General features: G+C 39.7%; 39 protein-coding genes and 1 pseudogene (2 of these 40 cut by a window edge). 28 read left to right on the top strand and 12 right to left on the bottom strand.

Translation table 11 applies throughout. From position 1 onward, the window contains the following. The 5 genes from pgi to V7783_RS12965 form a co-directional block, all read left to right on the top strand. On the top strand, nucleotides 1-623 hold the end of the coding sequence (gene pgi / locus V7783_RS12945) for a glucose-6-phosphate isomerase (protein ID WP_335679070.1). It extends 1,024 nt beyond the left edge of the window; 623 of the gene's 1,647 nt are visible here — the last part of the coding sequence; its start codon lies beyond the left edge, outside the window; its stop codon occupies nucleotides 621-623. Nucleotides 624-925: 302 nt separating this feature from the next. Further along, nucleotides 926-2,398: a glucose-6-phosphate dehydrogenase gene (gene zwf / locus V7783_RS12950; RefSeq protein ID WP_335679071.1), complete on the top strand. Its 1,473-nt coding sequence runs from the start codon at nucleotides 926-928 to the stop codon at nucleotides 2,396-2,398. A gap of 2 nt (nucleotides 2,399-2,400) precedes the next feature. Beyond that, nucleotides 2,401-3,111: a 6-phosphogluconolactonase gene (gene pgl / locus V7783_RS12955; RefSeq protein ID WP_335679072.1), complete on the top strand. Its 711-nt coding sequence runs from the start codon at nucleotides 2,401-2,403 to the stop codon at nucleotides 3,109-3,111. A gap of 739 nt (nucleotides 3,112-3,850) precedes the next feature. Beyond that, on the top strand, nucleotides 3,851-6,472 hold the full coding sequence (locus tag V7783_RS12960) for a TonB-dependent receptor (RefSeq protein ID WP_335679073.1): 2,622 nt from the start codon (nucleotides 3,851-3,853) through the stop codon (nucleotides 6,470-6,472). A gap of 58 nt (nucleotides 6,473-6,530) precedes the next feature. Then, entirely contained in the window at nucleotides 6,531-8,087 is a 1,557-nt protein-coding gene (locus V7783_RS12965; protein WP_335679074.1) for a tryptophan halogenase family protein, read from the top strand. 2 nt (nucleotides 8,088-8,089) lie between these two features. Here V7783_RS12965 and V7783_RS12970 read toward each other — a convergent pair whose 3' ends face one another. Beyond that, nucleotides 8,090-8,770, bottom strand: coding sequence for a DUF6445 family protein (locus V7783_RS12970; RefSeq protein WP_335679075.1), 681 nt, complete (start codon nucleotides 8,768-8,770; stop codon nucleotides 8,090-8,092). Nucleotides 8,771-9,131: 361 nt separating this feature from the next. On the opposite strand from V7783_RS12970, the gene V7783_RS12975 reads away from it, so the two are divergent. Together V7783_RS12975 and V7783_RS12980 are read left to right on the top strand one after the other, a co-directional pair. Beyond that, entirely contained in the window at nucleotides 9,132-9,836 is a 705-nt protein-coding gene (locus V7783_RS12975) for a SapC family protein (RefSeq protein WP_335679076.1), read from the top strand. A 124-nt stretch (nucleotides 9,837-9,960) separates the two neighbouring features. After that, complete coding sequence (locus tag V7783_RS12980) at nucleotides 9,961-11,001, top strand: isoaspartyl peptidase/L-asparaginase family protein (protein ID WP_335679077.1); 1,041 nt, start codon at nucleotides 9,961-9,963, stop codon at nucleotides 10,999-11,001. 17 nt (nucleotides 11,002-11,018) lie between these two features. On the opposite strand, the gene V7783_RS12985 is transcribed toward V7783_RS12980, so the two are convergent. The 6 genes from V7783_RS12985 to V7783_RS13010 all read right to left on the bottom strand — a co-directional run bounded on the left by V7783_RS12985 (nucleotide 11,019) and on the right by V7783_RS13010 (nucleotide 16,818). Further along, nucleotides 11,019-11,183 carry a DUF2496 domain-containing protein gene (locus V7783_RS12985; protein WP_192542896.1) on the bottom strand — a complete coding sequence of 55 codons (165 nt, stop codon included), beginning with the start codon at nucleotides 11,181-11,183 and terminating at the stop codon, nucleotides 11,019-11,021. Beyond that, nucleotides 11,176-11,448 carry a late competence development ComFB family protein gene (locus tag V7783_RS12990; RefSeq protein WP_335679116.1) on the bottom strand — a complete coding sequence of 91 codons (273 nt, stop codon included), beginning with the start codon at nucleotides 11,446-11,448 and terminating at the stop codon, nucleotides 11,176-11,178. Before V7783_RS12990 ends, V7783_RS12985 begins: the two co-directional genes overlap by 8 nt. 79 nt (nucleotides 11,449-11,527) lie before the next feature. Then, on the bottom strand, nucleotides 11,528-12,148 hold the full coding sequence (locus V7783_RS12995; protein WP_335679078.1) for a primosomal replication protein: 621 nt from the start codon (nucleotides 12,146-12,148) through the stop codon (nucleotides 11,528-11,530). Nucleotide 12,149: 1 nt separating this feature from the next. Continuing rightward, nucleotides 12,150-12,926, bottom strand: coding sequence for a sulfite exporter TauE/SafE family protein (locus V7783_RS13000; RefSeq protein ID WP_335679079.1), 777 nt, complete (start codon nucleotides 12,924-12,926; stop codon nucleotides 12,150-12,152). Continuing rightward, a complete protein-coding gene (gene dinG / locus V7783_RS13005) occupies nucleotides 12,926-15,001 on the bottom strand; it encodes an ATP-dependent DNA helicase DinG (protein WP_335679080.1) in 2,076 nt (691 codons plus the stop codon). The genes V7783_RS13000 and dinG overlap by 1 nt, the downstream gene beginning before the upstream one ends. An 83-nt stretch (nucleotides 15,002-15,084) precedes the next feature. Continuing rightward, nucleotides 15,085-16,818, bottom strand: a complete 1,734-nt coding sequence (locus V7783_RS13010) for a tetratricopeptide repeat-containing sulfotransferase family protein (RefSeq protein ID WP_149982807.1) — start codon at nucleotides 16,816-16,818, stop codon at nucleotides 15,085-15,087. Between the two features lie 109 nt (nucleotides 16,819-16,927). Here V7783_RS13010 and V7783_RS13015 point away from each other — a divergent pair, with 109 nt between their 5' ends. The 3 genes from V7783_RS13015 to V7783_RS13025 all read left to right on the top strand — a co-directional run bounded on the left by V7783_RS13015 (nucleotide 16,928) and on the right by V7783_RS13025 (nucleotide 24,126). After that, the gene (locus V7783_RS13015) at nucleotides 16,928-19,294 is read left to right on the top strand and encodes a DNA polymerase II (protein ID WP_335679081.1); all 2,367 of its coding nucleotides are present in this window, start codon (nucleotides 16,928-16,930) and stop codon (nucleotides 19,292-19,294) included. A 261-nt stretch (nucleotides 19,295-19,555) separates the two neighbouring features. Further along, nucleotides 19,556-22,417 carry a TonB-dependent receptor domain-containing protein gene (locus V7783_RS13020; RefSeq protein ID WP_335679082.1) on the top strand — a complete coding sequence of 954 codons (2,862 nt, stop codon included), beginning with the start codon at nucleotides 19,556-19,558 and terminating at the stop codon, nucleotides 22,415-22,417. Between the two features lie 185 nt (nucleotides 22,418-22,602). After that, complete coding sequence (locus V7783_RS13025; protein ID WP_335679083.1) at nucleotides 22,603-24,126, top strand: tetratricopeptide repeat-containing sulfotransferase family protein; 1,524 nt, start codon at nucleotides 22,603-22,605, stop codon at nucleotides 24,124-24,126. A 93-nt stretch (nucleotides 24,127-24,219) separates the two neighbouring features. Here V7783_RS13025 and V7783_RS13030 read toward each other — a convergent pair whose 3' ends face one another. Together V7783_RS13030 and V7783_RS13035 are read right to left on the bottom strand one after the other, a co-directional pair. Then, entirely contained in the window at nucleotides 24,220-26,010 is a 1,791-nt protein-coding gene (locus tag V7783_RS13030; protein WP_335679084.1) for a putative 2OG-Fe(II) oxygenase, read from the bottom strand. A gap of 53 nt (nucleotides 26,011-26,063) precedes the next feature. Continuing rightward, on the bottom strand, nucleotides 26,064-27,254 hold the full coding sequence (locus V7783_RS13035) for a DUF547 domain-containing protein (protein ID WP_335679085.1): 1,191 nt from the start codon (nucleotides 27,252-27,254) through the stop codon (nucleotides 26,064-26,066). Nucleotides 27,255-28,005: 751 nt separating this feature from the next. Here V7783_RS13035 and V7783_RS13040 point away from each other — a divergent pair. Then, entirely contained in the window at nucleotides 28,006-30,927 is a 2,922-nt protein-coding gene (locus V7783_RS13040; RefSeq protein WP_335679086.1) for a TonB-dependent receptor domain-containing protein, read from the top strand. Between the two features lie 286 nt (nucleotides 30,928-31,213). On the opposite strand, the pseudogene V7783_RS13045 reads toward V7783_RS13040, so the two are convergent. Together V7783_RS13045 and V7783_RS13050 are read right to left on the bottom strand one after the other, a co-directional pair. Next, nucleotides 31,214-32,213, bottom strand: a pseudogene (locus V7783_RS13045) (IS630 family transposase). A gap of 186 nt (nucleotides 32,214-32,399) precedes the next feature. After that, nucleotides 32,400-34,025 carry an alpha-glucosidase family protein gene (locus V7783_RS13050; RefSeq protein WP_335679087.1) on the bottom strand — a complete coding sequence of 542 codons (1,626 nt, stop codon included), beginning with the start codon at nucleotides 34,023-34,025 and terminating at the stop codon, nucleotides 32,400-32,402. Nucleotides 34,026-34,749: 724 nt separating this feature from the next. On the opposite strand from V7783_RS13050, the gene V7783_RS13055 reads away from it, so the two are divergent. The 15 genes from V7783_RS13055 (at nucleotide 34,750) to V7783_RS13125 (ending at nucleotide 54,328) form a co-directional block, all read left to right on the top strand. Continuing rightward, complete coding sequence (locus V7783_RS13055; RefSeq protein WP_335679088.1) at nucleotides 34,750-37,563, top strand: TonB-dependent receptor; 2,814 nt, start codon at nucleotides 34,750-34,752, stop codon at nucleotides 37,561-37,563. A 98-nt stretch (nucleotides 37,564-37,661) separates the two neighbouring features. Then, nucleotides 37,662-39,161, top strand: a complete 1,500-nt coding sequence (locus V7783_RS13060) for a tryptophan halogenase family protein (protein ID WP_335679089.1) — start codon at nucleotides 37,662-37,664, stop codon at nucleotides 39,159-39,161. A gap of 46 nt (nucleotides 39,162-39,207) precedes the next feature. Beyond that, complete coding sequence (locus V7783_RS13065; protein ID WP_442961377.1) at nucleotides 39,208-41,007, top strand: glycoside hydrolase family 13 protein; 1,800 nt, start codon at nucleotides 39,208-39,210, stop codon at nucleotides 41,005-41,007. 110 nt (nucleotides 41,008-41,117) lie between these two features. Further along, nucleotides 41,118-43,010, top strand: coding sequence for an alpha-amylase family glycosyl hydrolase (locus tag V7783_RS13070; protein WP_335679091.1), 1,893 nt, complete (start codon nucleotides 41,118-41,120; stop codon nucleotides 43,008-43,010). After that, nucleotides 43,000-44,487, top strand: a complete 1,488-nt coding sequence (locus tag V7783_RS13075) for an MFS transporter (protein ID WP_335679092.1) — start codon at nucleotides 43,000-43,002, stop codon at nucleotides 44,485-44,487. The genes V7783_RS13070 and V7783_RS13075 overlap by 11 nt, the downstream gene beginning before the upstream one ends. A 42-nt stretch (nucleotides 44,488-44,529) precedes the next feature. Continuing rightward, nucleotides 44,530-46,938 (top strand): glycoside hydrolase family 15 protein, encoded by a 2,409-nt coding sequence (locus V7783_RS13080; protein ID WP_335679093.1) that lies wholly within the window; start codon nucleotides 44,530-44,532, stop codon nucleotides 46,936-46,938. A gap of 72 nt (nucleotides 46,939-47,010) precedes the next feature. Beyond that, a complete protein-coding gene (locus V7783_RS13085; protein ID WP_335679094.1) occupies nucleotides 47,011-48,726 on the top strand; it encodes an alpha-amylase family glycosyl hydrolase in 1,716 nt (571 codons plus the stop codon). Between the two features lie 326 nt (nucleotides 48,727-49,052). Beyond that, nucleotides 49,053-49,562, top strand: coding sequence for a hypothetical protein (locus tag V7783_RS13090; RefSeq protein ID WP_335679095.1), 510 nt, complete (start codon nucleotides 49,053-49,055; stop codon nucleotides 49,560-49,562). A 15-nt stretch (nucleotides 49,563-49,577) separates the two neighbouring features. Beyond that, on the top strand, nucleotides 49,578-49,766 hold the full coding sequence (locus tag V7783_RS13095; protein ID WP_335679096.1) for a hypothetical protein: 189 nt from the start codon (nucleotides 49,578-49,580) through the stop codon (nucleotides 49,764-49,766). Between the two features lie 49 nt (nucleotides 49,767-49,815). After that, on the top strand, nucleotides 49,816-50,700 hold the full coding sequence (locus V7783_RS13100) for a hypothetical protein (RefSeq protein WP_335679097.1): 885 nt from the start codon (nucleotides 49,816-49,818) through the stop codon (nucleotides 50,698-50,700). Between the two features lie 108 nt (nucleotides 50,701-50,808). Next, entirely contained in the window at nucleotides 50,809-51,354 is a 546-nt protein-coding gene (locus V7783_RS13105; protein ID WP_335679098.1) for an AAA family ATPase, read from the top strand. 555 nt (nucleotides 51,355-51,909) lie between these two features. Further along, entirely contained in the window at nucleotides 51,910-52,383 is a 474-nt protein-coding gene (locus V7783_RS13110) for a hypothetical protein (RefSeq protein ID WP_335679099.1), read from the top strand. Between the two features lie 185 nt (nucleotides 52,384-52,568). After that, a complete protein-coding gene (locus V7783_RS13115; protein WP_335679100.1) occupies nucleotides 52,569-52,979 on the top strand; it encodes a hypothetical protein in 411 nt (136 codons plus the stop codon). 74 nt (nucleotides 52,980-53,053) lie between these two features. Further along, nucleotides 53,054-53,470 (top strand): hypothetical protein, encoded by a 417-nt coding sequence (locus V7783_RS13120; protein ID WP_335679101.1) that lies wholly within the window; start codon nucleotides 53,054-53,056, stop codon nucleotides 53,468-53,470. A gap of 93 nt (nucleotides 53,471-53,563) precedes the next feature. Beyond that, on the top strand, nucleotides 53,564-54,328 hold the full coding sequence (locus V7783_RS13125; protein WP_335679102.1) for a fumarylacetoacetate hydrolase family protein: 765 nt from the start codon (nucleotides 53,564-53,566) through the stop codon (nucleotides 54,326-54,328). Nucleotides 54,329-54,365: 37 nt separating this feature from the next. On the opposite strand, the gene V7783_RS13130 is transcribed toward V7783_RS13125, so the two are convergent. Continuing rightward, nucleotides 54,366-55,385 (bottom strand): LacI family DNA-binding transcriptional regulator, encoded by a 1,020-nt coding sequence (locus V7783_RS13130; protein ID WP_335679103.1) that lies wholly within the window; start codon nucleotides 55,383-55,385, stop codon nucleotides 54,366-54,368. A gap of 329 nt (nucleotides 55,386-55,714) precedes the next feature. Between V7783_RS13130 and glk the strand changes: the two genes are divergently transcribed. Both glk and V7783_RS13140 read left to right on the top strand, forming a co-directional pair. Next, the gene (gene glk, locus V7783_RS13135; RefSeq protein ID WP_192541366.1) at nucleotides 55,715-56,713 is read left to right on the top strand and encodes a glucokinase; all 999 of its coding nucleotides are present in this window, start codon (nucleotides 55,715-55,717) and stop codon (nucleotides 56,711-56,713) included. A 35-nt stretch (nucleotides 56,714-56,748) separates the two neighbouring features. Beyond that, a protein-coding gene (locus V7783_RS13140) for a LacI family DNA-binding transcriptional regulator (RefSeq protein WP_192541367.1) crosses the window boundary here: on the top strand, nucleotides 56,749-57,671 show its 5' portion. Its footprint extends 91 nt past the window's final position; 923 of the gene's 1,014 nt are visible here — the first part of the coding sequence; it begins with the start codon at nucleotides 56,749-56,751; the stop codon falls past the right edge of the window.

Raw genomic sequence — 57,671 nt, forward strand, 5'->3', positions numbered from 1 at the left:
TGTTACCTGCTTATTTGCAGCAAGGTGAGATGGAAAGTAATGGTAAGCATGTAAATTTTGCCGGTAATACGGTGCCATATACAACAGTGCCAATTATCTGGGGTATGACTGGTATTAACGGCCAACATGCCTTTTATCAGTGTTTGCATCAAGGTAACGTTGTCGTTCCCGCTGACTTTATTGCGTCAATTAAGCCGCAAGTTAATATCGGCGAGCATCACGATATTTTATTATCAAATTTCTTTGCACAAACAGAAGCAATGATGATGGGTGTTGATGCCGAGCAGGTACGTGCTGATTTAACTGCTAAAGGTAAATCTGAAGCTGAAATTGCAGAGTTGCTGAATCATAAAATTCATCAAGGTAATCGTCCTACAACATCAATGCTGTTAGATACCGTTGATGCAAAAACAGTGGGTCGTTTAATTGCTTTGTATGAACATAAGATTTTCTGCCAAGGCATCATCTTAGAGATCTGTTCATTTGATCAATGGGGTGTTGAACTTGGTAAAGGCTTAGCCTCAAAAATTGAGGCTGAGTTATTGGATGACAATGTAATTCATCCACATGATAGTTCGACAAATGGCTTAATGAGCTATTATAAACAACGTCGCGGACAGTAAAAAATTCGCACAGTACAATCAATTGTGTTGTGCAACCAAATACCTTTGAACGGGTAGCGCTGGAGTTCTTAGGGCCTGTATATTTGTGAGAGGATATACAGAGCCCCTAAGACTCATTTAATTACCAGTTTAATATGAGTGCAGCTGAAACGATATTCAGCAATAAAAACAAGCGAATTCAACAGGCTTTTTCTCGATCTCGATGCCAAAAAGCTGACATCATCTAAACAATAAGAATGTATGCCTGTACTATCAATAGCAGATAGTCGACAACCGGGCATAGCAAACGTAGAGAGTAAATTATGCTAAATCCTTTTGATATTGTAATTTTTGGGGGCGGTGGTGATCTTGCATTACGCAAATTATTACCTGCAATGTATCGCGCATATCAAGAAGGCAACCTTCCACAAGGTTCGCGTATTTTACCGACGGTTCGTGAAGAAAGTAAACGTGCGGAATACATAGAAACAGCTCATCAAGCATTAAAAGAATTTTTAAGCAAAGGTGAGTTTAATGCTAAAGATTGGAAAGCATTTTCAGCGTGTTTAGTACCAGTAGTTACTAATGTTACCGAAGCTGACGATGATTGGGATAAATTAAAAACTATCCTTGATGAGCACGATACAGATAAATCTCGGGTGTTTTATTTATCACTACCACCTGCTGTTTATGGTAGCTGTTGTGAAATACTCTCAAGCAAAGGTTTGATCACCCCTACATCACGGGTAGTAGTAGAAAAACCAATTGGTTATTGTGGTAATTCTGCTGAAGAGATCAATGCAAAAATTGCTGAGTTTTTTACCGAAGAGCAAATCTTCCGTATTGACCACTACTTAGGTAAAGAGACGGTACAAAATTTAATGGCACTGCGTTTTTCAAACTCATTGTTTGAAAATATGTGGGATGCTAAATCAATTGATAATATCCAAATTAGCCTATCAGAAACCGTTGGCCTTGAAAGCCGTGCAGGTTTTTACGATAAAGCCGGTGCTTTGCGTGATATGGTACAAAACCATTTACTACAATTATTATGCTTAGTGGCGATGGAGTCACCAAATAAGCTTAATGCGAACAGCATCCGCACTGAAAAATTAAAAGTATTAGAATCATTACGTCCGCTGGTTTCAACAGACGTAGATAACAATATCATTCGCGGCCAATACGTACCGGGTGATTTGGATGGCAAAATTGTCCCAGGTTATCTTGAAGAGCTAAATGAAGGTTCGAGTAAAACAGAAACCTTCGTTGCTATTCGTGCGCACATTGATAACTGGCGTTGGGCTGGTGTGCCATTTTACCTGCGTACAGGTAAACGTATGGCAAAACGCTGCGCTGAAATTGTTGTTGAATACAAAAAAGTTTCACACAATGTGTACGGTGATAATGTTGGTAAAATTGAACCAAATCGCTTGGTTATTCGTCTACAGCCAGAAGAGACAATTCAATTAACCTTGATGTCTAAACGCCTTGATAATCTTGAGATGCAATTAGAGCCGGTAACGATGAATATTGAGCTGTCACAAGCTTACAGTAATGGTTTTCACTCTGATGCATATAAGCGTTTAATGTTAGATGCCGCAGCAAATAACCCTTCATTATTTATTCATCGTGATGAAGTACGTCAAGCATGGAAATGGATTGACCCAATTGTTGAACGTTGGCAAGAAAAAGGTAAACCTGCTTTATACCGTGCTGGTAGCTGGGGACCTGAAGATGCTGACGAATTATTAGCTGAAAATAATCACGTTTGGTTTAACACGGGCGATAAGGTATAAGCATGGCAACCATCGTAGAAAAATTCTTTGATTCAAAAGACGCATTAACGGCAGAGTTATCAGCCACGCTTGAACAAAGCTTAGTTAATGGTATTGAAACGAGTGGACGTGCAGTGCTTATGGTATCTGGTGGTTCATCACCAGCGCCTGCATATAAACATTTGTCTAACCTCGCATTAGATTGGGCTAAAATCGACGTTGCCATGGTTGACGAGCGTTGGGTTGATGTTGAGCATGACAAAAGTAATGAGGCGTTTATTAAAAGCACATTATTACAAAACCATGGCGCAGCAGCTAACTTCATCACCATGAAAAATAGTGCAGAAACTGCTCAGCAGGGTAGTCCCGAATGTGAAACTGCTTATCAACAGCTAAAACGTCCATTTGATGTAACTATTTTGGGCATGGGCCCTGATGGTCATACTGCTTCATTATTTCCACATGCTGAAGGTCTTGAGTTTGGCTTAACGACATCAGATTTAGTGTGTGCAATTAATGCAATTGAAAGTGATGTGACAGGTAGTATTACAGAGCGTATGACTTTAACGTTGGCAGCAATTGCGCAATCGAAAGTTGTTAAGCTGTTGATCAGTGGTGAAGAAAAGCTCGCTGTTTATAAAGCGGCAAAAGCCGGTGGTGATATCAATGATATGCCACTACGGGCTGTGTTAAATCACCCAACAATAAATATTGAAGTATATTGGGCACCATAATTACATAACTGCTCAAAACATTAAAATGCAGACTATTAGTCTGCATTTTTGATTACGCCAAAATTACCTATCTCCATAGCATAAGCTGCACAGACTAGTTAATGTGAACAACTGCGCCTAATACCAATCGACTTGAATATTTAAGTATCTAGAGCTTGTCATCATGCACTTACTCGATCGTTAGTCACGATAAATAGAATACACATGAAATAAAGGTAGACATAAGTAGCATGGCTCTTTATAATTTAAAAATGACAACGCTGTCATTGATATTGATAACTATTTATACCAGTTCCCCTTAGATAAATTATTTGCCCTAATTTATCTTGTACAAGCAGTTTTAAGTGATGCGCTTGTAATTCCCGCAAGCGTAGTAGTGTCATCGTCAGTTAACGAGTTTGGTTCCACTTTAGATAATAAAGTGGAACGTTTTTTTTACACCTAGACTTATCAAAAATCATAAATTTTACCTAAATAGGGTATTTGCTTTTCTCTTTTCAGACTGACTCATGTTATATTCACGCCGTTAAAATGTAACAATTCATAAAGTTCATTATTTTTAATGCATTTACTTTCAATTGCTTAGTGTGTTTTCAGCTATTTTTTTACACAATATAGCTAAAAAGATGTAGCACAATTGTAATTTAGAGTGTATGGTTTGTTACTAGATGACAACGCTGTCATCATCACTGGGCAGAAGTGATAAATAAAACCAACAAAATGATTCAAGGGGAATCCTGTGTTAGCTAAAAATTTTAAAAAAAGCTTATTAGCAGTAAATATCGGTCTTGTAATGAGTGCCGGATTCACTGGTGCTGCATTCGCAGCTGATGAAACAAAAGTTCAAGAAGACGTTGAAGTAATCGAAGTACGCGGTATTCGCCGTTCATTACAACAGTCTGTAAACACAAAACGCTTTGCAGATGGTGTAGTTGATGCTGTTTCCGCGGAAGATATTGGTAAGTTTCCTGATAGCGATGTTGGTGAAGCTTTAGGCCGTATTCCTGGTGTTGCTGTAAATCGTCAGTTTGGTCAAGGTCAACAAGTATCGATACGAGGTGCATCTAACCAACTAACTCTTACGACGTTAAATGGACAAAATGTAGCATCAACTGGTTGGTACGATCAGCAAGCAATAGACCGCAGCTTCAATTATACTCTTTTACCACCTCAAATGATTTCAGAAATCAAGGTATACAAATCTTCTCAAGCTGATTTGTTAGAGGGTGGTGTTGGTGGTTCCGTTGACGTAATAACTCGAAAGCCTTTGGATTTAGATGCTGGTACAGCATTTATTTCAGCCGAAGGTACATATTCAACGGCTTCAAGTGAAACCGATCCGGCCATTTCAGGTCTTTACAGCTGGAAAAATGACGAAGATACATTTGGTGTTCTTGCTGCTGTAGCTTGGGAAGATACAACATACGTTCGACGAGGTAACGAAGCATCTTACGCTTGGGCGGGTGCTGAATCAGCTAACTATTTTGAACAGAATCGAGAACGCACTGCAGTAGACTTTACTGCTCAATATGCACCAACTGACAATATGAGCTTTGCTCTTCATTACATGAACTTAGATTTAAGTGCAGATAATAACAATAATAGTTTATTTGTATTCTCTAATACTGAAAATTGCTCACAGTTTAACGATGCGGGTGCATGTTTAATTCGTAACACTAATGCTGATAATCCAGCAGGCCAAACATTTTTGCAGACATTTGCTCGATTTGCATCAATGAATTCTGAAACGATAGATCTTTCATTCGATTATGAAGGTGATAGCTTTAAGTTAGAAACACAAATCGGCACAACTAAAGCAGAAGGTGGTACTGATTTAACGCTAAATCATGCAGCATTTATTGGAACGCCTGAAGATGTGTATGGCACTATTGATGCTACAGGTAAATACACTGTAATTGATATTGCTGTTGATGGGTGGGATGCTGGTGACATTGATACAGTATGGGATGGTCGAGGCTTACAAGAGTGGGCAACTCAAATCGCACCTAATCAAGATGAAGAAACTTATTTCCAAGCAGATTTAACATTTATGTTAGATAGTGCTTACTTTACCAGCATAAAGACAGGTGTTCGTTGGTCAAACCATGAAGTTACAAAAGAGTCTCGACGCGCTGTTCAAGGGGAGCACGTGAGTGTAGATCCTTCAATTTACTGGGGTGGAACAGATACTTCTGGCATGCAAGATTTAACTATTCCGTTACCAAATATTGATGCAATGCGCCAAAATGGTTTAGCTGCAGTTCAGAGCTGGCATGAGGACAGATCTGGTTACGGTACAGTTGAAGAGGAGAATGTATCAGCTTATGTAATGGCTAATTTTTCTGGTGAGAACTTCCGCGGTAATTTTGGTGTTCGTTATATTTCTACCGATGCTGAATCAGATTACTATGCTCCGGATCCAACATTTGTTGATCCAAATGGTATTGCTCAAAATAATGGTCTCAGCTCTACTATTGTAACAGACAAGGGTGATTACAGTGAGTTCTTACCTAGCTTTAATTTAGCTTATGATGTTAGCGAAGATACTATTTTACGTTTTTCTGCAGCGCAAGTTGTATCTCGACCTAACTACACCGATATGTTTGCTGCACAATCCTTAGCAGGTTATGGTGATACTCAACAAGGTAACCAAAGTGTTACTAAAGGTAGCCCTGCACTTAACCCTTTCAAAGCAACACAAGCGGATGTTGGCATTGAATACTATTATGGTGATTCAAACTTAGTTGCAGTTACTGCTTTTTATAAAGACGTTAGTAATTTCACAACTTCTGAAACTTTACGTAATCAAAAAATCGGTATAACTGACCCTGTTTGTAAGTGTGATGATTGGACTGTTAATACGCAAGTAGATGGTGATGGTGGTGAAATAGCGGGTATTGAGTTCCAAATACAACATGCATTAGTTGGTGGCTTCGGAACCATGTTTAACTATACTTTTGCTGATAGTTCAGCTGATCCAGATAACTTCTCTGACGGTGTGGATGTTTTCACTGATAGCTCGGAACATACAGTGAATGCTGTTGGTTATTATGAAAATGATGACATGGCAATTCGTCTAGCGTATAACTGGCGTTCAGAGTACATGATTCGTGAAACAGGCTTCTATGGTAACCGTTGGCATGATGATTTTGGGACGCTTGATTTAACTGCGAATTATAATCTTACAGAAAACTTAACATTGCGTTTTGCTGCAACTAACTTACTTGAAGAAGACAGTATTCAATACGCTGCAGCAGATGCAGATAATGAAGCAACTAAAATCTCACTTAAAGATGGCTATCCAGCTTGGTCTTACCAAGGTGAGGCTACTTATGCAATTGGTGTAGATTTCCGTTTCTAATCAACATTAAGATACATTTAATTAAGCCCCGTCTTCGGGGCTTTTTTGTGAGAATACTATGGATAAAAAAAATATAAGGGATGTTGTCATTTTAGGTGGTGGGACAGCGGGTTGGCTTACTGCAAACCATATTGCATCTCACTATAAAGAAAGCATAGCAGCCGGCAACCTTTCAGTAAGATTAATTGATTCACCAGATGTTGCGACGATTGGTGTGGGTGAAGGTACAGTGCCAGTAATAAGAGAAACACTCAAAAGTTTTGGGATTTCAGAAACTCAACTATTAGTGCAATGCGATGCAACATTTAAACAAAGTATCAAGTTTGTAGATTGGACTTATAATCCTTCAGAAAAAGCCAATAATTTCTATCATCATTTATTTGAATACCCACATTTAGGGAATAATTCAATAAATGCATTTTGGCTGCAGAATAAAGGTATATGTCCTGATCATTATGCTTCCTGCGTATCAATACAGCATGACATATGTGAAGCAAACTTAGCCCCTAAAAATATTCAAACTCCAGAATATGGTGGCATTGTTAATTATGCATATCACTTAGATGCAAGTAAATTTACAGAGCTACTAAAAGAAAATGCGATTAATAATTTAGCTGTGGAACATACTCATGCTCATGTGTCTAACGTAAAGCTCTCATCTGATGGTTATATTTGTGAGTTAGAGCTGCTAAATGAGGGCGTGGTTAGTGGTGACTTATTTGTTGATTGTAGTGGCTTTGAAGGAAAGTTAATAAAGAAAACACTTAATGGCTCATTTGTAGATAAGTCAGATGTTCTATTATGCGATACCGCACTGGCAATACAAGTTCCTTATGAAGAACACGAAAAAATTATTAAACCTTATACGGTAGCACATGCGAAAAATGCCGGGTGGATTTGGGATATAGGTTTAACTACAAGAAGAGGGGTAGGTTTAGTCTATTCTAGTAACCATATAAATGAAGAAGGCGCTTATAAAGAACTAGCAAAGTACCTAGGCAAAGAGCCTGTTGATGCGCGCAAAATACCTATGCAAACTGGGTATCAAAAAAAACCGTGGTTAAAGAATTGTGTTTCAATTGGCTTATCGCAAGGGTTTGTTGAACCGCTTGAGGCAACAGGGCTACTTGTTTTTGATATGACAGCAAAAATGTTAGCAACGAAGCTCCCAATTAATTTTAATGAGATGCAAAATATTGCCAAAGATTATAACCAGCAAGTAGGTGCAATTTGGGAAAATATTATTGATTTTATTAAACTACATTATTGCATTTCAAAGCGAGATGATACGCAATTTTGGCTTGATAATCGTGATGAAGCAAATATTCCAGATGGCCTTTTACAAAAACTAAAATATTGGCATACCCATATTCCTAGTCAGTTTGATTTTGAACGTACGACGGACCTTTTTAAGCTCGAGAATTACTTATACGTAATGTATGGTATGGATTTTGAAATTGATAGAAATGCAATCGCGCAGAGGTATCCAAATTTAAGTTCAGCGACAGCTCATATCAGTAAAATACATCAGGCAAGTATACTAGCAATGAAGAGTTTACAGGGGCAGAGAGATTTACTCATTAAGATTAAACAGCATGGTTTAGGGAAAATATAAATTTAAGTAATATTGTTATCAAACGAGATAAAGGAAGTAATTGTTAGGCGGCCTTTTGTTATTTCATTATTTAGTTTACATTGCGGTGGAATAATCGCTGAGTGTAGTACATTACCAGGGTATATGAATAGTCTAGAAGGCTTAGCTTTACAATATGCTATTAGCTCATAATACTCATTACCTTTTTCAATATAGCCACTTAACTTAGCTTGAAGAGCTTCTTCTTTTGCTATTTGATTAAAGCTCTCCTCTGTTTCAAAATTAATCCTTTCAAGGTTTGTTTTTCTGTGTGAAAATAAACCTGTGCCGCCAAACTCTTCATCACATAAGTAGTGCACAATAGCTAGTTGGTTGTTCTTAGTTCCATCATAATGAGGGATTTTTTGTAATTGCGATAATTCTTCATTGGGTGTTTGAGCAATCGCATAATTTGAATTTAAAGATTCAATTTTAGAACCTTCTAAATTAAAATGCTTGACTATTTTTGGTAATATACTTTCAATAAATGTGAAATATTGAGGAGTTACTCTTGACCAAATTCCTGGATAATAATTCAGTGCCTTGATCCAGTCACCTTTATAAAAACTTGCGCTCTTTTTCCAGAGTTCACAACCTTCATAAGGTAGGTCAATAATCGCATATGGATTGTTTCCTACTTTAGTTTTTTCAAGCTGGATATTCAAAAAGTAGAGCCTCGATTAATTGATAGAAACACACCATATTTAACTTAAATATGGTTCAGTTTTGACTGGGCCATTAATAGGTACTTTCTTCGATTGCAAATTACTAGCCATAAGTTAAGAAAAACTGAATTCGGTATATGCATTAGTATTTAGATACTACTTAATTCTATATTTTTTTGTCTATAATTTAAAGTAACTTGTCTGACAGCTTTCTAAAGATAGCTACATTAAGCTCCTTATGTTTAAAATGATACGATAACTGCAAATTGCAACAAACATTTCACTTCCATTTTTGTGGCAAAACCTTTAGCCTTAGGTCACTAACAGCAAAAACATAATTAATATATAACGGAGCAGTAACATGGCGGAGCAACAAGTACAGCCTTTACACAACGAAAAACATGCCAACACTAAAATTCAAAATGGCATCAATGTAGAATTTTTAAAAACTCAACACTTAGTGCCAGTTGTTGCACATGAGTTTGCGCGTGTAGCAAATGAGTTCCCTATGTCTTTCGTTAAAAATAACGAAACAGGTCAATTTCAAGCGGTAGCAATGTTTGGTTTAGAGCCAGGCGAGAACCTTTTTGTACAAGATGGTAAATGGACTGCAGCGTTTGCACCTATGGCAACGACTCGCTACCCACTTGGTTTAGTTAAGCACCCGCAAGAAGATCAATACGGTATCGTAATTGATGAAGCAAGCCCATTAGTGGGTGAGGCTGAAGGTAATGCACTCTTTGAAAACGGTGAAGAATCTGATTACTTAAAGCGTCGTAAAGAAGCATTAGTATCGTTCATTGAATTTTCTCATGTAACAGAAGCGTTTACTAAGTACCTTGCAGATATAGAGCTTTTAGTGGCACAAACACTGACAGTAGATATCAAAGGCGAGAAAAAAGACATTAATGGCATTTACCTTATTGATGAGAAAAAGCTTAACGAATTAAGCGACGAAGAGTTTTTAGATCTTCGTAAGCGTGGCTACCTAGCACCGATTTACTCATTCCTAACGTCTACGCATCAAGTAGCGCGTTTAGCTCGTTTAAAAGCGCAACAAGCGTAATTTAAGCGAACTATCTAAAAAGCGCCTTTTGGCGCTTTTTTTGTGTCTTTTATCTGGTTAGGGTTGTAATTTTACGTAAGTTTATTCACATTGGAGGTACTTACTTTCAACACAAGTTACCGGTATGAACAAGTCACTTTTTACTGCGCTTATAAGCGCTGCATGTATTACCCTAAGTACGTCTGCATTGAGTGCGCAATCGTCTAGCCCATTCGCGATTGCAATCCATGGTGGTGCCGGCACGATTGAAAAAAGCCGTTTTACTCCTGAACAAGACAAAGCCTACCGAGCGAAATTACAAGAAGCAGTTGAAACTGGCTACAAAGTGCTTGAGCAAGGCGGAGAGAGCTTAGATGCTGTTACTGCGGCAATTAATGTGCTGGAAAACTCCCCGTATTTTAATGCTGGCCGTGGTGCGGTTTATACTTATGATGGCAGCCATGAATTGGATGCGTCTATTATGGATGGTCGCGATCGTCAAGCCGGCGCTGTAGCTGGGGTTAAGCATATAGAAAACCCAATTAATTTAGCACGGCTAGTAATGGAAGAATCAGTGCATGTTATGCTCAGCGGCCAAGGTGCTGAAGAATTTGCTAAAGAGCAGGGCGTTCCACTGGTCGAAAACAACTTATTTGATACAGAAAACCGCTACAAAGCTTTGTTAAAAGCCAAAGAAAAATTAGATAAAGCAAAAGCCACCAGTAAAGATTATCAGGCCGCACATCAGGCATTACCGGTGAACTATAAGATGGGTACGGTTGGTGCAGTTGCCCTTGATAAAAACGGTAACTTAGCAGCAGGCACATCAACCGGTGGTATGACGGCGAAACGCTTTGGCCGTATTGGTGATGCGCCAATCATTGGTGCTGGCACCTTTGCTGAAAATGAGTCATGTGCAGTGTCTGCCACCGGTCACGGTGAGTATTTCATTCGTTATAATGTGGCGGCTGATATTTGCGCACGGGTTAAATATCAAAATAAAACCATTGTTCAAGCTGGCGATGAGGTAATTAACGATGTACTAAAGCCGATAGGTGGCACCGGTGGCGTTATTATTGTTGATAATAAAGGTAATATCAGCTTACCGTTTAATACCAGTGGTATGTATCGCGCGAGCAAATCGAATACGCAGGCTACTTATGTGGCGATTTTTGATGATGAGTAATGCTGGGTTTAAGTTAATTACTCAGTGCTGATGAGCTGGTCACGTTTTTGTTCATAATCAGTTTTAATAATTTCCAGTGCGTTTAGTACATCTTTTGGAGCAACCTCGTGTTGCTCCAAAAGCATAATCAAGTCAACGGCAAGTTTTACATGAGTCGGAGCTTGTTCGAGTTCTTTAGTCATCTAAGTTCTTCTTTTTTGCGATTTGGCTGATCGCGACGTCAATCGCTGTGTTGGCTCGCTCTTGCATATGAATGCGTTCAACTTGCGGTAAATAAAATTCCATATCAACATCATAGCGAATATAACGCGCTGGTAGCTGGTTCAGTACAGTGCAACAAAAATCAGCCATAACGTCTTCATTATAGCTTTTTTCAAGTTGTCGTTTAATGATTTCTTCAATCACTATTTTTTCATAATAGTTGTGGATGTCGTCATGTAATCGCACTTGTTTATTCACTGTTAAAAGGTCACGTTAATTTAAGTTTATACTAGGTATAGAGATAAATCGAACAATCCACTTCAGCTTAGCGCAACTGTTGTTTTTCGACTTGCTGAATTTTTTCTTCCGTAGCCGATATCGCTTTGCGACAACGCCCAAGGCGCCCGTGTAGTGCTAAGATCTCAAGATTGATAGCTTTGGCTTTTATAGGCCCTACGTTTTGCATTTTAAGTTTACACTCTTCAACCATCAACACTAATCGGCGTTCGAATTCATGATTTTGCTTCAGCTCATCATATAACTCATGTGCTGGCTGCATGATCTGTTTTACAGCTTGTTGATAAGGTGCAGCCTTATTTATGGGTTTATTACGGGGTTTGTAGGTGCTTTTATTTTCTTTTTCCCAAATAGGGGTAGATTTAATTACATTAAACACCGCCTGCACCTGATTACCAATTCGCTCCAGTGCATAATTATGAGCATGGCGACGTTCTTGTGGTGGAAGGCTGTTTACTTCATCTTCAATTTCTAGCACGTAGTCTACGAGCTTCATACTTTTAGTAGTAAAAACACCACGGTCAAATAGACTCGGTTGTGCTTGCATGTAGCGGTTTTTAGCAAATAACTTGGCTTTATCAAACTGCTCAGCGTGCTGCTTTAAAGTAGCAACCTGTTGGCAAAGTTTATCAAAAGACGCTGTACTCATATTATAAATACGCCTCGTAAATTAGCTTTAACGCTAAAATAATGACCACAGTATTGAAAACCGGACGAATGAATTTGCTGCCGAATCGAATTGCAGAGTGGGCTCCTAACCAAGCACCAAACATTAAAAAGAAGCCCATAGTAATGCCTAGTAGAAAGTTAACATGACCAAGTGCAACAAACGTTATTAAAGATACAAAGTTTGAAACAAAATTCATCGAGCGAGCAAGGCCACAGTTAAGTAATAGGCTCATTTTATACAATAAGCTATTTGATGCAGTCCAAAAAGTGCCGGTGCCAGGGCCCGCTAAGCCATCAAAAAAGCCTAAGCTTAAACCTTGCAACCATTGTTTTACTTTAGTTGCTCTATTTAGTGGCGGAAGGTTGTCGTGCTCAACAGTGCTTAAATTACCAAACAGGCTATAACAAGCGACTAAAATAATGACGATAGGTAATAGTTTGTTTAAAAACGCAATGCTCAGGTAATCAACAATAAGTGTGCCTATTAATGCGCCAATGGCGGTTGCAATAATTGAAGCCGCCCAAAATCGTGGATTAAATAGTTGCTTACGAAAGTAAGTAACACTTGCCGTGAGTGAGCCAAAGCTTGCAGCAAGTTTATTGGTGCCCAGTGTTAAATGTGGTGGCAGTCCAGCGGTTAAAAGCGCGGGTACAGTTAACATACCGCCGCCACCGGCCACAGCGTCTATAAAACCAGCGGCAAGCGCAACGGCACAAAGAAGTGCCCATGTTGTTGGGTCTAGTGCAAGTTCAAACATTAATAATCTATTTGTCTTTTAAAGGGTGGTAATGTGTCCAGCATGGCTTTGCCATAGCGCTTGGTCACTAAACGGCGATCGAGGATTGTGATCCGACCTTGATCGTTCTCTTTACGCAGCAGTCTACCACAGCTTTGCACTAATTTCTTGGCTGCATCGGGCACTGTGATGGATAAAAATGGGTTGCCACCTTTGCTCTGCACAAATTCAGCTTGTGCCTCTTCGATAGGTGACGTCGGCACGGCGAATGGAATTTTAGTGATCACTAAATTTTCAAGGTATTTACCGGGCAAATCAAGTCCTTCCGACAAGCTTTGGGTGCCAAATAAAATACTGCCTTTGCCAGCATCAATATTCTTTGTGTGTTGTTTTAACAGTGCTTCACGAGACATTTCACCTTGCACCAAAATATCAATATTTTTTGTACGCAGTGCCTTAACAACATGATCCATTTGCCAGTACGAAGCAAATAATACTAAATTAGCTTGTTGGCTATTTAGGTGTTCAGGTAATACTTTGGCCAGATGATCACTAAATTCTTTATCGGTCGGCTCGATGTGTGATGTTGGTATGTGCAAAGTGGCTTGATTAGGATAATCAAACGGAGAAGGTACTTTTAAGTATTTTACACCTTCTTCTTTAGTAAGACCGCTTTCGTAAGCAAAATGATCGAATGAGCCAAGTGCAGTCAGGGTCGCTGAGCATAAAACCGCACCGGCACATTGTCGCCACAGTTTATCTTTTAAATAGTAGCCAACTTCAATAGGGCAATCGCTGAGTAGATGGTCGTGATGGTTTTTGTATTCTAAACGCTTTATCCAACGTGCATGTGGTGTGCCTTCACCCTTGGTGGCGTAGCTATACCAAAGTTTGTTTAGTTGCTCTAAACGATTAATGTAATGACCGCTTTCGCCTAAAATAGGATCGGCAACATAGGGTTTGATATCACCATCACTGACATCTTGTACTAAGGTATCGTGCATTTTATTTAAGCAGCGCAGAGCATCGAGGGTCGCCTCGCTGATATCTTTGGCTTTAGCGTGTAACGATTCAGGTATTTCACCATGTTCAAATCGGTATGTATCGTCTTTTGAATAGTTAAAATCGGCATTATCCAAAATATCGCGAACAACTTTTAAGTCTTTATTGGCATCATTAATACTGTCACAGAGCTTAAAATTTTGCCCAATGGCTTTTTGACCTACTAATACTTTGGCCATTTTGCCACTAAATTTAGTGAGTTTATCAAGCCAATCAATGGTGCCTTTAATCGTCGCTGCGGCAGATGAAAAGTCACGCGTAATATGAGCAAGATGATGAGCTTCATCAATAACGTAAATACTATTATCTGGCTCGGGCAAAATTTTCCCGCCACCTAAATCAAGATCAGCTAATAATAATGAATGGTTAATCACTAATACATCCATTTGCATCAAGCGTTGACGAGCAAGTTGAAAAGGGCAGGTTTGATGTGCTTTCATTTGTCTTTGACAAGCATGTTTATCGCAAGCAATTAATCCCCAAACGCGATCAGGGATAGTATCTGCCCAGCTGTCTCGATCGCCTTGCCACTTTTTATTGGTGTAAGCATCGTAGAGTTGCTGCAAACATTTAGTTTCCATCGCACCCAGTGGCGAAGTAAGGGTGGGCATAAAGTCCATTTGCGTTTGATTATCACCGTTGACAGCATTATGTAGTTTGTGAGCACATAGGTAGCGCTGGCGGCCTTTGACTAAATCAAACTTGAAATCAAGGCCTGAATGTTTTTTAAAAAAGGGGAGTTCTTTACTTATTAATTGCTCTTGAAGGGCTACCGTTGCAGTAGAAATAATTAACTTCTTTTTTTGTGCAAGCGCCAGCGGTAATGCGCCTAAACAATAAGCCAGCGATTTACCCGTACCAGTACCAGCTTCAATAACGCAGATCCGCTGTTTTTTGTGGTACTCGCCCGCCAGTGTTTTTGCAATTTCGGCTACTAAGTAATTTTGGCTACTGCGAGGGCGATAATCACTGAGGTTATCGGCCACATGCTTGTGAATTTTTCTTATCGTCGTTTTTAATGCATCAGAAAGCATGGGTTAATAACCTAAAGTATGTATATAATCACAGTGTAACGAATTTTAGAGGTATCCTTGAACAACCACAAGCAGCTTGTTCGTTATTTCAAACTTTTAATAAGAGGTGCTAGGTACTCTGCATAGTTTCGCCAATCAGTAAGTGCTTCTTTGTAAATTGGCTTTCGGACTTGTTCTGAGCTTGGTGTTAGTACTGGTCGTTGGTTATTGTAAAACTCATAACATTGTTTATTGGATTCTAATCCACAATAGGTAAGTAATTCATTGATTGTAGATTCAAAGTTATTAATTATATTTTCATAATTAAGGATGTGCATACTGCCGGGATATAGCAAATGCCAATGTGCCATTAACTCTTTATGTTCATTAATATGTGATGCGAGATCTTGTAGATCATAACTATAGTTATGTCCTTCAGAAAATGAATGTTTATATAGGCTCCAAGCAATAGCTTCTTTTTCACGACGCACATCAATTATCTTTGCGTTTGGGAACAGTGTTTTTATTAATCCGATATGATTGAAGTTTATTGGCTGCTTATCAATAAAATATTGGTTACTGCCACGCAGCGGCTTAATAAAATCTAAGTAGCGCTGTGCATATTTAGCTACTTGCGCTTGATTTAAATTATTAAGATTATATGGGACGGTGCTATTTATGTTGTTAGCTTCTAATTCTTGTGCGATAGCATTGATTTCTGTTAGTTCATAGCTTGCATCCACATTGGGATGGCTTGCAATAATTTGTTCAACGAGTGTTGAACCACTTCTAGGCAGACTAACAATAAAGATTAAATGAGAGTAATCAGTTGTAGGTTTTGGAAGTTCCTTTAATAAACTCGGTGTTATAAATTTAATGCAGCGCTGTTGAAATTGATTTTTTTTATAAGGTGTGAGTTGCTTGTGAATATTATTTCCAGACTGCAATTGCTTAAACGCTTCATGATATGATTTATTTTGGTCGTAAGCTTTTGCTAATGAAAAATGAAGTTGTGCTGTATTAAGATTGTTAACAGCTTGTTTTAGCTGCTCAACTAAGTTTGTTATTTCAGTTTTTGAAAAAACATAGGTCTTTAAATTTGCAAGACTCCAGTATGCTTCTCCAAGATTAGGAGTTATTGTTAAAGCTTGATGATAATAGCTAATGGCCTTTTCACTGTTGCCGAGTATTTTTTCTATATTACCTAATCTTAAATAGCATAAAGATGGATGATAGTTTTCTCTTAAAAGAGTGGTATAAAGATCACTTGCTTCTTTAAATGCCATTTGTTTCACGTAAGCCGCTGCCACTAAACTTTTTGCATGCTGAGAAAAACTCCCTAGATGTTGCGTATCTTTATAAAAATGAACTAGCGGTGAAAATTGTTTTGTATAATAAAGAGCTTCAGCGTAAGCGTTATGGACAGCTGGTTTAGTTTTATTTAGTTGGATATTATGTAACGCTATCGCAGAATAGGTTTGTAAATCGCCAACGCGAAAAGCTATTTTCCCAAGTAAGATAAGTGCTCTAAACTCATTTTTAACGAGCTTAAGTAGCTCTTGTGTTATATTTTCTGCGCGTTGTAAGTCATTTTTTTGAAAATAACTATTAGCTAAGTCTAATTGTTGATTAAACCAAGCGATCATTTCAAATTGTTTTTGGGCCTCTTTGCTTTGAGTATCTTCATTTAATGACTGATGAATGTTGGCTAATAAAGACCATGCACTGTGATGCTCAGGAGCAGATTGGATTAGTGTGAGTAATAGGACTTTAGCCTGCTGAAGCTCTCCTTGTTTTTGTAATTGGTGCGCGCGATTTATTATATCTAGTGGCTTCATAGTCAATTCTTCAGATTTTCTATTTAGAGTATCTTAGATACGCAATAAAGTATAATTGGTTTTACAGTTCGGTTGTTTCATATTCTATTTTATTAAGGTAGTAAAGTTAATGTATTTGGATTCAGGTTTCATACTTTCAAAAGAAACTTATGACACAGCAACAGGCATTAACTTTATTATTTGGCTACTGACCCCTACAGGCCCGTTAAAAGTAGTAACTCAGTCTGAAACGTTATTGTTCTTTATAAAAGCAGTCGATCAAAACCGTGCACAAGCATTATTAAATCACCAACAAGTTGATGGACGCTTAGAGCAAGTGGAGTTAAAAAACTTCCAGCAGCAACAAATGATTGGTTGCTACTTCACTGCTTTAAAGTGTTATTACCGTGCCGCTAAATTACTCAAAGATAATGGGGTGACTGTTTATGAAGACGATATACGACCGATAGACAGGTTTTTGATGGAGCGGTTCATCAAAGGAGTTGCGTGGGTACGAGGAGAGTTGTCTTATAGTAATAACCAGCGCACATTAATAAATGCGCAACTTAAAGCACATCCTCTTACGACAGTAAACTTTAAATCAGTATCTTTAGATATAGAGTGTGATGGTGAGGGAGTCCTGTTTTCAATAGGTTTAGTTGGTAATGGATTAGACCATGTATTAATGATTGGTGAGCCTCAAGCTAATAAGGGGTCATTTTTCTCAATAACTTGGTGTGTAGATGAAATTGATTTATTAATACAGTTACAGTATTTGATTCAAAACAATGATCCTGATGTAATTATTGGTTGGAACGTAATAGAGTTTGATTTTACGGTTTTATATAACCGTGCTGAAGCGCTCGGTATCGTACTTAGACTTGGCCGCCAGAATGGAAAAATGCAGTTAAGGAAAGGGCATTTTACCCGATTAACCATACCTGGCCGAGTTGTAATCGATGGCATTGATACATTAAAAAATGCTACTTATCGTTATGATAGTTTTAGCTTAATGAATGTAGCAGCAAAAGAGCTTGGGGAGCAAAAAACTATAACCTCTGATAATCGCTTATCTGAGATTATTAGGCAATTTAACGAAGATAAGTTGTCGCTAGCTAACTATAATCGACAGGATTGTCTGTTAGTTCTCCGATTATTTGAAAAATTAAATTTATTAGATTTTACTGTAGTAAGAAGCCAGTTAACGGGACTTGAACTCGAGCGAATGGGTGGCTCCGTGGCAGCTTTTACTAATTTATATTTACCGTTATTACATCGTAGCGGCTATGTCGCACCGAATACAGGCGATCATGGCTTATCGTTTGAAAGCCCAGGCGGTTTTGTGATGGAGTCAATTCCAGGGCTGTATAAAAATGTTATCGTGTTAGATTTTAAAAGCTTGTATCCATCAATTATGCAAACGTTTTGTATTGATCCGCTTGGGTTAATTCGCGGCTTAGAGGAGCCTGATAACGCGATTGCAGGTTTTAAAGACGCTTTTTTTTCTCGCACTGAACATCACCTTCCTAATTTAATAAAAAAGTTAGCCTCATCACGGCAACACGCAAAAAATACTGCTCAGCCCATGCTGTCGCAAGCTATAAAAATCATCATGAACAGTTTATACGGCGTGTTAGGCTCAAAGGGGTGTCGTTTTTACGATCCACGCTTATCAAGCTCTATTACTTTGCGTGGTCATGAAATAATGCAAACCAGCAGATTGTGGATCGAAGAGCTTGGTTATACTGTTATTTATGGTGATACCGATTCAACATTTGTGAGCCTACCAGATGAACTTGATTCAGATAACTGCAAAGAAATTGGCAAGCAATTAGCTAATACTATTAATGAAAAATGGCAGCAAACAATAAAACAGCGCTTTGCGACACAAAGTTATTTAGAAATAGAATTCGAAACACTTTATAGCCCATTTTTTATGCCGACTATCCGTGGAAAAACCACCGGTTCAAAAAAACGTTATGTTGGCCAGGTACAAGGAGATGATAAAAAAGAATTAATTTTCAAAGGTATGGAAACCGTGCGAAGTGACTGGACAGAATTAGCGCATGAATTTCAAACCGAACTATTTGAAACTTTATTCAGCGACAGTTTTACTGTTGAAATGTTAACACCCATTATTGAAAGTTACATTACCCGTTTGTATGCTGGGGAATTTGACGACAAACTCGTATACAGAAAAAAACTCGGCCAACACTTGGCTGATTATCAAAAAAATATCCCTCCTCAAGTCCAAGCTGTCAAAAAATATCAAGCAACTCACCCTGAATTTGTCATTAAGAAAGGCCAAATTGTTGAATATGTGTATACCCATATTGGTGCAGAGCTCTATGCAAACGTGCAGCAAAGCCAGACAAGCCAAAAATATGATTATGCAATTTATGTCGAAAAACAACTCAAACCAATCGCACAAATGATCCTTCTTCCCTTGAATAAAGATTTCAACTCGTCCAATAAGGCACAATTACAACTTCTTTAGATAATTCCAAATACCAGTATTTTAAATAATTTGTTTCTAAAAAGTGTCGCTAATATTATTGTTGCTAATCAAGCTTCATTCGTGCTGCTTTTCAGTACATTCAGAATTTAACTGTTATTTTAATTAAATTAATGTGAACAACTGTTGGCAACTTTGGTTTTTTTGTTTAAGATGAATGTGCGGTTGCAACATAAATGTTGCGATAGTTTACAAAAATCCAAATAAAAACAATCCACAACATAGTGGTCCAGGGAGAATCAAATGTTAAATAATAAAGTTTCAAAGGCCGTTCGCTTGGCGATCGCTTTTGGTGCAGTATCGTCAGCTGCATTTTCAGCAAATTCATTTGCTGCAGATGAAGATACCGGTGCTGAAAAAGTTGAACGTATTGAAGTAACAGGTTCACGTATCAGACGTACAGATATGGAAACAGCTACACCAGTGCAAGTAACAACAGCAGAAGATATTGCTGTTTCAGGTTTTACACGTATCGAAGACATGATGAACAGTCTTCCTCAGTTAGAAGCTTCTAATACTGCATTTCAATCTAATGGTGCTACCGGTACAGCAACACTTGACTTACGTGGTATGGGCTCACAGCGTACACTAGTTCTTATTAATGGACGTCGTATGCAAGCGGGAGGTATTTACACACAATCTGCAGATATCAACCAAATTCCAGCAGCACTAATTAAACGTGTTGATGTTATGACTGGTGGTGGTTCATCTACTTACGGTGCCGATGCGGTAGCAGGTGTTGTAAACTTTGTAATGAATGACCAGTTTGAAGGCTTTGAAGTCAATGTAGGTACATCTGCATATCAACATGATAACGATAATGACTACATCCAAGGTTTAATGGATGATAAAGGCTTTGAATACGAAAGTGGTAACACAGGCTTTGACGGTTCATCTTTCGATTTTGCCGCGACCTTAGGTGGTTCATTTGATGGTGGTAAAGGCCATGCAGTTGGCTACTTTACTTATAATCGTCAAAATGAGTTACGCCAAGGTGCACGTGATTACTCATCTTGTGCACTAAGTGCAACAGGTACGTCATGTGGTGGTTCAGGCAATGCTGTTAACCCTAACTTCTATATTTCGGCACCAGATGCAACAGGAGTGGTTGACTTCGGTGATTATGAATATTGGACACTAGGCCAAGATAGCAGTTTTGTTTCTGGTGATGGTAACTTATATAACTATGCGCCAATCAATCACTTTATGCGCCCAAGTGAGCGTTACACATTAGGTACTTTTGCTAATTATGAAATTAATGATCACTTCCAACCATTTATGGAAGCAATGTTCATGCGTAATAGCACAACAGCTGCAATTGCTGAGTCAGGTACTTTCTTTAACGATAATTACTTAATTGACTTTGATAGCCCTTTACTTAATGACACTCAACGTCAACAGCTTACAGATCGTTTTGGTTTAGCTTCTGGTGACCAATTTGCAACTTATATTGGTAAGCGTAACGTTGAAGGTGGCGCACGTGCTGATACGCTAGAGCATAGCTCTTTCCGTATAGTGCTAGGTAGTAAAGGTGAAATTACCGATTTATGGTCATATGAAGCGTTTGCTCAGTATGGTTCTACTTCATCATCATCAGCATATGAAAACGATTTCTTCGGCCCACGTATTTCTACGGCACTTTCTGCAAATGGTGAAGATTGTGCAACAACTGATGGTTGTATTCCTTATGAGGTATTCCAATACCAAGGTGTGACAGCTGAATCAGCAAAAGCACTAACAGGTACTGCAATACTTAACGGTGTAACTGAACAGTTTATCTTAAGTGGTTTCGTTACTGGTGAGTTTGATTTTGGCCTACCTTCTTCAGATTACCCTATAGCTGCTGTATTTGGCGCTGAGTACCGTGAAGAAAAATTTGGCCGTACTGCTGATGAAGTTTATGCGCAAGGTTTATTGCTTGGTCAAGGTGGTACTACTAAGAGCTTAAACGGTGAATATGATGTTACTGAGTTCTTTGGTGAGTTAAGTCTTCCAATTGTTGAAGGTGTTACAGGTGTTGAGAGCTTATTAGTTGAGCTTGGGTACCGTTGGTCAGATTATAGTACTTCAGGTTCAGAGCCTACTTACAAAGCTGCTGTAAACTGGGATGTAACGAGCGATTGGAAAATCCGTTCGAGCTATAACCGTGCAGTACGTGCGGCAAATAATGGTGAGTTATTCGCACAGCAAAGCACAGGTTTATGGCCAGGTGAAGATCCATGTGCAACAGCTACGCCTAGCTTAAGCGCTACAGAGTGTGCTAATACAGGTGTAAGCGCAGCTCAATACGGTAACATTAATAAGAGTCCTGCAGATCAATATAATGGTTTCTTCGGTGGTAATCCAGATCTAGCGCCTGAGATTGCTGATACGATTACACTAGGTGTTGTTGGTAACCCGTTTGAAGATTTCAATTTTTCAATTGATTACTGGGATATTGAACTTGAAAATGCAATAGGTAGTATTGACCCAGAGATTATCGTAGAGCAATGTGGTAAGTCTGGTGACGCGGCATTCTGTGATAACATACAACGTACACCAGGTAGTGGTAGCCTTTGGATTGGTTCAGGTCAAGTTGTCGCAACGAATACTAACCTAGGTAATTTACATTACGAAGGTGTGGATTTAAGTGCAAACTACAGTATGGATGTAGCTGGCGGTACGTTATCTACAAATATTATCGGTACGTACATGCTAACTAAAGAGTTTGATAATATTCCAGGTGTTAGTGAAGTGTATGATTGTGTGGATACATTAGATAATGGCTGTTTCCCACAACCAGTATGGCGTCATGTATTAACTGCAAATTATGATACAGGTAGCTTCTGGAGAGCAACAGCTAAATGGCGTTATTTTGGCGCTGTTAGCGATTACTCAGGTACTGATACTTTAGTACAGGATGGTATCGGTTCACAAAGCTATTTAGATCTTAAAGGTTCATTTACTATCAATGACTACACTTCATTATTAGTCGGTGTGAATAACGTACTAGATAAAGAGCCGCCAATGGTTGGTGGTACGCTATCTACCAATGGTAACGCAGTTGCTGGTTTCTACGACACATTAGGTCGTTATTTCCACGCAAGCGTTTCTTTGAAGTTCTAATTTCAATAGAATATTGTAAAATAAAGCGAGCTTAGGCTCGCTTTTTTTATGAGGTGAAAATGGTATCAGGAAAAGAAAAATTAGCCGTTGCAGTACAGTTTTTAAATGCAGGCAATATTGAAAGTGGTAAGTCTTTATTGATTGAATTAACACTTGACGCTAAGGTCGCTGAGCAAGCACTAACCTTGTTATTTAAAATTGCAATGAAGCAAAATAATATTAATCAAGCTAAATACTATTGCTTACAGCTTATTAATAGTTGCTCATCTAAATTTGATTACGTGTATACACTTGTACAGCTTTATTTATCAGATAATGAGTATAATCTCGCGATAAGTGCATTAGAAAGCTACTTAGCACTTTTCCCCAATCATGATAGAGCCCGTTTAGAACTTGGAGTTTTAGCAAAAAAGGCAAATCATAAAGAGCTGGCAAAAAAACACTTACTCGCCGTAACTAATTCTAGTTTAGAAAATAAATATACCGCTCTAACTGAGCTTGCAACTGTATATTCAGAGCTTTATCAAGATCATAAAAGTGCAGTTAACTGCCTTAAAGAGGTTATAGAGGCAGAACCAAGTAATATTCAGGCACATTTTAATTTAGCGAATATTTTTGAACAGCAAGGCGCAAAACAAAAAGCAAAATTTGCATTCTATTCAGTATTGTCTATTGATCCTAAACATAGTTTAGCACTTGCCCGATTAGCTGATTTAGATACATTTGATGAAGTTTCGGCCTTAGCATACGAACAGCGAAGTTTAGAGCTTTTAAAAAATGAAACAAATGATGTGCTATGCGCTGATTTACATTATGCGTTAGGGAAGGTCTTTAATGATATTAAAAATTACTCAAAAGCATGGGGTTACTACACTAAAGCAAATAGTTTTAACCAAAAATATCTGCCTAAATATGATCGTAATGCGATTGAGCAAGTTACCGAACATACTTTAAACCGTTCTCACTGTATGCATCAAGCACCTGCTTCTGAGCAATTAACGCCTATTATTATTTGTGGCATGTTTCGTTCAGGCTCTACATTAATTGAGCAAATACTAAATAGTTGTTGTGATGTTAGCGCTGGTGGAGAAATTACTTATTTACATAGCCAATTATTTAATTTAGTTGGTAGTAAAAATGATTTTTTACATAAAGTGAAGTCATGTGAATTTAGTAAAGGCTATCACAGTGAATTAGCCTTACGTGCTAAAAATACAAGTTTAGTTACAGATAAGCGGCCTGAAAATTACCTTTATATTGATGTTATTAAAAGTTTATATCCGAATGCAAAAATCATTTGGACAGAACGAGATATAAGAGATAACAGCTTATCTGCATATTTTCAGCATTTAGGACCTAATTTGAATTATGCGACAGACCTAAATGATACTATTCATCATTACGAGCATCAGCAAATTATAAAAAAGCATTGGCAAAGATATTTTGATAAAGATATCTTTACGCTCGAGTATGACCAATTAGTTGTTTCTCCAACAGCAACACTGCAAACTTTATTTAACTTTTTAGGTTTAGCTTATCAGGGGGAAGCAGATACTTTTCACCAACAAAAAAATTACGTCAGTACAGCGAGTGTATGGCAAGTACGCAAGCCATTATATAATACCTCATCAGGACGTTACTTAAATTATTTGCCATTTATTGTGGAATGTATAGAAAATGGAGAATATAAAGATTTACTCAAAAGCTAAAGCTGGTTTTTATGCTTAACTGTTGATTTAATTACACGTGTTTATAGTAGTACATACGCGCTTAATTAAACTATTAATATTGGTTATGCCTCTTTATCTTAGAGGCATAATATCGCAAGGTATAGTTAAGCGGGGTTGGTTACTTATAAGCTTGTGAGTGCCATGCCATATATAGCTAGGAAAAATGATGATCTGACCGGGTTCAGGGCAAACTTCCATGGCTATTGCTTCTCTCTGACCTAATTCTAAACTTGTTTCTCCAAGTTTTAACCAACCACTTTTAGTAATATCACTGTTATTCATTTCATCAGGTATCGAAATATAACTTGGTGCGGATAACCAACCATGAGGATGAATATGATTCGCATGGTAACCACCATGATCAAGCTTTACAGACCAGCTTCCTTTAGTTGTAAAGCGGTGTTGATTTCGAACAAGTAATGGATGAGTAGGATCTTTTGGTAACGCCATTAAGTAATTGTTGATACATGACGTCATAGATTTTTTGAATAAATTTAACAACTCATTAGAGCGGTAGAGCAGATGCCCAGTAGTTTGACTACCACTGCGAACACTTTGATCTAAAGGCTGTTTATCGTTTGTATGCAGATTGAGCAATAAAGACTTTAAATCGTCATTAAAGTTTTCAATTGACTTGTAACCTTTCGGGGGCGGTAGTTCCATTACTCTTACAAATTGCTGATAATTGGTGAGCCAAAAATACTTTTCATCATTTAATAAGCGCCATGCCGTGCTTAAGTAAGCCCACAACTCTTGATTATAAGGATTAAACTTTATCGCTTCTTCTAGGTGTTTTACAGCAAGTTTATATTCATGATTTTGAATGTAAAAATTGCTAAGGTCTACTGCATATCGTGCATTTTCTGGAGCCTGCTGGACAAGCGTATATAATATATTGAAAGCCTGCTCATGTTCACCGAACTTATCCAGTACAATGCTATAAGCATGCTTTAAATCTAAATTGTCTTTAAATAGATTGACAGCCTGAATTGATATTTTCATGGCACTTTCAAGATCATTAATTTGCAATAATTGCCCAATTTGGGAGTGAATTAATACTGGATTTGCAGGGAATTTTTTGAGAGTTGTCTGATAAGAACTCATTAGTGACGATTTAGCTGATTTTTCCCAATAGAGTTTATTTAGACTCTCATGAGCTGGTATATAGTTTGGAGCTTGTGCTAAGCATTGTTTTAAGTATATTTCCGCATAGTCTAATTTTTTTAGATCATAGTAAGTACAGCCAATTACATAGTTAAGCTCGGCGCTTGAGTGGATTTTATCGAGAGATAAAAATAAGGCTAAGGCCTCTTGAAATTGGCCTAAATTACGAAAATTGCATGCGCGCTTATATTTAAAGTGAAACTGTTCAAATATAGCTTCGGGTAACTGTTGAAATTGAAGTTCAATTTTTTCTAGATCACCAAGCGCTTCATACAATGCTATTTGTAACCAGTGAAAGCGAGTAAGTAGCTCATCGTTGTAGCTAATCTTATTTAGATGGTGTTTTGCTTGTATTAAATGTTCTGTTTGGATCAAGCTCTCAATGTAATTAAAATATGCCTTTTGTGTTTTTAATGCTTCTGTTGAATTTTCACACCAGTTCATACACTCTAGGTACTTACCAAGCTTACATAGTAAATTTGTATAGTTATCTATAAGAGCATGATTAAGAGGGTGTAATGTTAAAGCTTTGTTATAGCAAAGCTCAGCTTCATTATAGTTATTGAGTGCGGCTAGGGTAAGGGTATATAACATATACCAGTCCGCTGAGTTTGTTTTATTAGAATTAAGAATTTCTATTACTTGTAAATACTGCTTATTATTGAAAGCACTGAAGGCTTGTTGAAGGTAGTTAATCACATCGACACCCTGTTTTTAGTTTATGGTAACAGGGTGTACGAAAATGTGAAGTTCTATTGCTTTTTATCTTCTAAATCTTTAATTTTGACTGAGCCACTATTATCCTTTTTCTTCAAATTAAGACTTTTAATCTTCTGAAGTACCTCTGGTGAAAAGCGACCATAGTCAGTTGTATGCGCTGTTATGGAGTCTGATAAAAAACCTAAATTTGTTGCGCCTATACCAGAGTTAGCTCCCTCGCCTCTTTGTACCGGTGACGCTGAATTATCTACAACCGCATTAAGCATAGCTGCGGGATTTGTAGCAGTACCTGCACCAAATACACGTTCTGAACCATATAAGTCCGTAATGTTCCAATTTTCTATATCAACATTAAAACGTTTTGCATATTTAATGTCTGAATTTATCGGCGACTCTGCATAATCAATTAGATGTGCGCGCAAATCTTTTTCAAAATCATCAAACAATACTTTCGTTTGATCAAAATATTTCGAAACATAGACACGATCTTTATTTTTTATCATTACACCACGGTTAGAATTCACAAACTCTTCACCATTTTCTGCTAACTGATGATAAACTTTGCTCCCTTTATATGCTTCTGAGCGAATATTAGGGCTACCGATATTACCTTGATAAAAACCATACATTACTATAACTTTCTTTTTACCGAATTTCTTAAAAACAATATTCTGTTGTATATCATTTAATGATAATTGATGCCCTGCGACAGTAATAAACTCTTCCTCTAAAATAGATTTATCACCGAACAAAAGATCTTCGGTGTTTCTAACAGGGTAGTGAGAAATGAGTTTCTCAAGCATCGCAGTATTGTATAGGTTTAGCCAATAGGCTAATTGCTCATCCAAACTTAGATCATTGAGAGAAATTTCATCCGGTAAGCTTTCTAAGCTAACACGAATTTTATGAAATCCATCTTTTAATGAAGACTTCGTAACCTCTTCAAAGTAAAAGCGATTAGCCTCTAAGGCTGTATCGTTATTCTTGTGTGCTTTCATCCTTGTGCCTATCGAAGATTGTGAATTTCGTTTTGATCTATCAGACTTGCCAAGGTCAATGACAGTTAATTCAAGAAGGGCATCTAAATCGTCATATGAGACTGTTATGTCTCTATTTAAGCTAAAATCAGAAAATTCATCTGGAAGTTGATAAAAGTCTTGAGCAGCTGATACAGCTGATATTGAGTTATAAATGCCAGCTATGAGTACTATATATTTGAGCATAAGTTTTCCTTTTTTTACTTTATGATTTCATTCACAAAAAAATTCATGGTTAATATTGTTTGTTTTTTAATTTTTAGTTTATAGGTTGTTGTTTTTATTTTAAAACAAAGTAAATAAATAGCAAGTTATTCTATATTTAGACTAAATGAGATGGGAGTGTTGAAATATTGTAAAAAATAATTATCTTTTGACTCATTTTTTTGTGTTTTATACTCAGCTTTTATTTATGTTAATTATATTTAAAGTGAGGTTGATAGGTTGGGTTTTGAGGTATCTTGATGTAATTGTTTCTTCCTAAGTTGACATCTATTTCCAGTGTTTGAATTGTAAAAATCAAAATAGAAGTAGATAAAAGATAGATTAGGGGCGCGGGAGTATTTTAAATAAAATATTTTTCATTGCATTGAGTTTTTAATTTAAGAATGTAATTAAAAACAGTTGAATCAGAGTGTTAGCGATGCTCATCTTAGTCAACATTGTATATAACATATATCCTCAAATTTGGGGAACAAACAGAGTGTTCTAATCACTTTTTTCCAGTCATATTATCTGAGCCTAAATTGTTTTCTTTGTTCAAAAACTGTAAATTCGCTGATTTTAAAGTTAAATAAGTGTTGACCTTTAGCTGTCTGTGATATTAACATCACAATCGCTAGATTGGGTACTAGTGTCTTTTAAAGGTACTTTCGTACTCTTTTGTGAGTAATTAAAACTAATAAAATCATATATAAATATGACCAGGGAGAATCAAATGTTAAATAATAAAATTTCGAAGGCAGTTCGCTTAGCGATAGCTTTTGGTGCTACTTCATCAGCAGCATTTACTGCAAGTTCTTTTGCAGTTGAAGAAGGCGTAAATAAAGTTGAACGGATTGAAGTAACTGGCTCTCGTATCAGCAAGGCTAAACTATCTCAACCAGCACCAATCGTCACTATTAGTGCTGAAGATATTGCTAAATCGGGAACTCCAGATCTTGGGAGCATACTGGCTGAACTTCCAGCTATTGGCTCTACCGATACGCTCATCGGTAATAATGATAGCAATGAGGATGCAGGTGTTAGCTCTGCGGATTTAAGGCGTTTGGGCGCATCAAGAACGTTAGTGCTTGTAAATGGTAAAAGACATGTTGCAGGTGCCCCCGGTTCATCACAAGTCGATTTAAGTACGATACCAGCGGCGCTAATCGAGCGTATAGAGATTATTACTGGCGGTGCATCAGCTATTTATGGTTCAGATGCTGTTTCTGGTGTTGTTAACGTTATATTAAAAGATAATTTTGATGGTCTTCAATTAAATGCGTCAGTTACAAACTCAACTGAAGGAGTTGGTTCTGAAAGCCACTCTATAAGTATTTTAGCAGGTACTGATATTGCTGACGGTCGCGGTAATATGACATTTTTTGTCGGTAAAGATCGTATCCGAGAAGTAATGGCAAATGACCTACGTCAGTCAGATAATTGGGGAACTGTTGATAACCCACTTAGTGAAGGTGAAGAAGATGGAATTCCAGATCGTCTCACTGTACCTCGTGTTATGTCAGAGCGCATTAGCGAAAATGCGGTTTTAAATCCATTTGGAGCCGCTGGAGATATTTATACATTTGCAAACAATGGTTCACCTGAGTTAATGCCAGCGCGTGAATTTACTAATAGTTTGGCTTTTGGTAGTTTCCCTGATGGGTGTCAGTATTGTTTTAAACTTCAGGATTACGAGAATGTGCTACCTGAACTCGAAAAAATAACTGTTGGTTCTACCTTAAATTATAATCTCACTGACAACCACACCTTTTATAGTGACTTTAAATTTGTTCGTTCAGAAATTCAGCAGCAATTTCAACCATCGTTCAGATTTGGTAATGTTGCTATAAATGTCGAAGATAATCCATTTTTAGATGAAGAGTTACGTCAGCAGTTCCTCAATGAGGGAACAACCTCTGTTGCAATGTCTAAATTTTTTGGTGAGTTAGGTAACCGAAGTGCAGATAATAAACGTGAATTATTTAGGTTTGTAGGGGGTATCGAAGGTTTATTTACGCTTGGTGAAACAGATTTTGCTTATGACACCTATTATGTATATGGTCAGACAGATAATCGCCGCAAAACACTAAACGATTTAGTTCCAGACAACTTAGTTGCTGCGCTTGACGCTGTTGTTGACCCTTCAACAGGGGAAGTGGCATGTCGAAGTCAGGTTCCTAGCTTACAAGGTGATGACTATACTGATCCTGCGAGCGTTAATGGTGGTGACTGTACTCCTTATAATCCATTCGGTTATAATCAAGCCTCTGATGGGGCAAAAGATTGGGTTTCTGCAGATGTAACCCGTACAGATAGAATTACTCAAGAGTTAATTGGTGGTAGTATTACTTTTGACACTATGCAGTTCTTTGAACTTCAAGGTGGCGCGATTGGAATTGCAGCTGGTTTTGAGTATAGAGAAGAAACTTCTGAGAGTAATACAGATGAGTTTACTAAAGCCGGGTTCTTAACAAATGCTGCAACTCCAGACTCTTATGGTGAGTTTGATGTTACAGAGGGCTTTATAGAAGTAAGTTTGCCTATATTAGCCGGGTTATCTTTTGCTAAAGAATTAACATTGGATGCAGCATATCGAACTGCCGATTATTCTCATGCTGGAAGTGCAGATGCGTGGAAAGTTGGCTTGTTATATCAACCATTAGATGACATCCGTATTCGTGGTACATATGGCCAGGCGGTACGCGCTCCAAATATTGCAGAAGCATTTAGTCCGCAATCACCTGGTTTTGGTCGAGTTAGCGACCCTTGCGATGCTGATAACATCAATGATAACCCTAACCGTGTTGCGAACTGTGCAACGCTTGGTATTCCAGTTGGTTTTGAAGCGAACGACAACGTTAGCATCGATACTGTTAGTGGTGGTAACCCTGATCTAGAATCAGAGACATCGACTTCATTAACAGTTGGTTTTGTCTGGACCCCAAGTTTTGCTGATAACTTTTCAATGACAGTAGATTACTACGATATTGAGATTGAAGATGCAATTTCATTTATCGCTACTCAAAGCATCGCAGATAACTGTGTCGATGCAGCTGGTGGGCCTGATGAAAGTTTCTGTTCTCAAATTGATCGTGATCCAGTAACTAATGATGTTGACTTGATTCGTTCTGGCTACCTAAATGCTGCAGCACTCACTACTCGTGGTATCGAAGCTGATTTTGATTATGATATGAATCTTTCAGACTTTAACTACAATGGTGAGCTGAAGCTTAACTTATTCGTAAACCACCTACTTGAGCTTGAAAATTTTGAATTCCAAAATCGTCCGGATAAAGTTAATGTAGAAAATGGTGAAGTCGGTGATCCTGAGTGGCAAGCACGTTTATCTGCAACTTACTTAGTTGATGATTATACTATAAATTGGACTACTCGATTTGTAGATCGTTCGGCGCGTATTGATTTATCTCCTGAAGGTGATATTCCAGAAGATCTGAGCCCAGCTTATGTTGGCTCAATGGTTACACATGATTTATCTGCCAGCTATCAGATCCTTGATAGTACTCGAGTAGACCTTGGTATTCGTAACTTGACTGATAAATTGCCGCCAGATTACATTTCAGCTAGCGGTAGTGATGAGGCAATATACGATGTAATTGGTCGTCGATTTTTTGCAAATTTAAGTATTAATTTTTAATTAACTTAACCTTAAAGGGTATCTTTCTATAGGTACCCTTCTTTTAAAACCTAGTTGCATTTAATACTCTTCCTATTTTTTTTGTTCCATACCATTACTTCTAGACACGCGACTAACTAAGTACAATAATCATCGAGGTACTTATGACAAAAATACCATATCAAATTCATATCATTAGACTTAAGTAAGAAGTGCTCTGTTAGCTGCAAAGTCTGTGTTATAGTCACTGCTAGAGAGTAGGGTATTAATAAATCAACGGTTGATGTAATACCAATCTGCATAAAGATTAAGTCAATTTTATCCAGTCTCTAGAGCATATCCTTTTAAATCTGTCTCAGGAACTGAGATGAATTTATTCCATGCTTGCGACACTATTTCTTCATAACCACTAAACACGCGATTAGATAGACAGTGTTGCCGTACCCAACTCCATACTTGCTCTATTGGATTTAACTCCGGCGAATAGGGCGGTAGTCTTATTAGTGCGACATTCTTGAATTCCTGTACGGTACCAAACGCATACCAACCAGCACCATCGGCAATCACTACCGTGTGAAGTCCAGCCTCCGTGGTTTTTGATATTAATTCCATGTGTTGTTTTATAACATCTTTATTGACTACAGGGCTGATCAGCGATTCTGTTACACTACGCCAAATAAGTATCCATACTCAAACTGGTGTTGTTTCGTTGAGCGAGGCCTGTCTCTTGTTTCAGCCCATAAGCGTGTTGTTTGATTTTGTTGCCCAAACTGTGCTTCATCTTGAAACCATACATCAATTCGATCTAGAGGAAGATGTCAAGGGGTGTGAAGGATCGTTTCCACTTGGAACTTTTTTAAAATCCTGTTGGCTTTCTTTTGACTGCTTTGGGGGGCAACTTGTGGTCAAACTAAATACAAGCTTCTTGAGCAGTTTATATATATGGTCGGTGTGATATTTTACGTTGAACTAGGTATAAATATATTGAGCAATATCCTCCCCATTAAGCGATCTCCGTCCGAAGGATGAACTGACTGTTTTATATAGCGAGAAAGTATATCCCATTATTGTAAGGCTGACTTGACTGGACGACCTGTGTTCAGTTTTATCTAGCTCTTCAACGCCACGATTAAGATAGTTTGAGACCCATTTATTAACATTACTACGTGCTATATTTAGCCGTATCGCAATATTGATTCTGTTTTACCCTCTTAAAATAATGAGAGAGCAAGAAAACGTATACGTTTTCTTGCATTCGATTCTTTGCGTGATAAGGCTAAAAGTTGTTTAGATTTTTCTAAGTTCAATTTAGTAAAAGGTAAATAAGTAATGATACGCTAATTAGATCACATAAATTGCTAGATGCAACGGGTAATCATTTTAGGCAGTTAATCTAATGCCACCTTCTTTAGAAGGTGGATCTTTTAATTAAAAGTTAATGTTATTTGGGAAGAATATTAAGTCTCCCAAATATTCATCATTACTATAAGGTATTAATTTACTGCTGCGTAAAAACAACCAAAACCGGGCAGGGTGAGGGTGTGTCCTTCTACAGTACCATTGTGGTGCTGAAGTTCTACATGGGGAACAATGTTAGTGTGCTGAATATCGAGGCTTGCCGATTCCTGTGCTAAGTTAAATACGCATAACATTGTTTGTCCTGCAAAGTGGCGATAGAAGGCAAGCAATGGCTCTGGCGTGTTAATAAATTCGATATCACCTTCAAGTAAAATAGCTTGTTCTTTTCGCCATGCCATAAAGTGACGGAAGGCATTTAAAATTGAATCACGATCGTTATCTTGCTCATTAACAGCTTGCAGCTTGTGGTTTTGATCAACCGGTAACCACGGCTTTGTAGTTGAAAAACCAGCCTGCTCGCAGTCGTTATTATGCCAAGGCATTGGTGTACGACAGCCATCACGGCCTTTAAAGTTAGGCCAAAAGGTGATGCCGTAAGGGTCTTGTAAGTCTTCAAATGCAACACTTGCTTCACCTAAGCCTAACTCTTCACCTTGATACATACACACACTACCGCGCAGTGATGCAAGCAAAGCGCTGAGCATTTTACATTGTGCTGGGTTGATGGTGTTATCACTGCTCCAACGACTTGCTACACGCTCTACATCATGGTTGCTAAACGCCCAACACGGCCAGCCTTCAGTCATTCGCTCTTCAAGTGTTTTTACCGTAGTGCGGATGTATTCACTGCTGTAGTCATTGGTTAATAGCTCAAAGCTGTAACCCATGTGTAGTTTGTCACCACCGGCGGTGTATTCAGCCATAGTAGCAAGCGAGTCTTCCGATGATATTTCACCTAAAGACACTGTGCCTGGGTATTTATTAAGCAAGGCACGAATATCTTGCATAAAGCTGATGTTTTCAGGCTGGGTATTGTTGTAGTGATGGTATTGAAATGCGTATGGGTTGTCTTCACTAAAGCCTCTGCCTTGGCGTTTTTCAGGTGGCTTAGCAGGGTTATCGCGTAGTTGTGCATCGTGATAGCAAAAGTTGATCGCATCTAATCTAAAACCGTCCACACCCTTTTTCAGCCAAAACTCAACGTTATCTAATACAGCTTGGCGTACATCTGGATTATGAAAGTTAAGATCCGGTTGCTCAGTAAAAAAGTTATGCAAATAATATTGACCACGGCGTGGTTCCCACTGCCAAGCAGGACCACCAAAAATAGAGAGCCAATTGTTAGGTTGTGTGCCATCAGGCTTTGCATCAGCCCACACATACCAATCAGAACGGTCATTAGTTTTATCTTCACGACTATCTAAAAACCATTGGTGTTGATCAGATGTATGACTTAAAACTTGGTCAATAATAATTTTAATATCACGTTGATGGGCTTGTGCAATTAGCTCATCAAAGTCGTTAAGATCACCAAATAGTGGGTCTACGTCGCGATAATCACTTATATCGTAGCCAAAATCTTTCATTGGAGATTTAAAGAAAGGAGAGATCCAAATAGCATCAACACCCAGACTTTTAATATAGTCCATGCGGCTGATGATCCCTTTTAAATCACCAATTCCGTCACCGTTGGTATCTTGAAAACTGCGCGGATAAACCTGATAAATCACTGCGCCTTTATACCACTGCTGTTGAGCCATTTTTTTCTCCATCGTGACAACACTGCCCATTTTACCCTAGCAATTATTGCTGTTTAGAAATGGTGTGTTCGTAATCTTGTTAGCAGTTCGATTAAAACGAACTGCGTTATTTTTTAAAAAGCATACGTGAAGGGCTTGATACTGTAAAAAGGATACATACGTATGCATGCTAAATAGATCGCTTTGACAAGGAAAACAGTCTCAGAAAAACCTATTAACAAAGGTATGTGTTCGGCAAATGAATGTTTACCAATTCTCGTTTTCGTATCATTAACAAAGTAGTAAATCCAACTTGGTGCATATTCTATGGGTTCTGTAGCGTTATGGTGTAGCGCCATTAATGGTCTTACCAATTGTCATTCAGAAAAAGGGGCGACTGAAACGCGCATGTAAAGTGTGAATACACTAATAATTAAGGTCTTAAACTGTAAATTACCGCATTAAAGGAACCCGAAGCAGTGAATATTTCTTTTATAAAATAGAATGCTCAACTGCCCCATCTTTATATCTATAAAAACAAGGTGTTGCCATTATTTTTGTGAATTATTTGTTAAGGTTGTTGGTTTTGCACTAACCTGAATACGTATGCATAAGGTTGTTAATAAAATAAGGCGGGCGTTAATATTCGTCCTGACAACAAAATAGCTAACAAATGGTTTTGCTTCTATCACAAGCAACTCGCTAAAAGTTAGTAAATATAAAATTGGGTAACGGGAAACACATCATGTCTATGTTCAAACCAAGTATATTAACAATTGCACTTGCAACCGCAGGTATTAGCAGTTTCGCTTCACACGCACAAGAAGAGCAGCCCACCGCAAAGAATGACGTTGAAGTCATTGAAGTTAAAGGTTTTCGTGGCAGCGTAGTTGAGTCAATCAATACAAAACGTTTTTCATCAGAAGTGGTTGAATCTATTTCTGCAGAAGATATTGGGAAACTGCCGGACTCTTCAATTGCCGAATCAATCGCACGTTTACCAGGTTTGACCGCGCAGCGCCTAGATGGCCGTGCCAGTCGTGTAAGCGTTCGTGGTTTTAGTGAAAACGAAAGTGCAACAACCTTTAATGGTCGTGAGCAGGTATCGATTGGGGACAATCGTGGTGTTGAGTTTGACCTTTACCCATCTGAAATAATGAGCGGTGTAACCGTATATAAAACACCAAACGCAAGCTTAGACGCAGAAGGTATTGCAGGTGTTATCGACATGCAAACCGTAAAACCTTTAAGTAAAGGTGAGCGCGTGATCATGTTTAATGGTCAATTAGAGCAAACTGGTTTCGATAAGTTAAACCCAGACGGTGATGATCAAGGTTTCCGCGGTACGGTGTCGTATATTGACCAATTTGCAGATGACACAATCGGTGTCGCATTCGCATACAATACCATGAGCTCACCAAACCAAGAAAAACGCTGGAACTCATGGGGTTATCCTGAGTTTACAGAAGACAGTGGCCAGACATACTCTATCTTAGGCGGTGCTAAGCCATTTGTACGTTCATCAACCCTTGAGCGTGACTCGGCAATGCTTGTTATAGAAGCAGCGCCAACTGATCGCTTAAATATGACGTTTGATGCGCTCTATGTTGATTTTAGTGATGAGAAAATTCTTCGCGGTATTGAAGTGCCTTTTGCCTGGGGCCAAGGAACAATAGATCCAACCTCTGTGGTAGTTGATCCTGAAAGTGGTTTTATCACCAGTGCTGTAACGCAAGGTCAACGTGTTGTTGTACGTAACGACTACGAAGAACGAAATGCAGAGTTAACTCAGTTTGGATTCAATACAAAATACGATATTAGCGATGATTGGTCAGTTGAGTTTGATGCGAGCCGCTCTGAAGTAGAGCGCCAAATTTGGAGTATCGAAAGCTATTCAGGTACTGGCCGTGGAGATAATAATGGTGTTGCTGAGAACATTGGTTATGTGTTTGATGGTGGTAATACAGGTGCGCAGTTCTCACATGAACTCGATTACAGTGATTACGGCTTAATTCAATTAGGTGGCCCATTATCATGGGGTGCAAGTAAAGCACTTAACCTCAAGTATGGCTTAATTGATGAAGACAATAATGACATTTCAGGTTATAAAGACCAAGCACAAGATGGCTTTATAAATGCGCCAGAAATTAATGATGAGTTATCAACATTAAAACTCGCGGCAAGCAAAGTGCTAGATAATGAATACATTAGCAAAATTAATTTTGGTATGTCTTATCGAGACCGTGAAAAAAGTAAAAAGTCTGAAGGTTACTTCATGACACTTTCTGGCTTCTCAGTTGATAACCCAGGTATGGTTTCTGTACCAGAGCAGTATCGTTTAGGTTCTGCAAGCCTCGATTTCATCGGGATGGGCGATATGATAGCTTATGATACGAACGCTCTTGTAAATGACGGTTATTATGATCTACTTCAAGAGAGCCTAAATGATCCTAAGCATCTTACTCGTTCGTGGACAGTACAGGAAAAAGTAACCGCATTTTTCGTTCAAGCTGATATTAATGCAGAACTTGGCTCTATTCCAGTAACTGGTAATGTGGGCGTACGTTATGTAAAAACGGAACAATCCTCTCAGGGTTATGAAGCAACAAGCGTGAATGGGTTGGTACAAGCAATCCCAACAGATGTTAGTCATGATTATTCACATATTTTACCAAGTTTAAACTTATCGTTTGCTATTGATGAAGATCAAACTATTCGCTTTGGTGCTGCAAAAACAATCTCTCGTGCACGTCTTGATGAAATGCATGCTTCATTGGAAACTAGTTTTAGTTCAGTACAGCCTGATGACAGTGGTAATTATTGGACAGTTTCAGGTGGAAACCCAAAGCTTGAACCGAAAGAAGCAACTGGTTTTGATTTAAGCTACGAAAACTACTTTGACGCTGAAGGTTATTTTTCAGCAGCATTTTTCTACAAAGATATAACTCAATGGATTTTTGACGATAATTACACGGTTGATTTATCTGGCAAGCCAAATCCTGCTACAGGTGAAGTACCTCCAGTAGATCAGCAAACAGGTACTCGTTCAAGTAAAGTAAACGGTGGTGGTGGTGACCTTTGGGGTTATGAGCTTGCTCTTACGCTACCATTTAATATCTTCCATTCATCGCTTGATGGCTTTGGCATAATTGCCAGCCATACTGGTGTAGAGCAAGATATCCAAGATCAAAAAGGGAATGAGTACGAGTTACCAGGCTTATCAGACCAAATTGATAGCTTAACAGTTTACTTTGAACGCAGTGGTTTCCAAGCACGTACCAGCATGCGTAAACGCAGCGACTTTAAAGGTGATATTTACGGCGCAGGTTTTGAAACAACACAAGTTGATATTAAAGGCGAAACCATTTGGGATGCACAAGTTGGTTATGACTTTGGTGAAGGTGGTGTAGAAAGCTTAGATGGCTTAAGCGTAACCTTCCAAGTACAAAATATCACTGAAGAACCGTTTGTATCATTACAAGGTGATAGTGACTTACAAGTACGTGATTACCAAGATTACGGCCGTACGTTCTTACTTGGCTTTAGTTACAAGCTATAACATTCTTTAGCGTTGAAAGGCCCTTGTGATTTGTTTTACAAGGGCTTTTTTATATCGCTGAGCTACACTGACAGTAATGTTTTACGGTGGATAAGTGAATGCAACAGCAAAAAGTTAAACAGCTGGTTATTGCCGGTGGCGGCACTGCAGGGTGGATAACAGCAGCCTTACTCAATAAAGTGCTAGGTAACATAGTTAATATTACCCTGATTGAATCTGATCAAATTGGCACTGTGGGAGTGGGTGAAGCGAGCATTCCGCCTATTCAACATCTTAATGCCGCGTTAGGAATTCGAGAACGTGAATTTATTAACGCCACCCAGGCGACGATTAAACTGGGTATTGAGTTTGAAAACTGGCGAGCACCAAGTCACAACTACATGCATGCTTTTGGTGATATAGGGAAAGACTTCCCGTTTTGTGATTTTTATCATTATTGGCTGAGAGCTCGGCAACAGGGCAGTAGTGCCGACTTTTGGGATTTTTCGCTTAATTATCAAACGGCCAAACAGCATAAATTCACCCATTTAAAACATATACCTAATACCCCGCTTAGTGGTTTAAATTACGCTTATCACTTTGACGCTACCTTGTACGCTGAGTTTTTAAAAGAACTCACGATTACGCGAGGTGTTAAGCGCATTGAAGGTAAAATTGCGGATGTTAAGCAATGTGTCGATACCGGTTTTGTGCAAGCGCTTGCACTTTTAGATGGGCAAACAATCACCGGTGATTTATTTATAGATTGCACGGGCTTGAGTGCATTGCTTATCGAGAAGACCCTAAACACAGGTTTTGAAGATTGGTCGCACTGGTTACCGTGCGACAGCGCTATTGCAGTGCAAACTAAAAGTACAACTGAGCCTGTGCCGTATACTCGCTCAATTGCTCACGATGCGGGTTGGCAGTGGCAAATCCCGTTACAACACCGTGTTGGTAATGGTTTAGTGTATTCAAGTCGTCACATAAGTGATGAGCAAGCTAAACAGCAATTACTGGATAATATATCGGGCGAGCAGATCACAGAGCCACGGGTTATTCGTTTTAAAACGGGGCGCAGGCTCAAGCAATGGCATAAAAATGTGGTAGCGATTGGTTTATCAAGTGGCTTTTTAGAGCCGTTGGAATCGACCAGTATCCATTTAATCCAAAGCGCTGTAACTCGGTTAATTAAGTTATTCCCCCATCGTGGCATTGAGCAATCCTTGGTCGCTACATATAACCTGCAAAGTAAAGTGGAAGTGCAACGCATTCGTGATTTTATCATTTTGCACTACAAACTTACTGAGCGCACAGATAGTGCGTTTTGGCGTCAATGTAAGCACATGAGTATTCCTGACTCATTACAAACTAAAATCGATTTATTTAAAGATACCGGCAAAATTATACGTGAAGACGATGAGCTATTCGCCGAAGTTGCTTGGCAGCAAGTGATGATAGGGCAAGGGCTTGAAGCGCAAGATTATCACCCCTTAGCTGATGTTTTGAGCGATGAACAATTGACTGAGCTCTTTAGTAATTTAAAAACCTTGATCAGCGGTACCGTCAATCAATTACCCACACACAGTGAATTTTTAGCGAGGATGAAAAATAATTAATATGAAATCACTCATTCAAATCTGTTTAGCAAGCACACTTGTAGCTATGTGCTTTAATCTTAATGCCATGACAATATCGCCACAAAACTGGTGGACAGGTATGAAAAGCAATCAGCTACAAATTATGCTGCATGAGCCAAATATTGCTAAACAGCAATGGCAACTTGAACCGCATGCTGGTGTTGAGCTTACCAGCACCACGCGAACTGATAATCCAAATTACGCGTTTTTAAATCTTGAAATTAAACCCAGCGCTAAGCCCGGTGTTTTAGTTTTTAGTAGCAAATCAGGGGAGCGTTTTGAATACTCACTACTTGCACGCAAAGCAAAGAGCAGTCAACGTAATGGTTTTAATAGCAGCGACACCATTTATTTAATTAACCCGGATCGCTTTGCTAATGGCGATAGCAGTAACGACACCGTACAAGGCATGATAGAAGCAGCCAATCCAAGTGAGCGAGGTGGGCGTCATGGTGGTGATATTCAAGGTATCATTAACGCACTGCCGTATTTACAAAAGCTTGGCGTAACGCAGCTTTGGTTAACTCCGCCACTTGAAAATGACATGCCTAGCTATTCGTACCATGGCTATGCGATTACTGACTTTTACAACATAGATCCACGTATGGGCTCAAATGAGTTGTATCGCGAGTTATCAGCGAAAGCGAAACAACGCGGCATTGGCATGGTAATGGATTTAGTGCTTAACCACTTTGGTTCAGAGCATGAATGGATGAGTGATAAGCCTACGGCTGATTGGATAAATTTTAACGGTGACTTTGCAAACGGCAAACATGCAACAAGCCATGCACGGCAAACAATTCAAGACCCGCATGCCAGTGAGTTTGATAAACGCCAGTTTAGTGATGGCTGGTTTGTAGCCACAATGCCAGATCTAAACCAGCGCCAACCATTACTTGCAACTTACTTAATTCAAAATGCTATTTGGTGGATTGAATACGCCGACTTAAGCGGTATTCGCGTTGATACCTACTCATATTCAGACAAAACCTTTTTAGCCAATTGGACCAAAGCAATCATGACTGAATACCCACAATTTAATATTGTTGGTGAAGAGTGGACCTCAAACCCAGCCATTGCCTCATATTGGCAAGCGGGCAAAGTTAATAACGATGGTTACACCTCAAGTCTGCCAAGCGTAATGGATTTTTCATTACAAGAGGCTCTGATCCAAGCACTTAATGAAGAAGAAAGCTGGAGCACTGGCTGGGTAAAAGTGTATCAATCAATCGCTAATGATTTTTTATACCCAAATCCAGATAACTTACTGGTGTTTGCTGATAACCACGACATGAGCCGAGTGTACACAGAGCTTAAACAAGATCTTGCTAAAACTAAAATGGCGATGACTATGTTGCTTACCACCCGTGGTATTGCGCAAATGTACTATGGTACAGAAGTGCTGCTTGATAATACTGGCAGTAACGACCATGGTGATATTCGTATTGACTTTCCAGGTGGTTTTAAAGCTCAGCAAAGTAACGCATTTACAGGGCAAGGTTTAACAGCTGAGCAAACTGAGATGCACAAAACCATCACCACTTTACTTAATTTTAGAAAACAAAGCCCAGCCATAGCAAATGGGAAGCTTACTCACTTTAGTCCTAAAGATGGCGTTTATAGCTATGCAAGAACCAATAAGCAACAAACTGTAATGGTATTTTTAAATAAAAACACCGCAGCAACGAGCTGGTCATTAGCGTATATGCAAGAGGTAATAGGGCAACATAAACGGGCCACAAATCTTTTTACTAACCAAGCAATTAGCTTAACGGATGCAGTGACATTGGCGCCAATGAATGCCACAGTCTTGATAATTGAATAAAGCCTGTGTGAATACGTATGCAGCTACTGTCAGTCAGTGGCTGTTCACTTTAGTATTAAATTTATAATAAAAATGACGTTTTATTAAAACGTCTAGCAAGTATGAGTATTATGACAACAAACAACACAACATTAAGCACACTCAAATATGGCTCATTGATATTAGCCAGCAGCTTATTTCTGGGAGCGTGCTCAGAAGAGCCAACGGTTAATGATCAGGAGCAAGCAACGCAACAGCAAACCACAGTGCATTCAAAGCCCGTAGTGTACCAAGTATTCACTCGTTTATTTGGTAATACCCAGACAACCAATATACCGTGGGGAACCAAAGAGCAAAATGGCGTCGGCAGATTCAGCGATTTTAACGATACTGCGTTAACAGGGATCAAAGAGCTTGGTACAACTCACATTTGGTATACAGGTGTGCTTCATCACGCGCTGGTGGGGGATTACAGCCAATATGGTATAAGCCAAGACGATCCTGATGTTGTCAAAGGCCGTGCAGGCTCTCCTTATGCTATTAAAGACTACTACGATGTAAACCCCGATTTAGCAATCAACCCTGAGCGTCGCCTTGAAGAATTTACTGCGCTGATTGAACGTACCCATAAGCATGGTATGAAAGTAGTCATTGATATTGTGCCAAATCATGTGGCACGCCATTATAAATCTACCGCTAAACCTATGGGAGTGAAAGATTTTGGTGAGCAAGACGACACTAGCCTTGAGTATGCCCGCGATAACAACTTTTACTACGTTACTGGGCAGTCATTTCAAGTACCAACCAGTGAAAATTACCAAGTACTTGGCGGTAATACCCACCCACTTGCCGATAACTTATTTGATGAAACCCCAGCCAAGTGGACCGGCAATGGTGCCCGTGCTGCCAAGCCCGATATGAACGACTGGTACGAAACAGTTAAAGTTAATTACGGCGTAAAACCCGACGGTAGTTACGATTTTCCAACGCTACCTGCCGATTACGCAAATAAAGATTTACGTGAGCACTTTGAATTTTGGCAAGACAAAGACCTACCTAACAGCTGGTATAAATTCCGTGATATCGCCCTTTATTGGTTAGACAAAGGGGTTGATGGTTTTCGCTATGATATGGCGGAAATGGTGCCGGTGGAGTTTTGGAGCTTTTTAAATTCATCAATCAAAATGCACAGCCCTGAAGCATTCTTATTAGCGGAAGTGTATAACCCAGATTTATACCGCCCTTATATCCAGCAAGGTAAAATGGACTATCTATACGATAAAGTCGGCTTTTACGATACTTTAAAAGGCGTGATGCAAGGCAAGCAAGCCGCGGCGAGTATTTTTACACCTCAAAACGAGGTTGCTAATATTGAGCAGCACATGCTGCACTTTTTAGAAAACCACGACGAGCAACGTATCGCCAGTCCTGACTTTGCCGGTAATGCAGCAAAAGGTAAGCCTGCGCTGGTGGTATCCAACTTGATAAGCCGTTCACCAACACTGTTATATTTTGGCCAAGATGTAGGTGAAGATGGCTCTGAAAATGCCGGTTTTGGTCAACCGACTCGCACCAGTATATTTGATTACATTGGCGTCCCTGCACACCAAGCGTGGATGAACAACGGCAAGTTTGATGGCGGCGCATTAACGGCCGAGCAAACTCAGTTACGCGACTATTACAAAGCAGTTATGGCATTGAGTAAACACCCCGCTGTTGTTGCCGGTGACATGCAACCGCTCACGGTGACAGGGAGTGACCAAGTGGCCGCGTTTAGCCGCAGTATTGGCCAACAACACATTTGGGTTGTTAGTAACTTTGCAGAGCAAGCGGTGACAATAGACATTGCTGTGCCATTAACTTCATTACAACCACTCAATGCAAGCAAGGTTCAATTACTTGATTTACTAGAAGCACATCAAAACGCCTTTATTAGCATCAACGAACACGGCGCACAAATCAGTTTAACGTTAAATGCGCTTAGCAGTGCAGTATTGACCACTGGAGCACATAATGAAAAATAACAAACCGACCTTAAGCTTTTGGCAAATATGGAACATGTGCTTTGGTTTCTTAGGTATTCAATTTGGTTTTGCACTGCAAAACGGTAACGTTAGCCGTATATTTCAAACGTTAGGTGCAAATATTGATGACATTCCCATCTTATGGGTTGCAGCACCACTTACAGGTTTAATCGTACAGCCAATTATTGGTTACTGGAGCGATAAAACGTGGGGCAAATTGGGGCGCCGTAGACCGTTCTTTTTATATGGCGCAATTTTAACCACGTTAGCGTTATTTATCATGCCTAACTCACCAACACTGTGGATAGCTGCGGGAATGCTGTGGATCATGGACGCCTCTATCAACGTCACCATGGAACCGTTTCGAGCATTGGTCAGCGATAATTTGCCAACTAAACAGCGTGCAACCGGCTACGCCATGCAAAGCTTTTTTATTGGTGTGAGCTCGGTGGTTGCCTCAGCATTACCGTGGATGATGACCAACTGGTTTGATATTTCTAATATTGCCCCGGTTGGGCAAATTCCAGAGTCTGTAAAATTCTCCTTTTACTTTGGTGCCGTTGTCTTACTTGTTGCGGTATTTTGGACTGTGTTTACCACCAAAGAATATTCACCAGAGCAGCTTGAGCAATTTAATGATCATGTTGAGCAAGCATCTGTAACAACAACCAGTAAACAAGTTAACTTTAACAAAGGTGGGGCAATATTCACTGTGCTTGGTCTCGCTATCTTACTAATTGTATTAAGCCTTTCTCTTGAAAAAGAGCTTTACTTACTTGCTGCTGGCTTAACCAGTTTTGGCATCATCCAATTTATTGCAGGCCAGTTACAACGACAAAACAAAACTAATAATGGCTTTTATCAAGTGGTGAATGATGTGTTCATTATGCCAGAGGCCATGAAGCAGCTTGCTTGGGTGCAGTTTTTTAGTTGGTTTACGTTATTTGCGATGTGGATCTATACCACCTCAGCGGTAACCAGTTTTCATTATGGCAGTAGCGATACCAGTTCGGCTGCTTACAATGATGGCGCTGATTGGGTGGGTATTTTATTCGCCGCCTATAACGGTTTTGCGGCATTGGCAGCATTGTGTATCCCGATCATCGTAAAGCGTGTGGGATTAAAATTAGCCCATGCCATAAACCTTGTATTAGGGGCTTTAGGTTTGGCGAGTTTTATATTTATCAACGATCCTAGCTTATTAATTTGGCCAATGATTGGCGTGGGCTTTGCGTGGGCGTCTATTTTATCACTGCCTTATGCGATGCTGAGTTCATCGGTGCCGAGTAAAAAAATGGGTGTGTATATGGGGATCTTTAACTTTTTTATTGTGATCCCGCAATTACTTGCCGCTAGTGTACTTGGGCTAATATTACGCCACTTTTTTGATAATCAACCAATTTATGCATTAGTGCTGGGTGCGGTGTCGTTTTTACTCGCAGCCGTTGCGGTACTGCGCGTCAAACACACGCAGTAAAACGAGTCGTTAGCTAAAAACAAATAGATTAAAGGGTTTAAAATGAATAAATACAACATCATCACCACAAGTTTATTAATGCTTGGCTTAACAGCCTGTAGCTCTGAGCAAGCCTTAACCGAAACAGCTAAAGTAACACAACAACTTACGGCACCGGGCGCGCCAGGCGCTGAACCATTTTGGGCTTACTCAGGTAAAACCGGTATTGGTACATCTTACGAGCAATATGAAAACGGTCATTACAGCGATAATGCGCCAACGGGCGCAGTGTCAAAAGTATGGTTCTCAATTGCGAAAGGCATGATCACCGAAACCATGTTTGGGCTTATTCACCAAGCGCAAATTAAGGACATGCAGTTTGTTGTGGTAGGTCAAGACTTTACCGTAACAGAAGCCGACGACCTTGATGTAACAATTGACTACTTATACAAAGATGAGGCAGGGCGTCCACTGTCACTGGCTTACAAAGTAACAAGCAGTGACAAGCAAGGTCGCTTTAGCCTAGAAAAACACATATTTACTGACCCAGACGGCCAAACCTTATTTGTTCGCAGTATTTTTAATACTGAGCTTGAGGGTGTTAAAGCCTACGTAACGGTTAACCCTTACATCAATAATAACGGCCTTGATGATTTTGCTAAAACCACTGAGCAAGGGCTAGTAGCATGGCAAGGCGATAGTTACTTATCGCTACAAGGTGCAAAACCGTTTAAACAAACCAGTGTTGGTTTTACTGGTAAGAGCGATGGTTTAAGCGAGCTTAAAGCAACTCAGCAATTAGCAACCGTGTATAAAAATACCGGTGAGCAATCAGGTAACGTAAGTTTACTTGCCGAGTTGGGTGAGATTGGCAAAAACAGCCAGTTTGATTTAACCCTGAGTTTTGGTAACAACCAGCAAGCAAGTTTTAAAGAAGGTAAAGCGAGTTTAGCCCGCGGTTATCAGCACGTACTTGATAACTACAACGGCAAAGGCGAGGCATTGGGCTGGCAAGATTATTTACAAAGCCTTGCACCGCTTAATACCATGACTGCACAAACAGCCGATAATGGAAAATTACTTTACACCAGTGCCATGGTGCTAAAAGCGCAAGAAGACAAAACTCATGCCGGTGCGTTAATCGCGTCGCTTTCAAACCCATGGGGCGAAACGGTGTCGGCTAAAACAGGCTCTACCGGTTATAAAGCCGTATGGGTACGTGACTTTTACCAAGTGGCGATGGCATTTATGGCCATGGGCGATACCCACACTGCAAAAACCGCATTCGAATACCTTGAAAAAGTACAAGTGAACAGTAAAACGCCGGGTAATAATGGCGATACAGGCTGGTTTTTACAAAAAACGCATGTTGATGGCGAGCTTGAGTGGGTAGGCGTGCAGCTTGATCAAACCGCGATGCCGATTATGCTAGCGTGGAAGCTTCACCAAGCAGGTGTATTAACTGATGGCGAGCTCACAGATTGGTATGGGCGTATGTTAAAGCCCGCGGCTGATTTTTTAGTGGACGGCGGCCTTGCTAAAATTTTATGGAACGACATACAAATAACACCACCGGCCACACAACAAGAGCGCTGGGAAGAGCAAGAGGGTTATTCACCGTCAACCAGCGCAGCGGTTATAGCGGGTTTAATTACCGCCGCCGACATTGCCAAAATGGCGGGTGATGAGGCCAATGCTAAGCGCTACCTTGCAACCGCAAAAAGCTATAATGCCGACATTGAAAACACCATGTTTACAACCCAAGGCAACCTTGACTCAAAAGCAAGCGACGGCGAATATTTCATTCGTATTGGCCAAGATAAAGACGCCAATTCAAACACTAAAATTAGTGCCAATAATGGCCGTGAAGGCTTTAATAAAAAGCAAATTCTCGATGGCGGCTTTTTAGAGCTAGTACGTTATGGCGTACGCGATGCACTTGCCCCTAGCATTGTTAAAACCTTACCTGAGTATGATGATCAAAGCTTAGAAGATAACTTGCAAGTGCATTACACATTTGAGTTTGCCGACGGCTCAGGCACTTTCTCAGGCTATCGCCGCTATGGTAACGACGGTTACGGTGAAGACGAAGTAACGGGCGCAAACTACGCTGAAGGCGGCATAAAAACCCCAGGGCAACGTGGGCGAGTATGGCCGTTTTTTACCGGCGAGCGAGGTCATTATGAAATTGCCGCCGCTAATGCCACAAATAGCTTCGATGCCACTAAGCAAAACGCCATCAAAAACACCTATGTAAAAGGTATGGAAACATTTGCTAACCAAGGGTTTATGCTACCAGAGCAAGTATGGGATGGCGTAGGGGTTAACAAAGCAGGATATAAGCTAGGCGAGGGCACCAACTCAGCCACACCACTGGCGTGGACCCATGCTGAATACATCAAACTACTTCGTTCATTACACGACAAGCAAGTGTGGGATCATTACCCCGTGGTTGAACACGCACTGCAATAACCTTTTCTAGCAAATGACTAGCCGTAGTCACATACGGCTAGGTGCATTTATTAAAATAATAACGGAGATGAAATGAAAACCTTTACCTTGAGTGCGTTGGCCCTCGCTTTAATGTTAACGGGCTGCCAGAGCGCACCTACAACTAACACACAAAATACTAATACAGCCGCTACGGCGCAAATCAGTGCCGAACAACACGCCACGCCATGGTGGCAAAGTGCGATATTTTATCAAATTTGGCCACGCAGCTTTTATGACAGCGACGGTGATGGCCATGGCGATTTTAACGGCATGACCAAAAAATTGCCGTATTTACAAGAGTTAGGTGTCAATGCTTTATGGTTGACCCCCATGTTTGAAGCGCCATCTTACCATGGTTACGACTTTACTGAGTTTTACCAAGTAGAAAGCGACTACGGTAGCATGGCAGAATTTGAAGCCTTTATACAAGCCGCTGACGACAAAGGCATGAAGGTGGTACTTGATTTAGTGATTAACCATATTTCAAGTGAGCACCCATGGTTTAAACGCTCTGCAAACGGCGAGCGCCCTTACAGTGACTACTTTGTGTGGCGTGACGACTTGCCAAAAGCGGGCAGTGGCTGGGGCCACGCATGGAGCGATAACGACAAGCCAGATGCGGTATGGCATTGGAGTGAAACCCGTCAGCAATATTACTATGGCGCATTTGGTGCCAGCCAACCTGATTTAAATTTACGCCACCCCGACGTGATTGCCGAAATGGAAAAAATGGCCAAGTTTTGGCTCGATAAAGGCGTAGCAGGCTTTAGATTAGACGCAGTACGCTTTGCCATGGAAAGCGGCGGCAATGCGCAAGCCGACACCGATGAAACCATTGCTTACTGGCAGCACTTTAATCAGTATGTAAAAAGTGTTGATCCAGACGCGTACTTAGTCGGTGAAGCATGGGCCGATATTCCTGTTGCAGCAAAATATTACGGCGATGGCAAAGGGCTCGATCAAGGTTTTGACTTTGAAGTGGGCTATAAAATCCTTGGCTTATTAAAGCCTGATGCCAGTGGCGAAGCGCAATTTGGCACTATGCAGTCTAACCAGCAAAAAAATACGGTTGATGCCAATGTGTTAAAACAAAACTTACAACAGCGTATTGACTCGAGCGCACCACTTGACTTTTTTGCGCCGTTTTTAACCAATCACGACCAAGAGCGAGTGGCTTATCAGCTAGCAGAGCATGACGACAAGGCAAAGCTTGCCGCCGCCATGTTATTTAGCTCACCGGGCACCCCTTATATTTACTACGGTGAAGAAATTGGCTTAACACAAGGTGGCACAGGTCACGACGTTTATAAACGCGCGCCAATGCAATGGAATAACAGCAATCAAGCCGGCTTTACCACAGCTAAAAACAGTTGGGTTGAACAAAGTGAATTGTTTGGTGATGATTTTGCAAGCTGGTGGCCAGCATTTTTAGCCGAGCAACTTGCAGCAGCAGATCGCAGCGTAGCCGCCCAGCAAGCACAGCCAGACTCTATTTGGCAGCTATATAAATTATTAATCGCGCAGAAAAAACAGCGCCCAGAGCTCGGCATTAAAGGCAGTTATGCGTTAACCCAACACAACAACGGCCTGGTTGAAATAACCCGTGAGTTAAACGGCAGTAAAAGTGTGTTCGTGCTTAATTTAAGTGCTAACCCACAAACGATTGCTAACATTGCTCGAGACGGTTTAACCGCTAACTGGCAACATGACCTCAATGGCGAACAACTCGCAGCTTATGGTTTGTTGTTACTAAACAACACACTGTAAATAAAATCCACCCATTGGGGCTAACATACGTAAGCCCCTTTTGGTGAAAAAGGCTAATCATATTACCCCACAGTTGTAGCGCATTTTAATGTCATTACCAATATAAAGCACTGTATAAGTATACCGTCTAGTTGTTTTGCTCCCATTTTCAAGAAAATGAGCGACGAGCGCATTTTCTCTTTTCTGAATATCTTTAGTACCAATAAAAAATTATAGTTGGCAATGCATTAAGTTATTTGTTAAGAATAGATTTATTATATACATGAGCGTGGCATCGGCAGAAAGATGCGCGGCGCGCTTACTATAAAATGTTATATGGAGTAGCAATGGCTCAACGAAGTTTTGATGCATTCAAATTATGGAAAGACGCTCAGCTAAAGTTTGATTACTACATGGTGGGCTTAATTGCAGCTGTATTTACATACACCGCAAGTAAATTTATACCTCAAAAAATAGCTTTCTCTCAGAACTCTTTCGAGCTATTAGCTGTTGTATTTTTGGCTATATCTTTCTATCTAGGACTCAAACGGTTAGAAATTGATTTAGTCATTCAAACAATTTCTTTAAAAAAAACTGAAAATACAGAAATGCTTCATGTTGCTCGCCAAAATGTATTATCTGGCGGCTCTCAGAATTTAGATGATGGTACATACATTTCAGTTGAAGAAGCTGAGAAAAGGGCAATTGAGTGTCAAGAGATCAAAGCTAAATTAGATGAAGCGCTTAAAGTCCAAGCCAAGAAAAGTGAAAAACTGTTTAAATTTAGAAACCGAGCATTGGCTATTGCTCTGTTTCTTATTGTATTTTCAAAGGTTCTGGGTGTTTACTTCATATAACAAGTCAATAATGGCATGGACGCAAAAGGAGGAAAAATAGGAAGGAGGAAAAATAGGACAGGCACATTTCTTTTTCCTATCAATGCCCATTGCATTGACGGTGAAATCGACATTGAAAACCAATTTCACGAGTTTGTTGCGGATAAACCAGCCTGGTTGAAAATTGGTGATAACGCTCAGCAATTTGAAGCACACCCAAACTAAAGAGCGAAAATAAACAAGGTGGTACTGGATAATGTTTAAGGAATATCGGATGAAGTATGTGTGGCTATCTGTGGCGCTTTTGCTGTCTGCGTCGGCTCTGGCAGTAGATAATAACGCTCAGCAAGGCTTACCCTTGTTAGCAGGACCTTATCTTGGCCAGGTACCGCCAGGTTTAACACCGAAGAAATTTGCCCCGGGTTATGTTTCAACCCGGCATCGCGACTTTAGCGGCTCGTTCACGCCAGATTTAACCGAGTTCTACTTCTCCAGAAGGGACGTGGATACGCAACAGTGGTGGTTAATGCGTTTTAAACTTGAGAATAACCAGTGGCAAGAGTCGGTGATTGGCCCCAGAATCGGCCGACCGATACTGTCACCAGATGGCAATACCCTGCATTTGGGTAACAAATACAGGGAACGCACCGCGGATGGCTGGTCAGAGGTAAAAAGCCTTGGTCCGATGTTTGACCGGGAAGATTGGGGCATTATGCGCCTGTCAGCAGCGGCCGATGGTACCTATATATTTGATGATTACAAAAGCAATGATGTGCTCAGAATCTCTGAGGTTAAAAACGGCCAGCGCCAGGCGCCGAGATTGCTGGCCGATCATATTAATTCTGGCAAGTGGACTGCCCATCCGTTTATCGCTCCTGATGAGTCTTACATTATCTGGGATAGTGAGAAAGAACAGGGATTTGGTGATACGGATCTGTATATCAGCTTTCGCCAGCCGGATGGTGCATGGGGTAGTGCAATAAACTTAGGCGATAGCATTAACACTGATGGAACAGAAGCGAGTGGCTATGTATCTCCAGACGGTAAATATCTTTTCTTTAACCGAAAACCCGTTCGGGATACAGACGGCACACAACCTGAAGGCGATATTTACTGGGTGGATTCGCAGGTTATAGAAATGCTCAGGCCCAAACAATAATCCATATAACAATCGAAGTAAGAGCGACGCCAAAAGCGGCGCGCCTTCTTCGGGCGTTAGTTTGCACTCAGGTTTCGTATTCAAATTTAAGTATGGAAGTTAAATATAATGAAAGTAGTGGCTATTAGTGGTGTTTCAGGTTGTGGTAAAACTTCAGTCATAAAACAACTATCTAAAACTCTCAGTTGCCCTTATATATTATTTGACGATCATACGGATGAAAATACTTACCCAAATGATATGAATCTTTGGTTTCAAAATGGCGCGGACTTATCAAATATAGAAACACCCCGTTTAATTAATAAGTTACGTACAATTAAAACGGAATGTGCGGAGGAATATCTTTTTATCGAAGAGCCATTTGGTCGGTGTCGCGAGTCTATTTCAATGTTAATTGATTATGTCGTTTTATTAGATATGCCAATGGAAGTTTGTTTGTCACGTGTAATTATGCGAAATATTCAACATCCGTCATGCGATTCATTAAATTCTATTCCTAATTACCTTTCCATGTACGATGATCACTTCCGAGAAATCTACATCGGTACAACTAATCAAGTTAGAAAAAGTAGTGATCTAATAATTCACGATGTAGATTCGATTGAATCAACAGCAAAATCAATTAGTAACTGGTTAAAAAGTAATGCAAACTAATCGGGTAGCCGGAGATCTCCTCCAACCCCCACACCACCCATCATGCGATTTTTATTAACAGAAAGTGCAATGGGCGGTTCATCTCCCGTAATGAATATTGATCCAAATATCTCTCAATGACACTAAACCTTGTGACGCTAAATAGTCATTGCCTAGCGCAATGTTAATTCCCTTTGTTTTTGAGCATCGACAAGGGCCTTCGCTTCCAAGCGCCTACTTTTGGTGCTGGTGATACCACAGGCTATGGCGAGTCGTTCGCTAACACCCAATTTCATTAAACTGCGTAGTTTGGTGCGAAAGAAAAATAGGACAGGCACATTTGATCAAATTAAAAGGCCTTAAAGCTGAGTTAAATGCACTCAAATAAAGCTAATCGGGTAGCTGCAGCTCTCCAGCTTTCATGTTACCCATAATTCATTGTTTTTTAAAAGCATCATATATCAAATTCGAAAATCACTAAACAATTGAATCAAAATAGGAACTAGGCTATTGTTTGTGAAGAACCTCAAATAGCGAGTAACTATCTGAACTCGTCATATGTTTATGGAATATGGAATGTTACAGCAAATTGAACAATGGATTGATCAGACAAACCTTAAGCACCAAGAACAAAGGGTCGCTTGCTCTAAATTTTTTGACGAGTTTAAAGGTTTTTACTCTTTGGAATTTTTACAACAGGCGTATTTTGTAATTGTTGATGAAATCCCAAAGCCTCATTTTCCAGAGTTACGACACCTTGGGTTAGGTGACTTCATCGATATGGATGTAAATGGAATTACATATAAAAACACTTACTACGTTGTTCCTCATTTAGCATCTAATTTACGTCTACATTTTCATGAACTTGTTCATGTTGCGCAGTGGGAGATTCTAGGCGCAATTGCCTTTATGGAACGTTACATAACAGAAATCCGCACTAAAGGTTACTATGATGCGCCTTTGGAAAAAATGGCATACGCTTTTGACTCTCACTTTGTAAATGGTGGTGATAAAATTGACGTCCCCCATTTTATAGCGCAAAAAATATAATAAACGTCTTAATGAACTCTCTTAGCGATTCTTCTTGTGGTGATTCAATGAAACCAGATAGCACGTTGGCTAATAAACTTAGCTGAATAGCGATGACACCAAGATTACCCTCGCAGTGCAAAATTATAAATTTACTGGGCTGTTAAAATATGTTCCTAAGAAATCTACTTATTGGACTAACAATTGTGTTCGCTTGGTTACCAGCTACCTTTCTGATGATTATTGGTGGACTTTATTTCGTAACAAGTTTTGTCACTATTTTCTTTGTACCACTTAGTTTTACTTTGCAATGGTTGTTACCACTGGTTGGCGGTTTTTTGGGGTATTTAGCTCTGACTTCTTTAAGTTGGGGGGTGAATATAGCGCTAAAGAAAAGGTTAATATTTTTAATTCTAGGCGTAGTTTCCTTGCTCTATGTATATTGGTTGAGCTGCAATTATCAAGGGGAAATTGTTAGCTTAAGTTTAAGCTGGTATAAGTTATTTATAATTGGAGGACCACTATTTTTTAGTGTTATCCATATCCTCCTTCACCTTTTATGGTTGAAAAATCAACTGCCAGTAAAAATGTTAGATGACTCTGAGCGGATTACATAGAATATGTTGGTTGAGTAAGCATAGCTTAATTAGCTAAATTTAGACTGGTGCAGCTGTTTTCAAGGATGATATTTATGTCGATAATTACCAAAATTGCTTTATGTAGTGTTGCGATCGCAATGACGATGGCATGTTTAGGTTTTGTTATGGGTGGTAGTACTATTTTAAGCGCTATTGGCACTTCAATCGTTTTATCTATTCCGATACTACTGCCATTTATAGTGTTGTATATCATGGATATGAAATGTAAAAATCCAATAGAGCCGTTGTTTTACTGGCTCGTACTAGGCTCATTTGTTGCCCCTGTGATGTTGCACCTTGGTTGGAACTACATGATGTTAACAGACATCATGGCAACAGGTTCATTGGGAGCAGGACAAGGGTACTGGTTGTTAATAAATCTTTTTGGTGGTTTTAAAGCTTTAATTGTAGGGGCTGCTATTGGTGCTATTTGTCATCTTATTTTTAGCGCTTTTTTCAATGAGAGATAGTAAATTAGCTGCAATTTCACTTTCGTTTACTGTATAAACGTGAACGGATAGTTTATTGCAGGGTGCCGTAGCCCAGCTCACATAGAGAATAATATGGATAATTCAACTCACATACAGGCAATTGCACGTCATTTTATAGCGCAAAGAGACACCGCTGGTGCGCAATCAGATTTACCAACTGGCTTATCATTAACCTGCCTTGAAGAGAGCCTTGGGGTACAACAATTCATGGTCGCACTTAATAATCATCAGGTTTTCGGTTGGAAGTGCTTACTGCCTTTAGATGATGGTTCGATTATTTTAGCGCCACTGTTAAGCAAACCTCACTCATTTACGCAAACCTGCCAATTGTATACGCAAAATAATAAAGCGCGTGTTGAACCTGAAATTGCATTTGTATTGGGCCAGGATTTACCCGCCAGAGAATCTTATAGCGATGAACAGATAAACACAGCTGTGGGTAATACCTATATGGCACTTGAGTTGATCCAGAATCGTTTTACTGATGATTACCAGCCAACGCATTTTGAAAAATTAGCCGATGGATTATTTAATCAAGGTATTGTTATCGGCCCTGAAATCAATAAAGCGGATGCTTTTACTGCAGAACAAATAGAGCTGTCCATCACACAGAATGCTCACAGTAATACACAGGTTGGTAAACACCCGTGTGGACTTGCGCAAGCGCCACTATATTGGGCTGTGAATTATCTTACGCAGTTAGGTGTAGACATAAAAGCAGGGCAGGTATTTATTACGGGATCTTACTGCGGGGTACTTGATTTAGATACAGATACCAATACCGCAATTTCATATACAGGGCTTGGTGAGTACAGTATTACATTTTCGGCTCGTTAGAAATATGTGGTGAGGGTTTTTGGCTCAACACGCAATACTAAACACTTGAGCCGCGAATGATCAACGATGGTGGTAGTAGGGTGTTTTCAACGACTTCACCACGGATCAATTTTAGTAAATTATCAACCAGCATTTGCCCTGCGAGGGTGGTATCTTGTTGCACTGTGGTCAGTGGCGGGTTAGTAAAACTGGCAACGGCAATGTTGTCGAATCCCACAACATGAACATCATCGGGTACTTTTATACCGGCTTCTTTGAGTGCCCGTATAGCACCAATGGCGATTAAGTCACTGGCGGCAAATAATGAATTAAAGTGAATGTTGTTGGCAATTAATGAACGAGTGGCATGGTAGCCCGATTCTTCGGTGGAAATGGCGTTGGCCATTTTACGTTCATTCAGGGTAATGCCGTGCTGATTAAATTCGTCTTTAAATCCTTGATAGCGAGCAAAAAACTCTGGGCTATGCTCTGACGCATCACCTATAAAGGCGCAGTCTTTTCTATTGGCACGTAATAAATGTGCTGCCGCAAGTTTGCCGCCACCGTAGTTATCACAACTTACGGTCAGATCAGGGCGGTTATCTACACTTGCTCCCCAACACACAAATTTGGTGTTTTGCTCAATTAAGCTGCTAAATTTAGCTTGATAATCTACATAATCACCGTAACCAAGTAATATAATGCCATCGGCACGATGACTGTCTTCGTAATCGGCTTGCCAATCGGCACTAGTTGATTGAAAAGATACAAGCAGATCATAACCTTGTGCAGCACATGCACGGGTAATACTACCAAGCATGGCCAAAAAGAATGGGTTTATTTGTGATTCATCGGCTGTTGGATCTTCAAACAATAACAAAGCCAATGTACTACTTTGTTGAGTTCGTAAGTTACTGGCGTTTTTATCAACTTTATAATTAAGTTGTTTGGCTACCTCAAAAACACGCTTGCGGGTTTCTTCATTAACCAATGGACTGTTACGCAAAGCGCGCGAAACAGTAGACTGCGATACCCCTGCATAGTGGGCAATGTCAAACGATGTAGCTTTACCTTTCATACACAACCTAATTGCTTTAAGTAAATAAAGTGCAAATAACTCGTGCCATTCTCGTTTATTTGCTGATTTTTACAAGCTATTTATCAGTAATCTAAAATTTTTATTGATCCAACCCTGACACCGGTGTCATAATGTCGACGTTTTATCATTTTGTTGTCAAAACGTATTGGCTGCTCATTTAGTTGGGCAGCATTTTTTTATACTAGAGTAACTGCTTTGGGGTGATAGCTCAAAGTTTATCTCATGGCGATGGCAAGACCATTGAAATTACAATAATAAGCTCGGTTATAGCTAAGTATCTAAACCGCTTAGACAAAAGAGAAAACACGATGAACTCCAAGCCAAATTCACAATTCGATCCTATTTTAGTGGCCGACATCGGCGGCACGAATGCCCGTTTTGCTTTAATTACTGCCTTTAACTTAGAAAAAAAACAATTTGTTATTGAGCATAATATTACCTTTCCAAGCGCCAATTTTGGCTCGTTGGAAGGGGCGCTGACGCATTATTTGTCGCAAGTTAGCCATATTCAACCTCGTCGCGCGTGTTTAGCCGTAGCGGGACCAATAAAAGCTGGCCAAGTACATTTGACTAATTTAGGTTGGCACTTTAGCGTGGCACAAGTAAAAGCTGAATTTGATTTAGCGCAACTTGAAGTGATCAACGATTTTGCTGCATTTGCTTATGCAGCGCCGTATTTAGATCCACAACAAAACATTGCAGTTAAAGCCGGACAAGCCGATACTGATGCGAATATTGCTGTAATGGGCCCCGGCACCGGTTTTGGTGCTGCTTGTTTAGTACGTACAACTCAAGCAAGTGCTGTGTTGAGTTGCGAAGCTGGGCATATCACGCTTGCAGCAGTAAATGAACTAGATACTCAATTGATCACTCAGTTACGTAAGCAGTTACCGCATGTATCGGTAGAAACGGTGTTTTCAGGGCCAGGTATTGCTCATTTATATCAAGCAATGGCTGCTGTAAAAGGTGTTGAAGCTAAAAATTTAACGGCTGCGCAAATTAGCGAACTAGCAAATAGCGGTGAATGTGATCTTTGTGATGCGACCTTAAACCAATTTTGTGATTGGATAGGGAGTGTAGCAGGGGATCTCGCACTTGCATTTGGTGCGCTTGGTGGCATGTATATTGGTGGCGGTATTTTACCGCGTATGCAAGCTCGTTTACTTGCGGGTCGTTTTGTTGAGCGTTTTAGTGCTAAAGGGATCATGTCGCAATATGTGAGCCAAATACCTGTGACGCTCGTCACACAAGATAATATTCCACTTATTGGTGCTGCGGCCTGTTTGCACGTCAATGAGCAGTCATAATACATCGCTCATAGGGATGTTATTGGGAAGGTTGGATGAAGAAAGTTACTATAAATAGTGTTGCAGGTTATGCTGGGGTGTCTAAAAAAACCGTATCACGGGTTTTAAATAATGAACCCAATGTGAGTGATGCAACCCGCGAAAAAGTGCTCAAAGTGTTTAAAGAGCTCGATTACACTCCTAATCCTATTGCGCGCGGTTTGGCACAAAATCGTAGTTTTATTATTGGTTGTATTTACGATAACCCGAGTAAAAGTTATATCACCCGGGTACAAACCGGGGCGCTTGCTGCGTGCCAACAAAACAATTATAACTTGTTGATCCACCCATGTGATCTGCGTGGTGATGCGTTGATCAGTAATATCGAACATTTACTGCAATCTTCTCGTCTTGATGGCTTGGTATTAACGCCGCCGTTTTCAGATTTTAAGGTATTAGTCGATTTTCTCAAAAGTAAAAAAATTCCTTACGCCCGTGTTGCATCCGCGGTACTTGAAGATGATTCAATTTCAGTACGTAGTAACGATGAGCAAGGGGCTTTTGAGATCACTGAGCACTTAATTAACTTGGGCCATAAGGCGATTGCCTTCATTAAAGGTCACCCTGATCACAGTGCCACTGAACAGCGTTTCAAAGGGTATCGCCGTGCATTAAGTACCCATGGTATAGAATTTAACGAGCGCTTGGTTGAAGAGGGTAACTTTAGTTATCACTCGGGTGTAGACAGTGCGCGTAGCATTTTAGACTTAACTCCACGCCCTACTGCAGTTTTTGCGTCAAACGACTACATGGCCGCTGCGGTGCTTAAACTGGCAACACAACGGCAGTTAAAAGTACCGGATGATATTTCGATTGCAGGTTTTGATAACGCGCCAATTGCACGCCATATTTGGCCTGGCTTGACGACTATTGCACAGCCAGTTGAGGAGATGACTCAGCAAGCGGTTAATAAACTTAT

This window comes from Pseudoalteromonas sp. (genome assembly GCF_036960685.1).
Taxonomy (GTDB): Bacteria; Pseudomonadota; Gammaproteobacteria; order Enterobacterales; family Alteromonadaceae; genus Pseudoalteromonas.

Excerpts from the sequence above, each read along its gene's own strand:
- V7783_RS13015 (WP_335679081.1), top strand. The coding sequence starts at position 16,928 with ATGTATTTGGATTCAGGTTTCATACTTTCAAAAGAAACTTATGACACA.
- V7783_RS12995 (WP_335679078.1), bottom strand. The coding sequence starts at position 12,148 with ATGAGTACAGCGTCTTTTGATAAACTTTGCCAACAGGTTGCTACTTTA.
- V7783_RS13095 (WP_335679096.1), top strand. The coding sequence starts at position 49,578 with ATGGACGCAAAAGGAGGAAAAATAGGAAGGAGGAAAAATAGGACAGGC.
- glk (WP_192541366.1), top strand. The coding sequence starts at position 55,715 with ATGAACTCCAAGCCAAATTCACAATTCGATCCTATTTTAGTGGCCGAC.
- V7783_RS12985 (WP_192542896.1), bottom strand. The coding sequence starts at position 11,183 with ATGACTAAAGAACTCGAACAAGCTCCGACTCATGTAAAACTTGCCGTT.
- V7783_RS13040 (WP_335679086.1), top strand. The coding sequence starts at position 28,006 with ATGTTAAATAATAAAATTTCGAAGGCAGTTCGCTTAGCGATAGCTTTT.
- V7783_RS13120 (WP_335679101.1), top strand. The coding sequence starts at position 53,054 with ATGTCGATAATTACCAAAATTGCTTTATGTAGTGTTGCGATCGCAATG.
- dinG (WP_335679080.1), bottom strand. The coding sequence starts at position 15,001 with ATGCTTTCTGATGCATTAAAAACGACGATAAGAAAAATTCACAAGCAT.
- V7783_RS13055 (WP_335679088.1), top strand. The coding sequence starts at position 34,750 with ATGTCTATGTTCAAACCAAGTATATTAACAATTGCACTTGCAACCGCA.
- V7783_RS13090 (WP_335679095.1), top strand. The coding sequence starts at position 49,053 with ATGGCTCAACGAAGTTTTGATGCATTCAAATTATGGAAAGACGCTCAG.
- V7783_RS12975 (WP_335679076.1), top strand. The coding sequence starts at position 9,132 with ATGGCGGAGCAACAAGTACAGCCTTTACACAACGAAAAACATGCCAAC.
- V7783_RS13035 (WP_335679085.1), bottom strand. The coding sequence starts at position 27,254 with ATGCTCAAATATATAGTACTCATAGCTGGCATTTATAACTCAATATCA.
- V7783_RS13110 (WP_335679099.1), top strand. The coding sequence starts at position 51,910 with ATGTTACAGCAAATTGAACAATGGATTGATCAGACAAACCTTAAGCAC.
- V7783_RS13010 (WP_149982807.1), bottom strand. The coding sequence starts at position 16,818 with ATGAAGCCACTAGATATAATAAATCGCGCGCACCAATTACAAAAACAA.
- V7783_RS13080 (WP_335679093.1), top strand. The coding sequence starts at position 44,530 with ATGAATAAATACAACATCATCACCACAAGTTTATTAATGCTTGGCTTA.
- V7783_RS13105 (WP_335679098.1), top strand. The coding sequence starts at position 50,809 with ATGAAAGTAGTGGCTATTAGTGGTGTTTCAGGTTGTGGTAAAACTTCA.
- V7783_RS13065 (WP_442961377.1), top strand. The coding sequence starts at position 39,208 with ATGTGCTTTAATCTTAATGCCATGACAATATCGCCACAAAACTGGTGG.
- V7783_RS13075 (WP_335679092.1), top strand. The coding sequence starts at position 43,000 with ATGAAAAATAACAAACCGACCTTAAGCTTTTGGCAAATATGGAACATG.
- V7783_RS13125 (WP_335679102.1), top strand. The coding sequence starts at position 53,564 with ATGGATAATTCAACTCACATACAGGCAATTGCACGTCATTTTATAGCG.
- V7783_RS13060 (WP_335679089.1), top strand. The coding sequence starts at position 37,662 with ATGCAACAGCAAAAAGTTAAACAGCTGGTTATTGCCGGTGGCGGCACT.
- V7783_RS12965 (WP_335679074.1), top strand. The coding sequence starts at position 6,531 with ATGGATAAAAAAAATATAAGGGATGTTGTCATTTTAGGTGGTGGGACA.
- zwf (WP_335679071.1), top strand. The coding sequence starts at position 926 with ATGCTAAATCCTTTTGATATTGTAATTTTTGGGGGCGGTGGTGATCTT.
- pgl (WP_335679072.1), top strand. The coding sequence starts at position 2,401 with ATGGCAACCATCGTAGAAAAATTCTTTGATTCAAAAGACGCATTAACG.
- V7783_RS13000 (WP_335679079.1), bottom strand. The coding sequence starts at position 12,926 with ATGTTTGAACTTGCACTAGACCCAACAACATGGGCACTTCTTTGTGCC.
- V7783_RS13070 (WP_335679091.1), top strand. The coding sequence starts at position 41,118 with ATGACAACAAACAACACAACATTAAGCACACTCAAATATGGCTCATTG.
- V7783_RS13050 (WP_335679087.1), bottom strand. The coding sequence starts at position 34,025 with ATGGCTCAACAGCAGTGGTATAAAGGCGCAGTGATTTATCAGGTTTAT.
- V7783_RS13130 (WP_335679103.1), bottom strand. The coding sequence starts at position 55,385 with ATGAAAGGTAAAGCTACATCGTTTGACATTGCCCACTATGCAGGGGTA.
- V7783_RS12980 (WP_335679077.1), top strand. The coding sequence starts at position 9,961 with ATGAACAAGTCACTTTTTACTGCGCTTATAAGCGCTGCATGTATTACC.
- V7783_RS13020 (WP_335679082.1), top strand. The coding sequence starts at position 19,556 with ATGTTAAATAATAAAGTTTCAAAGGCCGTTCGCTTGGCGATCGCTTTT.
- V7783_RS13085 (WP_335679094.1), top strand. The coding sequence starts at position 47,011 with ATGAAAACCTTTACCTTGAGTGCGTTGGCCCTCGCTTTAATGTTAACG.
- V7783_RS13100 (WP_335679097.1), top strand. The coding sequence starts at position 49,816 with ATGAAGTATGTGTGGCTATCTGTGGCGCTTTTGCTGTCTGCGTCGGCT.